Here is a 45,515-nt window from a genome sequence, read left to right on the forward strand (position 1 = left end):
CCTTTCTCAACACCGAGACAAGTTAGCAACTTAAACACTGCAATTATACAAATTTTTTCTTAAAACTCTTAATTTTTTATTTTTAAAGTTTTTTAAGCTGAGCCAATCCGCAAGTCTCAGCGTTGTAAGATTGTTTAAGTTTATGCTAAGCGGATTTGGTTAGAATTTCTAAGTGTTATTTTTATGTGTTAATCAATGAAAGATTTTTAATAGTTCTAATGTTAGTTGCAAGACTAATATTAGAATTGTTACTATTTTCTCTAACATTTAACCACCACCTTTCTCAACACCGAGACAAGTTAGCAACTTAAACACTGCAATTATACAAGAAAGTTCTAAAACTACACTTTATAAAATTTTAGAAAGAAGAGTTGGATTAAAAAATTCCCCAAGCTAAAAAGCATTGGAGAAATTTAAGATTTAAACCAATTAGCGATTTTTTCAAAAAGCCCTTTTTGCTCTTGGTGCATACCATCTTTGATGCCAAAGCTTTCACTAAGTTTTTCTAAAAGCTCTTTTTGTTCATCGTTTAAAGAATTTGGAAATTTGATAGAAATTTGAACGACTTGATTTCCTATGCGAGAGCTGTGGATATCCTTCACTCCTTCTTTTTCAAGGACAAATCTTTGCTTATCTTTGGCACCCTTTGGCAAATTTAAGGTCGCCTCCCCTCGTATAGTAGGCACTTTTATGCTTTGTCCTAGTATGGCTTGAGTGAAAAACACGGGAAATTCTATGTATATATTATCATCATCTCTAATAAAGGTATCATCTTTAGCAGCGATAATCTTAACATACATATCACCTCTAGTTCCATTTTTTAAAACATTGCCTTTAGCATTGACACGAAGTTTCATACCCGTATCTACACCTTCTGGGATATTAAGCTCAATACTATCTTTGCTTTCATTGTAACCTAAACCCTTACAATCACTGCATTTTTCACTGGCTTTTTCTCCACTTCCTTGACAATCCGGACAAGTTTGTGCAAAGGTAATAAAACCCTGAGAAATTCCAACCTGCCCCCTACCTTGACATTTTGGACAAATTTGCGTTTTTCCATCCTTAGCTCCCGTTCCATTGCAGGTTTTGCAAGAGCATTTATAAGCAAAGTCTATGTTTTTTTTACAACCAAATACCGCTTCTTTAAAACTTAAGTTTAAATTAACAATAAAATCAGCAGGGATTTTCTCATCATTTGAACTTTTTCTACGACGCGATGAAGAGCCAAAACCCTCTCCAAAAAAACTAGAAAATATATCCCCCAAGTCTTCAAAACCACCAAAGCCTGAAGCACCCGAAGCAAATCCGCCGCCTTTTAAAGCGTCTTTTCCATATCTATCATAAATCGCACGCTTTTCATCATCGCTTAAAACTTCATAGGCTTCATTGACAAGCTTGAATTTATTTTCGGCTTCTTTATCGCCTTGATTTCTGTCAGGATGGTATTTTAAAGCCATTTTTCTATAAGCTTTTTTTATGGTTTCTTTATCGGCATTTTGCGTTATTTCAAGAATTTCATAATAACTTATTTCCACATTATTCCTTTAAAAATTTAAATTTTATTTGAAGTTTGAATTTTAAAAATTCAAAAACCTAATTCTAGCAAAAATAAAATCAATAATTTATCAAATTTTAAATAAAATTATGTAAAGATTATAAATCTTAGATGAAATTTAAAGGATACTACAATGATTAATGTGTTGATGATAGAAGATGATCCTGATTTTGCTCAATTATTATCTGAGTATTTAGCTCAATTTAATATTAAAATCACCAATTTTGAAAATCCTAAAAATGTTCTAAATGCAGGTGTTCAAGGATATGATTGTTTAATCCTAGACTTAACCTTGCCCGGAATTGATGGCCTTGAAGTTTGCAGGGAAATCAGACAAAAAAGTAGTATTCCTATTATCATATCATCAGCTAGAGGCGATTTAAGCGATAAGGTTGTAGGACTTCAAATCGGTGCAGATGATTATCTGCCAAAGCCTTATGACCCTAAAGAAATGTATGCAAGGATTATGAGTCTTATTCGTCGCACAAAAAGAGTTGAACACACTAATAATGAAAATATTAGCTCTGCTTTTAAAATCGATGAAAGAAGACACGAAATCGTCTATAAAGATAAAGTTTTAACGCTTACTCCTGCCGAGTATGAAATTTTAGAATACCTTATAGGGCAACACGGATATAGCGTTTCAAGAGAACAGCTTGTAAGTTGCTGTAAAAATCTAAAAGATAAAGATTCTAAAAGTCTTGATGTCATCATCGGTCGCTTAAGAGTAAAAATAGGAGATAGCTCGAAGTCTCCAAAACATATTTTTTCTGTTAGAGGTATAGGGTATAAACTCATAGGATGACGAAAAATTATTCTATTTATACCAAGCTCATTGTTTTATTTGTTGTTACTTTTTTTCTAGTTTGTGTGCTTTTTATCGTGCTTTTAAAGATAGAAGGAAATGCTTATAACGAAGAAGAAGGTTTAAAACAAAAAAATCTTATCAAAAATTTACTCATCTCCTATGAAAGCACTTCAGGCGTTGAAATGGGAGCTTATCTTAAAAATAGTGGCTTTAACGCTATACAAAATTCTTATCTCGTAAAAGTCATAAGAAATAATGGACAATCCCTTTTTGAAGAAGATAATGACCTTTGCACTCTCTCTTCTTTAACATATCGTAGCAATCTCTATCTTGATGTCCAATGCAAAGATTTTGACGCTTTATATGAAGAAAATACTAGCGATAGAATTTACAATCTTTTGTTGATTGGATTTTTTTCTTTTTCTTTACTCATTATTTTTATGTATTTTTCAGTGCTAAAATCTTTAGAGCCTTTAAAAAAATTGAGAAAACAAGTCGCAGAAGTTGCAAACGGCGAACAGCCTGATTTTTTAGACTATCAAAAAGATGAAGTGGGGAAAATCGCCTTTGAATTTCAAAAAGCTTTTAAAAAAAATCAAGAATTAATCAAATCAAGGCAACTTTTCTTACGCACTATTATGCACGAACTGAAAACCCCCATAGGAAAAGGAAGAATCATTTCAGAGATGATTAAAGAAGAGAAGCAAAAAGAAAGACTTATCGCTATATTTTTGCGTATGGATTCTTTGATTAATGAGATTGCTAAAATTGAAAATTTGTTTTCAAAGAATTACAATTTACACGTTAAGCCTAGCCACTTTAGTGCTATACTCAAAGAAGCCAAAAAACATCTTATGAGAGATGATTTTAATAGGGTTGTAAAGGTTGATTTAAAATATGACGCCTTAATCAATGTTGATATGGAAATTTTCTCTGTAATTTTAAAAAATCTTATTGACAATGCCTTAAAATATTCAAGCGATGGAACTTGTGAGCTTTTTTGTTGCAAAGAACGCTTTGTCGTTAAAAACCCGGGCAAACCTTTGGCGGAGCCGATAGAGCATTATTTTCAAGCTTTTACTAGAGAACAACACAATCAAGTCAAAGGTATGGGGCTTGGACTTTATATAGTTTCGGAAGTATGTAAGCTCCATAATTTTGATTTGATTTATTTTTATGAAGATGGGAAGCATTGTTTTAGAATTTTCTTTGGAGACAAAGAAAAATAATGGCAAATAAAGGCTTAGAAAAATTTAATGAATTGGTCGAAAGCTTTGCCAATTTACCCACCATAGGCAAAAAAACCGCCATAAGACTTGCCTATCATATTTGCATTCATAACCCAATTGATGGTATGAAACTGGCACACAATATAGAAAACGCTGTGCGTTTCATAAAACCTTGTCAGCAATGTGGTGCTTTAAGTGAAAATGAGCTTTGCGAAATTTGCAGCGATGAAGAAAGAAATAAAGATATTTTATGTATCATTGAGAGTCCTAAAGACATACTCACGCTTGAAGAAAGCAAAAGCTACAATGGACTTTATTTTGTCCTAGATGAGTTAAATGAAGAAAAACTTGAAAAACTGAAGCGTATAATACTCAAGCTAAACACAACAGAAATCATTTTCGCATTAACACATAGCATAAATTCAGACGCCACTATCTTTTTTATAGAAGATAAATTTAAGGATTTAAAGCTAACTTTTAGCAAAATCGCACAAGGAATTCCTAGTGGGGTCAATCTAGAAAATGTAGATTTAATCTCTTTGAATAAAGCTATGAATTTTAGAACTAAAATTTAGTTTTTATAAGAAATATCGGCTAATTCTTGCAAAGAAAAATTTGCAACTTTTTCATGAGAAAAACCTTCCTTGCCAAGAAAATCAAGTAAAGTTTTTTCCATAATCTTAGCTCCTTTAATAAGCTCATCTGAGAGCTTAAAACTCATCGCTTCAATGCGTTTTGGGATACAAGCTAAAATATGGGTTTTGGGCAAATCGCCCATTAGTTCCATATATTGGAGAGTTTGAAGCATTTCTACTTCGTGAGCACTGCCACTCCAACTAATTTGCTTAGGCATAGCCTCATAAGGGAAGAAAAAAACATCGCCTATTTTACCCCCATCTGCTTCTATACAATCTAAAACAATAAGTCTATCATATTTAGCAATGATATAGCTTAACTGCAAGGCCAAAGTCCCACCATCAATAAAATCTAAGGTAAAATGAGAATGTGTAAATTTGTAGTTTTTTTCAAGTTGTTTGCAAAGATGAACGCCTAAGCCTTCATCTGCAAACATAATATTGCCAATGCCAAGCACTAAAAATTTCAATTTTTCTCTTCTTTGACAAATTTATAACCGCTCACTATGGCATCTAAGGCTCCATCTTTGCCTTTTACTGCATTAAAAACCGCCATATAAATATGCACTGGGACAAATATCATAATCACCCACATTAAAATTCTATGATAAGTTCTAACCTCAGCCAAGCCCCCAAGCATAGCTTCAAGCGGTCTTAAAATATGATATAAAAGCCCACCTAAACCCTCGTGATAAGTATGAGTATAAAGAATAAGTCCTGTAAGAATGATACCTAACATCACAAGATAAAAGAAAAAATAAGTTACAAATTGCAAAGGATTATAAACCCCTTTTAAATTCGGGTGTTTTCCTAAGAAAATGTAAAATTTTACCTGCTCTATCCATAATTTGATATTAAAAATATCCCATATGCTTCTGCGTTCTTTTGCACTTACCCTATCACAGAAAAACAAATACACTTTAAAAATAACACAAGCAATCAAGACAAAACCCACAGCTTGATGGACTAAACGATATTTTGCTTGCATAAAATTTACGGGTTCGCCGTTGCTAATAGGATTTTGAAACACATAAGAAAGATAATATCCTGTGCCAATTAATATCACTATGGCAACAGCTCTTACCCAATGCGTTAAACGCAAACCTATGCTAAATTCGTATTCAGCTTTTCTTTGCAATTTTTCTTCTTTATTTTGCATGAAAGCCCCCTTATAAATTGACATTCACTTTATATTCACTCAGATTATTGCCCTTAGTATCCATCACATGCACCGCACAAGCGATACAAGGGTCATAAGAGTGAATTTTTCTAATGATTTCAAGCGGCTGCCTTACATCGGCAATTTTAAGTCCTATCAAACATTGTTCATAACTTCCGCCTATGCCATTTGCATCTTTTGGACTTGCATTCCAAGTCGAAGGCACCACGGCTTGCCAGTTTTCAATTACCCCATTTTTAATCCTACACCAATGGCTTAAAGTTCCGCGTGGCACATGCCCCATATAGCGTCCTTTATACTCTTTAGAATTATCAATCACATAAGGGGTGCAAGTGGTTTCATCTACTTTTAAATTTTCTACCAAATTATTAAATGCTCTTAAAGCATTATTTGCAACGATTTTTGCTTCTATACAGCGTGCAGCTGTTCTTCCAAGTGTGCTAAATACAGCATTTAAAGGAAGTCCTGTTTCTTTTAGGAATTCATCTACCACAGGCACGACATTTTGATTTCCCTTAGCATAATTAACAACGATATTTGCCAAAGGTCCCACTTGCATAGGGTTTCCTTCATAGCGTGGGGCTTTAATCCAGCTATATTTACCCTTAGTATCAAAATTCTTAGTATGCACAAGTTCTCCGTGATGGTCTATACTCTCTCCATCAACTAAGCCTGTATAATTTGGATTGGTTTTACCATCATAAGGATGTAAAGGCTCATTATCTGCATACCAAGAATGAGTCGCTTCTTCGGTAATCTTATCTTCTTCTACTTCATAAACCTTGCTTAAATCTCCATTTTTGATAATACCACTTTCAAAAAGCCATTCATCTCTTCCAATTTGGAATTCTTTGAAAGTATAAAGATTATTTACCCCTATGTCATTTAAGACACTTGCTTCATTCGCATAAGCCTTTCCTGCCATCACAAGGTCAGGATAGTAAGCACGATTAACAAAGTCTTGCACTTCTTGGAATTTAACCATATATTCACCCATTCTTGAAGGATTAAGCAAATCCATAACACAAGTAACTCCACCAACGGTTAAGCTTTGTGGATGTGGATTTTTCGCACCAAAAATCGCCATACATTGAGCGATAATCCTTTGAATTCTTAAACATTCTAAATAATGTGAAAGAACGATTAAATTTTGCTCTGCACTTAAGCGGTAAGTTGGATGACCATAATACGCATTAGCAAAAGGTCCTAAATTGCCTTTATCGACAAAGGCTTTAAGCTTTTGTTGCACTTCAAGAAGTTTATCTGCACCCGTAGCGTAAGGATTTGGAGTATATTTAAAGGCTTCATCACTTGCTTTTTTAACATCTGCACTTAAAGCACTCACTACATCCGCCCAATCAAGCCCATGAAGTTGATAAAAATGCACGATATGGTCGTGTAAAAAAAGCGCAGCATTCATTAAAGTTCTCGTTAAAAGTGCATTAAGTGGCGGAGTAATACCCAAAGCATTTTCAACTGCAACTATACCTGCTTTATAGTGCGAAAAAGTGCAAACTCCACAAATTCTTTGCGTCATAAAACCCGCATCTCTTGGGTCGCGTCCTTTTACTATGGTTTCAATACCACGCCACAAAGTAGAACCTGCGTAAGCTTCCTTGACAACATTATTATCATCAACAACGACTTCAACTCTTAAATGTCCTTCGATTCTTGTAATTGGATCTACGATTATTTTTTGACTCATCTTTACTCCTTATCTTTTTGCATGGAAGATATAACTGCGTGTGCTGCTATAGCAACGCCTGTGAGCGTAAGCACTCCTATGCCGATTCTATCCGAAACACTATCAGCACCAAGCCCAAAAACCGTGTCAAATTTACGACTTGCCATAGGCTCTTCAAAAGGTCCCATAGTATCCCAGAAACTTGGTTCAGAACAACCTATACAGCCGTGTCCTGCTTGGATAGGCCAAGAAGTGTGCTGATTAAATCTCTCCCTAGAGCAGTTGTTGAAAGTATAAGGCCCCTTACAACCTACCTTATAAAGACAAAAACCTTGTTTTGCTCCTTCATCGCCAAAAGCATGCACAAATTCACCCGCATCAAAATGTCCGCGTCTTTCACACAAATCGTGAATTCTTAAACCATAAGCCCATTTTGGTCTATTATAAACATCCAGTGCTGGTAACTCACCAAATAATAAATAATGAAGCACATTTCCCACTATATTTTTTTCACTAGGCGGACAGCCCGGAACATTAATCACACTTTTGCTTGTTACCTTACTCAGTGGTTGAGCGTTGCTGGGATTAGGTCTGGCAGCTTGAATTCCACCAAAGCTCGAACAGGTGCCAATAGCAAAAATAGCTAAAGCATTTTCACTTGCCATTTTCGAAAGTTCATAACCTGTTTTTCCGTGTGGCCCTATGGTTAAAAAGCTTTCTGTATCGCCCATAGGTATGCCACCTTCAACCATCAAAACATATTTGCCTTTGTGCTTTTCAATGGCTCCTTCTAAATTTTCTTCAGCTTGCCAACCCGATGCAGCCATCACTGTTTCGTGATATTCTAAGGATATATAGTCAAAAATCAAACTATCAATCGTAGGCGTATCACTTCTTAACAAACTCTCACTACAACCCGTGCATTCAGCCATATGAAGCCATATAACAGGAAGTCTATCGGCTAACTCAGCCGCTCTTGCTACCATAGGAGTGAAACTTGCTGAAAGTCCCAAAAAGGCTGTCATAGCACCCGCCCATTTCATAAAATCCCTTCTAGAAAAACCTGACTTCTCTAAGGCATTTGCAATGCTATCATTGTCTTTTAAAGAAGGAAGCTTTTCAAGAGCCGATAAACGCGACTCTATTTGATGATAATTAATCATTATATTTCCTTTATAACATAAAATCTATTCCTTATAATAATAAAATAAAGGAAGTTAAAATAAAGTTAAAAACTTACTCTCATAAGTAAATATTAATATTATTCTTAATTAAAACTTAATCATAAGCCTTTTTTGAGTTTGCGGATTAAAAATCTTGCAGGATGGATAGAGTGAATGTATTTTTTCTGCAAAGTTAAAGGTTCATTATTAATCAAAGCACACAAATATCTAGCCGTCAAAACACTGGTGCTAAAGCCCCTTGAACCATGAGCGAAATTAAAAAACAAATTATGCAAGGCTTTAGCCTTAACTTGCTCTTTATTTTTTGTCCATAATAAAGCCTTGTATTCTTTCTTATAAAAGCTCTCATCATAGGCATTTCCAGCTATGACAAAGCGGTCGCTTGAATAGGAGCGAAAACCCACTTTAGAGCCTATGATTTCTAATTTTGCATTTTTATCTATAAATTCAGCTATATTTTCTATATTTTGCCTATCATCCTCATCTTTTGCTTCCAAGCTAGTATCTTGCCTATCATAACTTGCCCCAATGACTTGCAAATTATCCTTTCTAGGACAAATATAAGCCTTAGAAGATAAAGCAAACTCAGTATCTAAAAAAGGTTTTAGATGCGTTACTTGCCCCCTTACCTTGCTTAATTTCATTTCATCATAAAAAATAAAGTCTTTCGTGTCTGCACCCATAGCATAGACTAAAACGGCATAATCCTTTTTTGCATTTTTATTCTTAAATTTTAAGTCAAAAAGCCCATTTTTAAATTCATAAGCTCTAAATTCATGCTTAAAATATATATTAGCCTTACTTTTCTTAAAAAGATTTTCAACCAAAAGCTTAGGAAAAATAAGCCCACCATCTTCTAAAAAAGCTTGATTTTTTGAAATTTTAAACAAAGCATTTTCTTTTTGCGTTGCAAATCTTTCTTGCATTAAATCATTATGCGCAAACTCCACCACACCTTGAAAATCTAAATCTAAAATTTGCCTATAAAAACGACTCGCCTCTATAAAAGAAAGCTCCGAAAACTCTCCTAAATTGACCTTAGGCTTTAAGATTAAAGAGCTTAAAATTCCACACTCATTCGCACTTGCACCCCTGCCAAACTCTAAATCTTTTTCAAAAACATCAATCTCAAATCCCCTTAAACTAAGCTCATAAGCCAACACAGCACTAGCAATTCCTGCACCGATAAGGGCTATTTTTTTATTCTTTAAAGATAGGGAAATTCTTGAAAAATACGCTTCTTTATCTTTAAAATCCAACTCATTTTCCAAAAAAGCTCTAAGCATTTCTCTTTTTCTAAAACCCTTTGTTTTCTCCACTCTAAAGCCGTATTTTTTTAAGTTTTTTTGTAAAAAACTTGCCGAAGAAAAAGTGCAAATTTGCGTCCCTTTTTTAGAAAGCCTTGCGACTTCAAAAATTACATTTTCATCAAACATTTGTGAGTTTTTATTTGGAGAAAAGCCATCTAAATACCAAACATCAGCCTTAAAATCTAATTCTTTTAAAATGCCAATATCATCAAAAATAAGTTCTAAAAAACAATCTTCATAATAAAAACGATAAATCCCTTCTTTAGCCTTAGGATAAAATTTTAAAAATTGTTCTAAAAACTCTTTAAATTCTTCATAAAATCCTAATTTTTGATAACTTTCTCTTAATTGTTCTTTTTCAATATAAAAAGCTTCTATGCTCAAATAAAAAAGTTTTTTAGGGCGTTTGGAAGGAGGAGTTTCTAAAAAGCGTTTTAGGGTAAGAAAAAAATTTAAACCTATACCAAAGCCACTCTCTGCGATGACAAAATTTTCTTGTTCTTTCCATTCAAAAGCGTGAGTATAAACGAATTTGCTTTCATTTAAACCCTCTTTGGAATTAAAATAAAAATCATCAAAATCCAAAGAAAAGGGGGTATTGTCTTTAAAAACTAAGTTAGCTTTTTTCATGGGTTATTGTAAAAATAATTCTCCACCCCATCAGCAATTCCCCTAACCAAAGTGTCTTGGAAAGCTTTATTAGCAATTCTTTTACCTTCACTTGGATGAGTAATATAGCCTATTTCAATCAAAATCGCAGGCATTTGCGCCCCTACTAAAACCCAAAAGGGTGCTTCTCTTACGCCTCCATCTACGATTTTATATTTTTTGCGTGCTTGGGTCAGTATATTTTTTTGCACATCGATGGCAAGTTTATTGGAAGCAACGATTTTTTCGCGGTTTAAGAAATTTAAAATGCTTTGTTTAGAAAAATAATTAATCTCTTCAAAATCCCCTTGATTTTCCTTTTCTGCGGCTTTTTTACTTCTTTCACTTCTTGCTGGACTTAAAAAGAAAGTTTCCACGCCTTCGCTGCTTTTTGCCTTTGTGGCATTTGGAGCTGCATTGGCGTGTATGGATAAAAATAAATCGGCTTTTTTATCATTGGCATATTTGGTTCTATCTCTAAGATTAATAAATTTATCCGTGCTTCTTGTATAAAGCACCTTATAGCCCCTTTTTTTAAGCTCGGCTCCTAGCTTTAAACTCGCACTTAAAACTATATCTTTTTCCCTTAAACTTCCTTTTTTATCGCTTAAGGCTCCGCTATCTTTTCCGCCGTGTCCTGCATCAATGACTATGAGTTTTCCTGCTTTATAGTTTGTATTTAGGGCTTTGTTTTGAGTTAGTTTTGTGTCTTGATTTGTTTTTGCAGCTTGTTGTGGCGTTTGAAAACCTAAGCTAAGTTTTGTTCCTTCTAGCTTTTTTAAAAGCTTAAATTCCTTAGGAGCACTTAAAACTACGCGGACTATTTTAGGATTATACTGCGTCACAGTAATAACATTTGCCCCAAAAGCAAAGCTTTTTCTATTGCCTTCTAAAATGCCTTGAAAGCTTATGATATATCTAAATTTTTGGTCTTTAGTCTCTAGCGTTTCTATTTCTTTTTCATCCAAATCATCGCTTAAATTTAAGACAACAGCGTTTGAAATTCGTTCCACGGCTAAAACATATAAAGGCTCTTGTTTTTCTTTTTCATTATTGGTTTTTTTATCTTGTTTTTTTGTTTCTAAAACCTTAGTTTTAACTTCTTTTTTTTGCTCTTGCTTTTTCTCTGAAATTTTGCTATCTTGCTCACTCTTTTTTTGTCCAGCACTCTCTTTTGAAAAAACCAAGCTTTTATCTTTAAAAGCTATATGGATAGGAATTTTTTCTTTAGCATAGACGACTATGCGTATGGTTTTGGGATTAAATTGCGAAATCACTAAGCGATAATCAGTGAATTTAAACTCTTTTTTACCCCCTTCTAAAACCCCATCAAAATCACTAATAAAGCGATAATTTCCTTTTTCATCTAAAGCAAAACTTTTTAATTGCTCCTTAGTTAAATTAGCATTCAGTTCAAATTCCACGCTCTCATTGCTCTTATTGGCTTTTAAAACATAAATTTTAGTCTCACTTTTTGCCTTAGAAGGTATGCCGCTCTCTTGTGAAGCTTTTGTTTTTTCTGTATTTTTTACTTGCTCATCGGGTGTATTTTTTTCAATTTTTTGACTCGTTTTTATAGGTTCAAAAGTCGATTTTTCAGTATTTTTAGCAAGATTTTGAACCTTAATATCTTTAATAACAGCCTTTCTTAAAGCATTGATACTTACTTCACTTATGCCACTTTCTTTTAGTTCATCAGCATAGGATTTATCATCTAAATTTAAAGTATTTGAGCTGATAATCAATCTTTTTAGAATTTCGATTTTCGTTTTTTCATCTTCATTAATAACGCTTTGTATATAAAGAGCTTTAAGCTGATGATGGAATTTTACTTGATTCTCAGCCTTAGAAGCTATGAAATCCCTATCAAAATTCGCAAGTTCGTTTTCATAAGCTCCAAAAAGAATTGTAAAAAAAAATACTAAAAATACAAAAATTTTAGCCATTATTCACCATTAACTAGTTTTTCCATAAGTTCTTTAACGCTAATAAGCTTATCTAAACGGTATCCATTCGCACCCGTAAAGAAAAGTCCGGTTTCTTTTTTGCCCGACCACGCATCAAAAAGCCTATCTGCTATACAGTAACCCACCTTAGTCGCTTCTTTTCCACGCCCACAAGGCGCAACGCAATTGCTTATACAATTAATCTTTGGTCCCATTCTTTTATCTACTAAATTTAAAAGATTAGTCCTAACCCCACGAGCAGGATAACCCACAGGGGATTTGATAAGTTCTATATCTTCTTCCTTAGAGGCAAGCAAAACGCTTTTAAATTCTTCACTCGCATCGCATTCAAAAGTGCCTATAAAACGCGTTCCCATTTGCACCCCACTCGCACCTAAAGCAAGGGCATTTTCTATATCTTTTTTATCCCAAATTCCACCCGCAGCCATCACAGGAAAAGAACCCCAATTTTTCGCCTCCTCAACAACAGGAGCGATTAATTTTTCTAATTGATAAGCTGGGTCTAAACATTGTTCATAGGTAAAGCCTTGATGCCCCCCGCTTTTTGGTCCTTCTAAAACCACTGCATCGGGTAAGCGGTTATAACGACTTTGCCATCTTTTACAGATGATTTTTAAAGCCTTAGGCGATGAGATGATAGGCACTAAAGCCACATCAGGAAAATCTGCTGTAAATTCAGGCAAATTTGTAGGCAATCCCGCCCCTGAAACGATGACATTAAAACCCACTTCACAAGCATCCCTAGCTATTCTTGCATAATCATTACTGGCACAAAGTATATTACAGCCCAAAGGAGCATCTTTGCAAACCTTTCTTGCATTAGTAATCAAAGCCTCTAAACCCCTGCGTGAGTAAAAATTTTCACTCCCATAGGGCTTGGCATTAAGCTCCTTAGTGGCATATTTTCGCTCTTCATAATAGCCCGTTCCCACAGAAGAAATAATCCCAAGTCCGCCATTTAAAGAAACCGCAGAAGCTAGTTTGTCCCAACTAATGCCAAGTCCCATCCCTCCTTGAAAAATGGGATATTTTATAGTATGTTTTCCTATTTTTACGGGTTTTAAATTCATTCTTTTACCTTTAATTTTGCAAATTTTCTTTTACCTACTTGTAAGATATATTCGCCTATTTCTAAATATTTTTGCTCGTCATTAATCTTTTGAGAATTGATGCTAACCGCATTAGCGACTATGCTTCTTCTTGCCGCAGAAGTTGAGCTTTCTAAGCCGCATTCAACCAAAGCCTTAGCCAACCAAATTTTTCCTTGTATTTGAAATTCTGCAATATCACTTGGTAAGGCATTTTGAGAATGCACGCTATCAAATTCGCTCTTAGCATCCTTAGCTTCTTCTTTGGAATGAAAACGCTCTGTGATTTCTAAAGCCAAGTTCTCTTTAGCTTTTTTAGGGTGTAAATTGCCTTGCTCTATATCTTTTTTTATTTGTGCGATTTCTTCTAAACTTTTTTGGCTTAAAAGCTCATAATACCTAAACATCAGCTCATCGCTAATACTTAAAATCTTAGCATACATATCCTTAGCTTTTTGTGTAACACCGATATAATTATTTAAACTCTTGCTCATTTTATTAACCCCATCTAAACCTTCAAGCAAGGGCATCATAATCACAGCCTGTTCTTTTCCCACATTGTAAATTCTTTGAAGTTGTCTTCCCATTAAAAGATTAAATTTTTGGTCCGTCCCACCCATTTCAATATCGCTTTTTAAAGCTACGCTATCATATCCTTGAAGCAGAGGATATAAAAATTCACAAATAGAAATAGGACTTTGCTCTTTAAAACGCTTGGTAAAATCATCTCTTTCAAGCATTCTTGCCACGCTAAAAGTTGAAGTAAGCTCCACTATACCCGCAGCACCTAACTCATTAAGCCAAGTAGAATTAAACTTAAGCTGTGTTTTTTCTCTATCCAAAATTTTAAAAACTTGTTCTTCATAAGTTTTAGCATTGATTAAAACTTGCTCTTTATCTAGCTTTTTACGCGTTGTGCTTTTTCCGCTTGGGTCGCCAATTTGCCCCGTGAAATCCCCGATTAAAAACTGCACTATGGCTCCGTGCTTTTGCAAAAAAGCCATTTTGTTTAAAACAACACTATGCCCTAAATGCAAGTCCGGAGCTGTTGGGTCAAATCCTGCTTTTACAAAAAAATTCACACCCTTTTCGTAATAATTTGTGATTAAAATTTCTATTCTTTCTTCATCGATAATTTCCGCACAGCCTCGTTTGATTTCTGCTAGTATATTTTTTATATTCATCTATTTAACCTTTTTTAATTTTCCTTATAGGCATCATCTAAAGATGTAAAATCCAAAATCTTACAACGAGCCTTTAGCCTATCTTTAACACTATCAGGGTTGATATTATCAGGGATTTCCATTGTTATTTCAAAATAATCCACCGCCGAATTAGAATCATTTGATAAATTAATTGTCAAGAGATTGATTTGCATTTTAGCTAAAAATGCCAAAAATTCCGCTAAAACACCTTTTTTATTCTCTAAAGAAAAAATGAGTTTATAAGATTTAGGGATATTAGCATCCCATTTGATAAAAACCATATCTTGATTATTATCTATCATTTTATCGGCTCTATCGCAAAATTTATGATGAACGATAACACTCCCGCCCTTAACAAAAGCCAACACAGCATCACCTCTTTTTGGATGACAGCAAAAATCAAAATCCACATTAGCGATTTTATGATTGCAATAAAGAGTAAAATTGCCTATTTTTTGTTCTTTAATTTCATACTTATCAAACCAGTAAGACTTCTTAGCATATTTTTTAAGACCATTGACTATATCTTTTAAATAGGCACTATCTGTGGCTACTTGCCTAATGCGTCTGCTTAAATTTTCTTTTTCTATCCAATTTTCAATTCTATCTTTATCCACACCAAAAATAAAAGCCAAGATATTCATAGCACTAGCTAGGTTAAGCTCTCTATTTTTTTGCTTACAAAATTCCCTTATGCTTGCCCTTGCTTTTCCTGTTTTAACGCTATCTATCCAAGAACAGCGATAAAATTTATCATTACTCGTTACCACGCGGACTATATCGCCGTTTTTAAGCTCAGTCAGTAAAGGCACTTTAACACGGTTTACATAAGCACTCTTTGCATGAAGCCCTACTTTAGTATGCACTTCATAAGCAAAATCGAGCACGGTTGCACCCCGGGGCAAGGTAAAAATTTCTCCCTTAGGAGAATACACAGCCACATCTTCAACATAAAGACTATCCTTAGCATACTCATAAAGCTCGATAGCATTATAATCTTCTGCATTTTCAAGATTATTTACGCTTTGCATCGAAATATCTGCAAGCCAATCAAGACGCGGTGCAACCACACTACCATCTTCTTTATATTTCCAGTGTGCGGCTATACCAAATTCAGCAATTTTGTGCATATCAAAGGTGCGAATTTGTGCTTCTATAATGCTTTTAGTATCAAAAAGTGTGGTGTGTATGGTTTGATAGCCATTTTGTTTAGGCAAGGCTATATAATCTTTAAAACGCGAGACTAAAGGATTAAAATGCGTGTGTAAAATTCCCAAAGCCAAATAACAATCGCTTACTTTTTGAACTAAAATTCTCACTCCAAGCAAATCAAGCACTTCTTCAATGCCCACGCCCTTTCTTTGCATTTTAAGATAAATAGAATAGCTATGCTTAATGCGTTTTTGTATCTCAAAACTACCCTGTCTAAAACCATTGCTTAAAAATAGAAGTTCGATTTTGGAAATAAATTGATTGAGACTTAATTGCATTTCTTGATTGTTGGAATTGATATAATTGTCAATAAGCTTATATTCATCAGGCATAAGATATTTAAAGCTTAGGTCTTCTAAATAATTTTTTATGCTAGAAATTCCTAATCTATGAGCTATTGGAGCATATACTACTAAGGTTTCTTCGCTGATTCTTTTTTGCTTATCTTCTCTTAAAACTTCAAGCGTAAGCATATTATGAAGTCTATCGCACAACTTAACAACCAAAACCCCCACATCCTGAGTGCTTGCTAGTAGCATATTTCTAAAGGTTAAAGCCGACTTGGTCAAACCCTTTGTGGATTTAGATGAAATGAGATTATCTTCTCTAATTTCTATAATTTTAGTCAGTCCCAAAACAAGCCTTAAAACTTCAGAACCAAACTGCTTCTCAAGCTCTTCTTCGGTGCAACTCGTATCTTCAATCACATCGTGCAGTAAAGCGGCTAAGATATTGCTTTTGTTTTCACTTAAAAATCCAACAAGGGTTGCGACTAAGATAGGATGTACCGCATAAGGCTCTCCACTTTTTCTAAACTGCCCTTCGTGGCAAAGTATGCAATACTCCACTGCCTTTTCAAGAATAGCATCCCATCCACAAATTTCAAAAAGCAAAGCCTTAGCCAGTTCTAAATCTTTGCAATTTTTGACCTTATCGATTAATTGTTCAAGCAACAATTCTTCATCGATTGGTTTCAACTAAACCCTCTAAAGTAATTTTATTTTCTGCAATTTCATATAAGGCTATATCTGCGAATTTATTTTTATTTTTATCAAAATCCACCAAAGGAGTCGCCCCATTAGCTAGTTGTTCTGCTCTTTTAGCTACAACTAAAGAAAGACGGTATCTGTCATTGCCCATTTTTTCTAAAGCTTTTGCCGCCACTTCTTCTATTCTTTTATCCATCTTTTCTCCTTAATTATTTTTAACAATCGAACAAAGGCTAGTATCACCTTGTATAATTTTAAGCAAATTACCCTCTTCAAACATATTGCAAACCACAATAGGAAGTTTATTATCTTTAGCTAAGGCTATGGCTGTATCATCCATCACTCTAATATCATCTTGCATAGCCTCATCATAACTTAAAGTGCTTAAAAATACCGCATCATCAAACTGCTTAGGGTCCTTATCATAAACTCCATTAACCTTAGTAGCTTTTATCACCATATCAGCATCAATTTCTACTGCCCTTAAAATCGCTGTGGTATCCGTAGTAAAATAAGGATTTCCCGTCCCTGCGGCAAAAATCACAACACGACCTTTTTCCAAATGTCTTTGCGCTCTTCTCATAATATAAGTTTCACAAAAGGCTTCCATTTGAATAGCACTTTGAACCCTTACATCAAGCCCTGAGCTTTCCAAAGCTTCTTGAATAGCAATAGCATTTATCACGGTAGCTAACATTCCCATATGGTCCCCGCTTGTTCTTTTAATCAAACCACCCTTAGCAGCACTTACCCCACGGATAATATTGCCTCCACCTATGACTATGCCTACTTCTATTTGATTGTTAATGAGTTGCTTAATCTGTGAAGCTATGAATTTTAAAATAGAATTTTCTATGCCAAAGCCATTTTCACCCGCTAAAGCCTCGCCTGAAAATTTTACCAAAACTCTTTTTTTCTCTTGCATTCTTTCTCCTTGTTTAACTTGAAATTATATTTTAAATTCCATTAAATTTAGCTAATTTAAACTGATAAGCTCCAAAGGATTGATATGAAAATTTTGCTGAGTAACCTCAAAGGTTAAATCATTTTTTATCCTACCCACCACGGCACCTTTTTTGATATTTTTCCCCACTTTAATATTGGGAGCAATCTTATCCAAATGTGCATATATGGTATGTATGCCATTGCTATGCTCGACAATAACAACTCGTGCTAACATACTTGTATCTTTAGCAAAAACCACTTTACCATCTAAGACATTTTTCACAACTGCATCGCTTTTATTGCTTCTTAAAACCACATTTTCATTGAAAATTTTAAGATTATAAACAGGATCAACATAATTTCCAAATTTTTGCTTCACAGTAAAAGATTCAAGCGGGGCTATGGTCTTTTTGCCTGTATAACGCTTAACGGAGCTATTTTGATAGCTTGTGCCAACTTGACGAATTTGTTGATTTTGCTGATTTTGTGCGGCAGGGGGTTTGGGAGCGGGTTTTTGCTGGACGATTTTAAGCTGATTTAAAGTTTTTCTAAGTTCTTCTTGCTGCGCCCTTAAATCATCAAGTTTTTTTGCGTAAATATTTCTATCTGTTTTTTGCTTATTAACTTCGTTCATTTGTTTTTGTTTTAAGTCTTGGAGCTTGACTAATTGGGCGTTATAATCCTTAAGGCTATTGTTGATTTTTTGAATTTGAGCTTGTTTGTCGTCAATTAATCTACTCACCCCTTCATAATCCTTAGAAATTTTAAAAATTTCTTCATTTAAAACCTGATTTAAATTTCTTAAAATTTCAAAAGCCATAAAACTTTCTTCGCTTTCAATATAACCTTGAGGAATAGGCAAATCATAAGCAAAATCCTTAGCCATCAAGGATATGAGCCTACTTTCTATATTGGATTTATTTTTTAGCAAAGCTTCATTTTGACTTGCAAGAGTTTTTAATTCTTGATTTTGAGCTTTGGCTGTGGCTTCTAGCTTGGAAGTTTGGGAATTTAAACTTTGAATTTGCAAACTTAAAAGCTTTAAGCTTTTTTCGCCATTTAATATATCACTGGCTAAATCTTCAAGCTTTTTATTCAGCTGCTCTTGTATGCGTTTATTTTCCTCTAAACTCTTAGTTTTTTCATTTATAGCATTGGCAAAAGCAAATTGAGTAAATAAAAAAAAACAAAAAAAGATAAGAATATTTTTTCTCATCTTTTTACCTTAAACATAACCAAATTTACACACAACAAACAAATAAACAAAGTCGCTAAAAAAATCAGACTCAAATGCAAAATAAAATTAATAGGCGGAAAAACAATATCCGCAGCCTTTAAGCTCTCTTGAATAATAAAAAAATCAAAAATTTGCGTAAAAAAAGCAAGTAAAATAGCAAAAGCAATAAAACAATCTAGCATTACCACCTTATAAAGCATAAAGGAGCGAAACCAAAAAGGAGCTCCAAACAAACACATAATCTCTATGCGTTCTGTATGCTCATAAAGCCAAATTCTCATTTGTTTTAAAAACAGCACAAAAGAAAGCAAAATGATGATGAATAAGAAAAGCCAAAATACAAATTTCATCAAGATAAGCAAAGAATATATCTTATCGTGGGTTTTGGCAAAAGTTTCAACCTTAGTGATACCCCCAATACTTAAGAGTTGGTTTTTTATCGAATTTAGCTCATTTTGCGTAGGCAAAGAATTAAGCTTTAAGGTATAAAATTTTGGCAAAGAATCCTTTAAAACCTTTAAATTCTTCTCAGAAAGGTCATTTTTTAAACGCTCGATTAAATCCTTAGGGTCTAAAGGTTCAAGCCCTGAGAAAAAGGGGATTTTCGTTTTCAAAACATTTTGTTCAAGCTCTGTTTTGCTAACAACTATAATGTTATAATCCTTATTCACAAGCTCTTCATAGTGCCTTAAACTTGCATTTATAATCAAAATAAACTCAAAAGCAAACATCATAAAAAGCAAAGGTAAAATCAAAGATAAATGTGTTTTAAAGAATTTCATTCATTTTTCCATTTTCTATATTAAAACGACGATAATCCACTCTTAAATTACTAGGAATTCTATGGGTTACTACTATAACACAAGTTCCTAAAAGCTCTTTGGCTGATTTTAAAAGCGTCCAAATAATATCCGAAGAATACTCATCTAAATTTCCAGTAGGCTCATCGCAAAGCAAAAGCTTAGGATTGTGGGCTAAAGCCCTTGCCATAGCAACGCGTTGTTGCTCCCCGCCGCTAAGTTGATTAGGCAATTTATCCGCTTTAAAGGTTAAATTCACATGCTTTAAAAGCTTGGCAGCTTGGCTTATACATACTTTTTTACTATAACCCTTAATCATCAAAGGCAGCATAACATTTTTCTCAACGCTATATTCTTGCACAAGTTTATAATCTTGAAAAATAATCCCTATCCTTTGACGCAAGGCTAAAAGCTCTAAATTTCCAATCTTATTCATCAAGGACCCACACACTTCAAGTTTGCCAGAAAGCGGCTCTAAATCCCCATAAAAAGACTTTAAAAGTGTGCTTTTACCGCTTCCGCTTTTACCCGTGATAAAAACAAAATCATCATCCTTAAAAGCAAAACTCGCTTCTTTGATAACTAATTCATCATAACCTAAAGTAAGTTTGTTAGCTTGGATTAAATTAGGCATCCTTTTTCCTTAAATTTCCCTTTTTTAAATTTTTAATTATGCTTTATTTTTGCTTAATTTTCAAGAAAAGCTTAGATTTTAAACTGAACTTTTAAAATTTCTTTTAATTCATGTATTGCTTTAATATTTTCTTGAATTTTAAATGGCTCTTTAAAAACAAAATTAATCGCTTTATCAAGATACAAATAACAATGCTGGGGTCTATTAAAAGCCCCAAACGCAAGCTTTAAAAGCAAATTTTCATCTTGTTTATAAATACTTTCAAAATGCAAGAAAAAATCATCTTTTTTTATAGTTATATTTTTAAAATTCTGTTCTATTTTTTTCAAATCATCCTTAGAAAATTCAAGCGATGATAAATTAAATTCACTCAACTCATAGTTTTTACACTCTTCATTAAAATTCCACACCCAAAGTTCATATATATCTTTTTCTTGTTTTTTCCATCTATCTTCATACTTGCTTGAAATTTCTAAATTTTCATTTTTTCTAAGACTAAATTTTGGAGCCAAAAAAGTCAAAAATTGTTCTAAGGTAAAATTAAAATACTCAAAACTATCCGTTCTTAGCTCAAATCGACCCCTTGGGGTCAAAACCCTAGCACACTCCTTGCAAAAATCCCTGCTTACAACGCGTCTATGGGGCTTCTTATCCCAAGGAACAGGAAAATGTAGAAAAATCTTTTGAACTGATTTTGATTTTAAGACACTCAATAATAACCTAGCATCGCTTTGTATCAATAAAATATTGTTTATATTTTGTGCTTTAGCAAGTTTAGCCACTTGAGTAAGAGCTGGATTATAAATTTCAACCCCTAAAATCAAAACATCTGGGTTCTTTCTTGCTTGATAAAGCAAATGTCTTCCTGAGCCAAAGCCTATTTCTATATAAATTTTACCTTGAAGCTTAGATAAAAGTTCATCAAAATCACCCACGATAAAAGGAGTTTTTTCAATTAAAGCATTATTTTTAAGCCCAAAGGCTTCACTTACAATATCTTCACAAAATCCTTCTTTAAAAATTTTTAAAGCCTTTTGCAAATAGCCTATTTTAGAAGGTTTTGTATGTTTATCACCCTTAATCACAAAAGCATTTTGTGCTTTTTTAATCTGCAAAAAAAAACTTTCATCCCCAAGCTTTGTATAAACAAGACTCACCCTATCATTCTTAGCTAACCAAAGAAATTGGACCTCATCTTTGCTATAAGGTAGGTTTAATTCTTTAATCTTTTTGCTTTTAAAATTTGGCACTACTGAGCCGCCTTAACTTTACTTGAAGGCTCTGAACGAAGTCCAGCCGAATCAATAGCAATCACTTCATAACTATACTCTACTCCGGGCAAGGCTTTGACATCTTTTAGCCTTTTTTCTTTAATGCCTTTAAAAACCGCATTTTGCTCCCCACCATAGCGTCTTACTTCATACTCAACAGCCCTAGCATCATTATCACTCCATTCCACATTTATCCCTTCATTTGTGCTTTGAGCTAAAATAATACTAGGAGCTAAAGGATTAGCCAAAGTTTTACCCTCTACACCCTCTTTTGGCATAGGACTTTCAAGCCCATCTTTATCTACCATTGTTACTTTATAATACTTGCTTTTGCCCGCACCTTCAACTATATCCTCATAAGAGTTTTTATCCGTCTTTGCCAAAACACTAAAGGGAAGCAAACTTGAACTTGTAGAATAAACCTTATAATAAGAAAAATCTTCATATACAGGCGCATCCCAAGTTAAAATGATTTTATTAGAACCATCTGTGCTAGCATTTAAATGCTCAATTTGCGGAGGCAAAGCCTTGCTTGTAGAGCTTACAACTTGACTTGGTTCGCTTTTTATCCCATCAAAACTCACAGCAATAATTCTATAATTTGAATTTTCATTAGGCTTTAAATCGCTATCGATATACTCGGCATTTAAACGATTTTTCACTTCTGCGATTTGTTTAAATTCCTTATCCGTTTTAGCTCTTTCTATGAGATAAGAATGCACCCTTAAATCAGGATGAGGACGCCAAATAAGTTTGATGCGGTTAGGTAGATTAGTTACGGCTTGGACAAAAGGAACAGATTCTAGTCTTGGAGTTGTGCTTACTTCTATAAGCTTGCCATCTTCTGAAATTTGCCCTTGTTCATTAAAGCTTTTCATCATATAGCGATACTTGGTATTAGGTTCTAATTTTGTATCCACATAATGCGTTTGAAATTTATCTTTGATAGTGCCTACAAGCTTAAAATCAGGATTTTCATCACTAGAACGGTATAAATAAAATCCTTTGATGTTTTCATTATACAAAGGCTCCCATTCAAAGGCTATATTGCTCATATCGCTAAGACTTTTTAAATTTTCAACCTTTGGCAAACTTTCATTTACGGTAAGCTCTTTGCTTGAAGTTAGTGAATTCATTTGCGAAACACTACAAGCACTAAGTAAAAGAGTTAAAAAACTCAAGTAAAAACTCAAGCGAAATCTTTTCATCATTTTCTCCTAAATTGATTTGATTTGACATAATATTTTTAAAATCTTGCATTAAAGGTGCTTTAACGAAAATTGGCTCTTTGGTTCTTGGATGGATAAAATACAAAAAATAAGCGTGAAGCATTATTCTACCTTCATACTTACCCTTATAACCATACAAACTATCACCTAAAATATAGCGATTTAAACTCGCTAAATGCGCTCTAATTTGATGCGTTCTTCCTGTGAAAAGTTTAGCCGCTATCAAGCTTAAATTTTCGCTTTTTGCTATATTGATAAAAGCAGACTTCGCACTTTTGCAAAATTTATTTTCTTTAGCTACGGCTATTTTTTTAATGGCATTAGAAGGCGAACGCATTAAAAATTTTTCGACTAGAATTTTATCTTCTTTTAGTGGCAAATCAATTAACGCAAGATAAATTCTCCCCATACTCTTATTTGCAAGCTGTTCGCTAAGTCTTTGATGGGTAAAATTATTCTTCGCTATCAATATAGCCCCGCTTGTATCTTTATCTAGCCTATGCACAAGACCCGCTCTTAGCTCTCCGCCTAGATTAGATAAAGTGTATTTTTTTTCTATCAACCAATCCACCAAAGTGGCATTTTTAACACTACTTGCTCCATGAACGGTTAATTTTGAAGGCTTATTTAAAACAAGCAAATCTTCATCTTCATACAATACACCAATATCAAAATCCACTTTAAACTGAGGTTTTATCTCATCATGAGGCTTTAAATTTGCAATACAAACAATATCGCCATTTTTAAGCTTAAATGAATTTTTATTTTGAATTTGACCCTTAACGCTTACACAATCTTTTTCTATAAGTAAGGCAACTTGACTACGGCTTTGCTTTAGTTTTTGAGCCAAAAACACATCAAGTCTTAAATTTTCATCTGCTAAAAAAGTTTGCATTTTTTCCTTAAAGCTTTTAGGAATTTAAAATTTTAGTTTATAATTATAGCTTTATATTACTAATTGAAGGCAAATTTTGTTTAACCTAGATAGAAGAATTTTAACCCATTTTGATTATATGCAGCCTATTTTGTTTCTACCCATCATTCTTACTTCATTTTTTTTAATCTTTGAAGCCAATCCTTTTTTGGCAGAAAAGCAGTTTGTCTATACCTGTGTGGGACTGTTTGCTTTTACGATTTTTTTCTTTTTTCCTATAAGAAAATTTATTTGGATTATTCCAGTTGCTTATTGGATTAATATATTTTTGCTTTTAAGTGTGGATATTTTTGGGGTTGAAAAATTAGGGGCTAAAAGATGGCTTGAAATTCCTTTTACGCATTTTACTATACAGCCTTCTGAAATTTTTAAACCCAGTTTTATCTTAATGCTTGCCTATCTTATTTATCAAAATCCACCCCCAAAAAATGGATACAAACTTAAACAATTCATCAAGCTTAGCTTTTATATTATCTTGCCTTTTTTGCTGATTGCTAAAGAGCCTGATTTGGGAAGTGCTATGGTTTTGTTGCTTGTGGGCTTTGGTGTGCTTTTTATTATGGGAGTTCATTATAAAATTTGGCTAAGCATTGTGCTTGTTATAGGCATTAGCTCTCCTATTATCTACACCCATCTTTTAAAACCCTATCAAAAGCAAAGAATTCACGATTTTATAGCCGAAAAACCTAGTTATCAAGTCGCTCAATCTATGATAGCCATAGGAAATGGGGGACTAACAGGAAAATCCCAAGATGAAGCTACTCAAACTCATTTTAAATTTTTACCCATCTCAACGAGTGATTTTATCTTTGCTTATATGATAGAAAGATTTGGATTTATAGGGGGATTGACCTTAATACTATTTTATATTTTGCTTATTTTTCATTTGCTGAGTTTAAATTACAAACTCAAAGATGATTATTTTGCTAGAGTTGCACTCAATTGCGTTGCCTTATTTATTTTCATTTATGCTGCGGTTAATATCTCTATGACCATAGGTTTTGCGCCTGTGGTTGGAATTCCCTTGCCTTTTTTTAGCTATGGGGGAAGTTCTTTTACCATTTTTATGATTTTCTTTGGAATTTTGCAGCATTTAATCACTTTTCGGTATTTTTGGACAGATATTAAAACCAAATAAAATATTTTTAAGTATTAATAAGATATAATCTTATCTTTTAATTTAACTTATCAACTTAAGTGGCGGATTTATAGCTCAGTTGGTTAGAGCAACCGGCTCATAACCGGTTGGTCGCAGGTTCGAGTCCTGCTAAATCCACCAGATTTTAATTTCTCACTTTCAGCAAAACCTTTGCAAACCACCTAAAAATAGCACTTTCATTAAAAATAAAAAATAGGGAATGGATTTTTCTTCAATGCGTTCAATAAGTATTTTTATACCCATTTTATACCCAAGAATTGATTAGCAAATTGTGGGTATAATTCAGAAATTTTTAATTTTTAAAAAAACTTAGAAAATTAAATCAAAAAACAAATCATAGTTTTGAAAAATAGGGATAAAATGAAAAAACCACTTTCTCAAAAAGATTTAGATAAATTAGAACCTAAAGAAAAAGCGTATTTGGTTCCATTAGGCGAACCTAAACAACTCTATATAAAAATCCATCCTAGTGGCAAAAAAGTTTTTCAAATAAGAGAACAAAGACATAAGGTTTATATCAGTATAGGTGAGTATGTCAAAGAAATTTTTAGTTTAGCTGATGCAAGAGAAGAAGCTATTTTAATTTTAAGGAAAATTCGTGAAGGCGAGTATGTAGGTAATGAATTTAAAGATTTTACCCTTGAAAAAGCTTTTGAATATTATTTAGAAACGATAGGACAAAGACTTTCTTCAACAACAATTAAAAAACTTGAATGCTATTACAATAAATACATTGCTCCTACTTTAAGTAAGGTAGAAATTAACAAATTAAATAAACAAAGTTTTATTCCTATTTTTGATTTAATTTATAAAAAAAATCTACAAGAAACTTTAATAAGAACTATAAGTTTTTAATGGAATTTATTTTGCATTATTTACCGCTCAAAGAAGTAGAAATATCCGTTTTGCTAAATGGGAAAATATTGATTTAAAAAATAATTTATGGACTATCAAAGCTAAAGATATGAAAATATCAAGCAATGGCGATAATGTTATTCCTTTGAATACTTATGCAGTAAAAATTCTTAAAATACAGCGAATTTTAAATGCAAATAAGGAATATGTCTTTTTTAACCATAATTCAACTTTAAGTGAAAATTTTGCAAGAAAATTTTTTAGAAAATATAATTTAGAACATACCTTGCACGGATTTCGCTCTACCTTTAAAAGTATTTGCGTAGAAAAAAGTGATGAATTAATTAAACTAGGCATTAGTGATAAAGTTGTAGAAATGATTTTACATCACATTAAAGCAGATGGAGTAGAAAGGGCTTATAACAGAGCCAAAGCAATAGAATTAAGACGCACTTTAATGCAATGGTATGGAGAATACCTTAATTCACTTTGTGCGTTTGATTAAATTAATTTTTGCATAATTTTACTAGGAGCTTTTGTAGGGCTTGATTTTCTACAAAATCATCTAAAATAAGTATAACTTTCTCATCAAAATTCACTAAACAATGCTCATCATCTTCTTTTTCGATTTGCTCTAAAGTTATATTTAAAGCTTTAGTAGTATCGCTTGAAAGCTCGTCAATAAAAATATGAAATAGGTTTAAATTATCTTTTTCCTTAAAGCTTATATATTTATAATCTATTAAAGATAAAAAGCTAAAGCTTTGCTCGTAAAGTAGGCCGTTATAAAGTCTTAGCAAATTCTTCACTTTCTTGTTCTAAAAAAGAACAAGCATTTGTAACATCTGCTGTTTCTTGAAAAAGCTCTTTAGGAAGTTTAAAATCAAGATTATCTAGGGTATTATTAATAATATCTTTAGTTTGTCCTAGAATTTCATCAATTTGCATTCCTATTCCTTGCTCTGCCATTTGTTGCACTTGATTTGCACCTTGTTTGATTTGCTCTTGATAATCTTTAATTTGTTGTTGATAGTTTTGTATGGATTGTTGTAAAGCATTCATATCTAAAACAGGAATACCACTTGCATAGGCTTGAGTTAAAGCCGTGCTAAGAACTAAGCTGATTAAAATCTTTTTGCGTTTTATTTGATTTAAAAACATTTTTCCCCTTTCATATTGCCATTTTGGCTTGATTTGCATAAGATTTTACTTTTTTAACTTTGTTAAGTCTTTGTTTTGCAAGTTCTTGCTTTTGTGCTTTTTCAGGGTGTAAGAAAATATCAATCTTTCTAAATTGATTTTTATAAAGATTTCTATATTCAGGGCATTTTTGTTTTACTTCAGCAAAAAGCTTTTCTATACTTGCCTTAGCATTTGCTTGTGCTTTATCATTTTTCATTTCATAGCCGCTTAAGTGGTTTTCAAATTTCTTATAATATTCTTTAGCGTTTTCAAGGCTATGCTTATAAGTTTTTGCTTCAGCTCTTGCTCCTACAACTTTTAAGCACATTTCTCTTACAAAATTTTTGTTTTCATCACTCTTGCTAAGATTAGCTATATCTTTAGCTATTTTGTCAAATTTCTTAATATCTGCTAATTCTTTATTTCTAAGAGCTTTTTCATCTAAATTATCTTTTAACCTATCATTTAAAACTCTTTTTTGACAATGAGCTTGCCAAGCTTTAATCAAGGCTCTTATTAATTCGCCTATATCTTTAGCTTTAATTGCATTAGCTAGAGCTTCTGTTACTTCATTTTTTGCTTCTTCAACCCTATTTCTTAAATCCTTTTCTTTATTTTTAAGATTTTTTAATTCATCTTCAAGGAGTTTTCTATCTTTAAGAGGGTCTTCTTTTTTGATTTTATCTTCATCAAGCTCTTTTTGTTTTTCTTCTTTTTCTTCGGGATTTTTAAGCTTTTCTTCTATTTCTTTTTGTCTTTTTAGATTTTCTTCAATTTCTTTATTGCTCTCTTTTTCTAAGAAATCATATTGCTCTAACTTATCCCATATATCTTTTTGGAAAAAATCACTTTTTTCAATAGTATCAATTACTTCTTGATTGACTTTTCTATGATGAGCGGGGGAATTGGGTCTTGGTTTTTCTTCATAAAAAGCTTGATTTTCTTTTTGTGTTTGCATTATTTTCCCTTTATAATATAATTTATTTAAAGAGAATAGCTAATTTTTAAAGAATAAGCAAAAAATGGGGTATATTTTTGGTAGTAAAATTCTTAGAAAATAGTTTTTTACCCCATCTTAAAGCGGAGTTATTATTTAAATCACTTATCTTGAAAAACCTTTAGTTTTTTGTTTGTTAGTAGCTTTATTTTGAGAGGACTTTTCTTTTTTAACATTGTTTTTCTCAGGTTTCATTGTTTTCTTTTTTCAAGGCTTAATTCTTGATGGATAAATTTATCTTGGATTTGTAAAGTATAATCAATCATTATAGGCTGGTCGTAGCCTCTTATGCTTTTAACACATTTTGGAAGCCAAGTAAGCTTACTGCCCATTTTTTCAATTAAATCGCCTAGTTCTTCATCGCTAAATTTTGTTGTAGAATCATACACAGAGCCTTGCATATGTTCAAATTTGTATTTAGCTAAAAAATTTCCTATATCATTATAAGCATTACGCCAACTTTCTTTAGCATAATGTTCTTGCAAGGCTTTAGTGTCTAAATCAAAGGCTATGGATTTGAGTTTTTTGTTGTTAATTTTGCCAGATTTCATTGTCTTTATCTTTTTTAAACATTACTATTAAATCACTTACATAATTTTCATCATTGCTATCTCCTAGCCATTCCCAACTTTTAACATTTTTAGCAAACCAATCACAATGTTTTAAGCAGTTAAACACTAAAATTCCCAAATGTGCAGGAGCGTTTTTTTCGCCTCTAAATTCATAATGATTTTTAGAAATTTTAGTAAGCCCAGCTCTTTTTGTAGCAAGTTCTTCTATTTTTGCATACATCGCATCAAGGCTGTATTCTCCTTCTCTTAAAATCTTTTCTTCATCAAGTTCAAATCTTGTTCCAAGTCTTGTAAATACCATTTTTACTCCTTTATGTTTTTATGAAATTATAGCATTTTTAATTAATCTTTTATGCTTTTAGTTTAATTCTTTGTATAAAACAAAAAAAGTATCGATGGAAATGAAAAATCAAAAAAGTCTGCAGAATTTAGAGTGGTGGTTAGAGGCAGAATCGAACTGCCGACACGCAGATTTTCAGTCTGCTGCTCTACCGACTGAGCTATCCAACCACAATTTTATTTGTATTTTAATTAAAAATGTAATTCTATCTTTTTTTCTTTAATCTAAGTTTAAAAATGAATTTTATTTACACTAAAGTTTTAATGAGTTAGAATTACTACTTTTGAATTTTGAATTTATAAACAATGAGGATTTTTTGAAACAATTTGGATTAGATAGACGCACTTTTAAAATTTTATTAGCAGGTTATATTATTATTGCGTTATTTGGAGCTTTATTATTGCATTTAAACTGGGCGCATACAACTCCTATTAGTTTTTTAGATGCCTTTTTCACAAGCACTTCTGCGGTTAGTATGACTGGCCTGATTGTTAAAAACACTGCTGTTGATTTTACTCTAGCAGGACAAATTATCATTTTAGCTCTCATACAAATTGGAGGCTTAGGATATATGGGTATAGGGCTTTTCATCTACATACTCATACGCAAAAAAGCAAGTTTTAACGCAAGAAATCTCCTAAAAGAATCCCTACTCTATCCTTCTATGAATGGTTTGTTTAAATTTTTCAAAAAAGTTTTGCTTTTTATTTTTACCCTAGAATTTATAGGTGCTTTGCTCCTTACTCTGCGTTTTAGTCTTGAAATGAACTTTGGCAAAGCCTTGTGGTTTGGGATTTTTCACTCTATTAGTGCTTTTAATAATTCAGGCTTTACGATATTTGAACACGGGCTTGTCGAATACAAACACGATATTTTTATCAATCTCATCATCACAAGTTTAATTATCATCGGGGGGCTAGGTTATTTTGTTTTGGTTGAGCTGTATTTTTTTCAAAGAAAACGCCTTCAAGCCCTAAGCCTTCATACAAAAATGGTCGTTACGGCAAGTCTTTTTCTCATCTTAACTTCAAGCTTGGTTATTTTTATCTTTGAATATGCCAATCCCAAGACTCTAGGAAGCTTTTCATTTTTTGATAAAATTTTAAGCTCTTATTTCATAGCCATTAATTACCGCACAGCAGGATTTAACACCCTAGATATAGGGCAATTATACGATGCGAGTTTATTTTTTGGCTCTTTGATGATGATAATAGGCGGAGCTCCCGGTGGCACAGCTGGAGGGATAAAAGTTACTACGGCTATGGTTTTACTCCTTTATGCTTATTGGAGCATACGCAATGGAAGAGTAAGGATGTTTAACCAAGAAATTTCAAAGGAAACCATTTCAAAAGCCTTTGTTATAGCCATTGGCTCCATAGTTTATATTTTAATAGCTGTCATTTCGCTTTCCTTGCTAGAACCTGATTTTAAATTCATAACCTTGCTCTTTGAGACCTCATCAGCCTTTGCAACCGTTGGACTTTCTGTGGGAGATGGGGGGACGCTTTCTTTGTGTGCTTTGTTTAGTGAGCCTAGCAAAATCATCATTATCATTATGATGCTAGGTGGAAGAATAGGCATTTTCGCCTTTTTAATTTCTATGTTTAAACAAGATAAGGCAGTGCATCTTAGATTTCCCGAAGGAAAGGTTAGTTTATAAAGGAAAAATATGAAAAATCTCAATTATGGTATCATAGGACTTGGAAAATTTGGCTCAGTCGTAGCCGATGAGCTTATCGCTGGAGGACACACCGTCATCGTTGCGGATAAGGACGAAGAAGCTTTAAAAAGCATACAAAATCCTGCTAATTATGCTTATATTTTAGATTCTACAAATATTTCAGCCCTGAAAGAAGCAGGCTTTCACGATGTGGATATAGTCATTGTTAGCATAGGGGAAAATGTTGAAAAATCCATACTTACCCTGATGGCTCTTAAAGACATAGGGGTTAAAAATATCATCGCCAAAGCCACTTCAAACATACACGGACAAATTCTTTCCAAGCTAGGAGCGAGTAAGGTTATCTACCCTGAAAAAGAAAGCGCTAAAAGATTGGTAAAAGAATTTTTAACCAAAGACGCTGAATATGAAGTTTTTGACCTTTCAGCAAACACTATTCGTGCCATTAAAATCAACATAGACGAAAAACTAGCGGGTAATTCTTTAAAACACATAGCACAAAATATGAAAGTGATTTCTTATAAAAAATTAAATGGCGAGTGGGAAATACTTCCTGATTTAGAAACCACAACGGTTTATGGCGGAGATGTTGTGATACTGCTAGGAACGCTCAAAGAACTTGGAGAATTTGAATATTAGGCTATTTTGAGCTTTTTACTCCATTTTCAACTCTTCCTTGCCACTCTTTCTTATTCTTATTAGTTACCATCATATTTTTACTATTTTTTTATTCCCACTTTCCCAAACCTCACCCGCTTAAGTCCCTTTAACGCAAAAAAGCACTTATAAGCCAAAAAATTTATAAAAAACAAAGCTTATACTTAAAAGCTAAAATAAATATAAAATAAAAATAAAATATTTTTATACCATAACTAAACTATAAATAAATTTATAGTTTTAAAATAAGCTAAATATAAGAATTTTAAAAGCACAAAGAGTATTTAAAGCCTTGAAATTTTAGACCTTGTTATACACAAATAAATCATAAATAAATACTCCTTAAATAAGTTTGGAATTTTAAAAACAAAATAAAATCTAACTCTAAGCTTATTTAAATTAGATTTTATAGTAAATTCATACAAAATTAAAATTCTTAATCCTATAAATTGTAACTTTATTACCCATAATTTTTAAATTAATGCTACTTATTTATACAAATTATCCTATTTTATGTAAATTCTTTTGAAATACTGCTATGATTTAAATCAATATTTCTTAGGAGAGTTAATATGCAACTGACACAAAATCAAAAAAATGCCCTAGCTGAATTTAAAAATTTTGTTTCAAAAAGAAACAAAATTTCCCTTTATCTTTCGCTAGTTGTCCTTATTTGTTACTATGTCTTCGTGCTAAGTGTGGGTTTAATCCCTGATATTTTAGCTTATAAAATAGGCTCTAGTGCTGTTAGTTTAGGTATTTTAGCAGGATTAGGAATTATTTTTCTTTGCATTATTAGCACGGGAATTTATGTGCTTATAGCTAATTCCTTTTTTGATAGTGAAAATTCACGCCTTTTAAAAGAGCTTGAAAAAGAAGAGTTAATAAGCCCTTTAAAAGAAGGAAAAGTCGATTACAGGGAGCTTCAATGAAAATTGCCTTAATTTTTCTCATTTTTAGTGCGTTTGCTTTGGGTGCTGGTTTTGATTTGGCTGAGGTTTCACAAAAGCAACTAAATATTCCTGCTATCCTTATGTTTGTGGTTTTTATCGCTGTAACCTTACTCATAACCTATTATTCAAACAAAAAATCCAAGTCAATGAGTGCTTTTTATACCGCTGGAGGCAATATCACTAGCCTTCAAAACGGCTTGGCAATAGCCGGTGATTATATGAGTGCGGCTAGTTTTTTAGGCATTACAGCCCTTATTTTTACTAATGGCTTTGATGGACTGATTTATTCTATTGGCTTTTTGGTGGGTTGGCCTATTATTTTGTTTTTGATTGCGGAAAAATTTAGAAATTTAGGTAAATTTACCTTTGCTGATATTGTAGCTTACCGCCTAAGCTCTAAGCCCATACGCATTATTTCGGCTATTTCAGCTTTAAGCGTTGTTATTTTTTATCTCATCGCCCAAATGGTAGGTGCTGGACAGCTCATACAACTACTTTTTGGTTTGCCTTATAAATTAGCCATAGTTTTGGTAGGTTTATTAATGATTTGCTATGTCATTTTTGGCGGTATGCACGCTACTACTTGGGTGCAAATCATCAAGGCTATTTTACTTTTAGCGGGTGCTTCTTTTATGGCTTTTATGAGTCTTTATCTTACAAATTTTGACTTAAAATATTATGCTGATTTGGCTGTTTTACATCATCCTAAAGGAGAGGCTATAATGAAGCCGGGTGCTTTTTTGCCCGATACACTCTCAGCCCTTTCCTTAGGACTAGCTTTAATGTTTGGCACAGCGGGTTTGCCTCATATTTTAATGCGTTTTTTCACAGTTAAAGACGCAAAAGAAGCTAGAAAATCCGTCTTTTATGCCACAGGTTTTATAGGGTATTTTTATCTTTTGACCTTTATTATAGGCTTTGGAGCCATAGCACTTTTGTATTCAAACTCGAATTTTATTGACGCTGATGGCTCTTTTACGGGTGCTTCTAATATGGTAGCTATCATTTTAGCGGAGGTTTTAGGGGGAAATATTTTTTTAGGTTTTATTTCTGCTGTGAGTTTTGCGACTATATTGGCTGTTGTGGCAGGACTTACCATATCAGGAGCTGGAGCTATCAGCCACGATTTATATGTCAATGTCTTAAAAAATGGAGTTTGCGATAGCAAAACCCAAATGCGAGTTACCAAAGGCTCTATCTTAGTTTTAGGCTTACTTGCAATTATACTCGGTTTTGTTTTTGAAAATCAAAATGTAGCCTTTATGGTTGGTCTTGCCTTTGCTATCGCTGCGAGTGTGAATTTTCCTATACTTTTTTTAAGCATTTATTTTAAAGATTTGACCACTAAAGGAGCCTTTTGGGGAGGGTTGATAGGACTTATCGTAGTAGTTTCGCTTGTAGTTTTAAGCCCGGGAATTTGGGTAAAAAGCTTTGGTTTTGCTGAAGCTATTTTTCCTTATGAGCATCCGGGAATTTTTAGCATACCCTTAACCTTTATTTTGGTTTTTATCCTATCCAAACTTGATAAAAGCGAACGCGCAAAAAGAGATAGACTAGGATTTAACGCACAAAATTTTAGAGCCCAAAGCGGAGTGGGTATAGAAAAAGCCATAGAGCATTAAATTTTTGTAGCCTTGATAAAGCGTTTCAAGGCTATTTTTTCTTTAAAACCTAGCTTATAATAAATAAACTCATCTAGGTAAAAACGCATAGGCTTTATACCAATTTCTTTTTGCTTGGCATAATTTTGAAGTATGTAGCAAGGAATTTTCGTCTTTGTTTTTGAAAAATTTTTCAAAATTTTTGCATACAAAGCCTTTTTTTGCATACAAGAAAAACGAGCAAAAACAAAGGGCAATCCTGTTTTTTCGTGCCATTTTTCACAAAGGTCTATGTATTTTGAAGGCTCTTTTAAATAAAGTTTCAAGGCTTTATCGCCTATGATTACCCTACCATCTTGCTTTAAAATTTTAGCCAAAGCATTAGAACTTGCCGAGCTGCTATCTTTGGCACTAGGGGTATTTTTCTCTACTAAAACACTCAAAACCCTTTTATTCGCACAAATACCCAAATCCAAATTTTTATATTTTTTTCTAGCACTTTCTATGCTTGAAATGATAGCCGCATCAATTCTTCTATAAAACAAATCCTTATTTAACTTACTTGGCACACCTTTTTTATACTCCATAGCCATTTTAAAGCCACTAGGCAAGGGGTATTTTTTAAGATAAATATGCAAGGGCAAAAGATTAATATAATCAATTTTTCCAAAAATCATCGCTACTAAAGAGTGTTAAACACTCTATCTCCTGCATCTCCAAGTCCCGGAATAATATAGCCTTTTTCATTTAAACCCTTATCAATACAAGCTACAAAAACTTCCACATCATTATGCATTTGGCTAAATTTTTGCAAACCTTGCGGGGCAGCAAGTATGGATATAAATTTTATTTTTTTAATCCCTTGACTTTTTAAAAAATTACAAGCCTCTATCGCAGTTCCACCTGTGGCAAACATAGGGTCTATGACAATAGCAGTGCGTTCTTTTGCATCTTTGGGAAGTTTTTGAAAATAAAAATCCGCCTTTAAGGTTTCTTCGTTTCTTACAAATCCTAAAAATCCAACACTTGCATCAGGAATCATCTTAAAAACACTTTCAAGCATTCCTAATGCCGCTCTTAAAATAGGACAAATCATAATTTTTTCATCAAGTTTTTTTACTCTAGTTTTTTGTATAGGTGTTGAAATTTCAATTTCTTTTAAAGAAAAATCTTTACTAGCTTCAAAAAGCAAAAAAGATGAAATTTCATCGATTAACATACGAAATTGAAGGGGCTTAGTCTCTTTAGCCCTTAAAATTCCTAATTTATGTTCAATCAATGGATGATTGATACAATAAATATTTTTCATTTTAAGCTTTCAAAATAAGCCTGCTCATCAAAATTTTTCACTTTAGCCACCCCATCTTTTACAGCACTAGCCGCCACAGCTGTGCTTACAGCCGCTTTTACTCTTTCATCAAAGGGTTTAGGAATGACATAATCCTTGCCAAATTCTAAAGTGCTTAAATTATAAGCTTTTTTAACGGAATCGCTTACAGGAAGTTTTGCAAGCTCTGCTAAGGCTTTGGCAGCGGCTATTTTCATATTTTCAGTGATTTTACTTGCACGCACATCTAAAGCCCCACGAAAAATAAAAGGAAAGCCCAAAACATTATTGATTTGGTTTGGATAATCGCTTCTTCCTGTTCCCACAATAGCATCTTTTCTAAGTCTAGCCACAACTTCTGGCATTACTTCAGGGATGGGATTTGCTAAAGCAAAAATCACAGGGTCCTTTGCCATACTTAAAACCATTTCATCATTAAGAATTTTTGGCACACTAAGCCCTAAGAAAACATCCGCTCCTTTTAAAGCTTCTTTTAAAGTCTTTTCTTTAGAATCAACAGCAAATTCAAGCTTTTGCGGGGTCAAATCCTTTCTATCTTTAGAAATCACTCCTTTACTATCCACTAAGATAATATTTTCCACACCTAAATTTCTATACATCCTAGCACTTGCTATACCCGCAGCACCTGCACCGCTTATGACTACTTTGATATTTTTAAAGTTTTTGCCACTTATTTGCATAGCATTCATAAGAGCTGCAGTTGAAATAATAGCCGTGCCGTGCTGGTCATCGTGCATTACAGGTATGCCTAAATCCTGCAAAGCTGCTTCAATCTCAAAGCATTTTGGTGCGGCAATATCTTCTAAATTTATGCCCCCAAAAGTAGGCGCTAAAGCTTTGCAAAAATTTACAATTTCTTCTACACTATGCACATCAATTTCTATATCATAAGCATTAACATTAGCAAATTTTTTAAACAAACAAGCCTTACCTTCCATCACAGGCTTACTCGCACTTGCCCCTATATTGCCAAGTCCTAGCACGGCTGAGCCATCGCTGATTATGGCTACAAGATTATCCTTATTGGTATAAGTAAAGGCTAAATTCTCATCTCTAGCAATTTCCAAACAAGGCTCCGCAACGCCCGGACTATAAGCCAAAGCCAAGTCATAACTCGTATCCATAGCCTTGCGTATAGCTATGTCAATCTTGCCTCCTAAATGATATTTTAAAGCTTCTTCTTTTAAATTCATTTCATTTTCCTCTAATTTTTAAAAAATTTTCTATTCTTTTTTTACACTCATCAAATCCTAAGAATTCTAATACTTCAAAAATACTAGGACTTACCGCACTCCCTGTTAAAGCTATGCGTAAGGGCTGGGCTAGGTCTTTTAACTTTGCTTGTTTTTTTTCTAAAAAATCATTCGTAAATTCTTCAAATTCTTTGCTTGTTTTTTGATTTTCTAAAGCATTGCTAAAAGCGCGCAGCAAATGTAAATTCTCTTCATTGATAAATTTTTGCACCGCATTTTCATCATAATTTTGCGGAGCATTAACTATGCTTTTTGCACCCTTTATAATATCATGCAAAGTTTTAGCACGCTCTCTTAGCAAATCAAGTAAAAATCCTGCCCTTTCATAAACAGCTAAGTCAAAACCAAGCTCTTTAAGCTGACGATTGATTTCTTCAAAAGAAAGGGTTTTAATATAATGAGCATTAAGCCACTCAAGCTTTTTAGCATTATAACAAGATGCACTTTTATTAATGTGATAAGGGTTAAAAAGCTTTTTAAGCTCTTCTAAAGAAAAAATCTCCTCATCTTTATGACTCCAACCCAAACGCACAAGAAAATTAAGCAAAGCTTGAGGCAAAATTCCCATTTCTTTATATTCCATAACATCAGTTGCGCCGTGCCTTTTTGAAAGCTTTTTACCATCTTCGCCGTGTATCATAGCCACATGGAAAAATTTGGGAATTTTAAAGCCTAAGGCTTCATAAAGAACAATTTGCTTAGGAGTGTTTGAAAGATGATCATCCCCTCTTATGACATCACTTACACCCATTAAAGCATCATCAATCACAACGCAAAAATTATAAGTAGGAGTGCCATCGCTTCTAGCTATAATAAAATCATCCATTATATCCTCTACTTTAAATTTAATCTCGCCTTTAACACCATCTTCAAAAACAATTTCGCCACTTTGAGGTGCTTTAATACGCACAACAGGCTCTATACCCTGAGGCGGTGTGCCTTTAAAATCCCTATACCTTCCATCATATCTTGGACGCTCTTTAGCTTCTTCTTGTTTAGCACGCAAGTGCTCTAATTCTTCTTTACTCATATAGCAATAATACGCCTTGCCTGAGTCTAAAAGCTTTTGAATGTATTCTTTGTATAAATCAAAGCGTTGGGATTGATAGCTGATTTCTCCATCGAATTCTAAACCACACCATTTAAAAGCTTCTACAATAGCCCAAGCTGCTTCTTTTGAATTTCTTTTTAAATCTGTATCTTCAATACGCAGTAAAAAATTCCCACCCTTGTTTCTAGCGTATAAATAATTATAAAGAGCGGTTCTAAGCCCACCTATATGTAAATATCCTGTTGGACTTGGAGCAAAACGCGTTGTAAGTTTTTCGTGCATTTTTTGCCTTTTCTTAAATTTTTGTTGATATAATGCGATATTTATACTTAAATAAAGGTTTGAAATGAAAAAAATTTTATTAAGTTTTGCGTTTTTTGCAAGTTTAGCTAGTGCCAATACCATAAACGCCATAGCTTTAGTTGTAGATAAAGAGCCTATCACAACTTACGACCTAGACCAAACGATGAAAGTGCTTAAAATTGATAGAAATAAAGCTTTAGGCATACTCATCAACGAAAAAATGGAAATTTCACAAATGAAACAACTGGGTATTGTAGTCAATGATTTAGAGCTTGATGATGCCATAAATAAAATGCTTAAGCAAAACAAAACTACCCTAGATGCTTTTAAAGCCGATTTAAAATCCAAAAAGCAAAGCTATGAACAATTTCGTGCGGATTTCAAAAAAGATTTAGAAAAAAGAAAACTTTATGAAAAAATAGCATCTATGGCAAAAACCGATTTTAGCGATGATGGGGCAAAAAAATTTTTCGAACAAAGTAAAGATAAATTCACTTTTTACACGCAAATTAATGTAAATATCTACGAGTCAAACAATGCCCAAACTTTAGAAAATATCAAAAATACAAAAAAAACAATACTTAAGCCACAGAATGCATCTTTAAACACAAACAATGCAGACCCAAGACTTTTAGGGCTTTTATCACAAATTCCAAGTGGAGGTTTTTCTCCTGTTTTAAATGGAAAAAATGGCTATGAGCTTTATGAAGTTAAAAGCAAAAGTGGGGCGGAAACTCCTAGTTTCGAACAAGTTAAAAATGAAGTTTTGAACGCTTATGTAAGCGAACAAAGACAAAATTTCATACAGGATTATTTTGACAAACTTCGCTCTAAAATCAACATAGAATACTTTAGATAAGATAAAGAAAATTTCCCCTTTAAATAGGGAAATTTTAATGTCTGGCTAAATAATTCGTATCGTAGTTATTTTCGATAAAATCAGGATTTTCCATCATAGCAAGATGAAAATCTTTAGTGGTTTTAATCCCACTTATAAGCAATTCATTTAAAGCCACTTTCATTTTAGCAATGGCTGTGTTTCTATCTTCGCCCCAAACCACAAGCTTTCCTATCATAGAATCATAATAAGGCGGCACAGCATAGCCCTCATAACAATGACTTTCCATCCGGACATTGCGTCCTGCTGGGGGGATGTATTTGGTAATTTTACCCGGACTTGGTAAGAAAGTTTTGGAATCTTCAGCTGTAATCCTACACTCAATAGAATGCCCACAAAGCCTAATACTCTCTTGCGAAGGCAGAGCGTAGCCTTCAGCAACCTTTATCATTTGTTCTATTATATCAATCCCGCTTACCATTTCACTCACGCAGTGTTCAACTTGCAAACGGGTATTCATTTCTATAAAATAAAAATCCAAATTCCTATCAACCAAAAACTCAAAAGTCCCTGCACCCTCATAGCCTATGGCTTTAGCCGCTTTAACAGCCGTTTCATGGAGTCTGGCACGGGTTTTTTCATCCAGCAAAATCGCAGGGGATTCTTCAATAAGTTTTTGATGGCGTCTTTGCATAGAACAATCTCTTTCGCCTATGTGAATAACATTACCAAAACTATCGCCTATAACTTGCACTTCTATATGGCGGGGGTTTTGAATATATTTTTCCATATACATAGTGCCATCGCCAAAGGCTGTCATAGCCTCGCTTTCAGCCGACCAATACGCTTTTTCAAGGTCTTTTTCATTTTCCACCACACGCATACCACGACCTCCGCCACCCGCAGCAGCTTTTAAAATCACAGGATAGCCTATTTTTTTGGCAAGTTTTTTAGCCGCCCCAGCTCCTGCTAAAGCCCCATCGCTTCCGGGTATCACAGGCACACCTGCTCTTTGCATTACCTGCTTTGCCTTACTTTTATCACTCATTAAATTCATGGACTCCACTGAAGGACCTATGAATTTGATATTATGCTTTGCGCAAATTTCAACAAAATTTTGATTTTCACTCAAAAAACCATAGCCCGGAAAAATCGCATCCGCTTCAGAAATTTCAGCCGCTGTAATAATGGCTGGGATATTAAGATAACTTTCAGAACTTCTTGCCTTGCCTATGCAAATGCTAGCATCAGCATATTTTAAATATAAGGCTTCCTTATCGGCTTCAGAATACACACAAATGGCTTTTTTACCCATTTCTTTAATGGTTCTTAAGGCACGCAGGGCTATTTCGCCGCGATTAGCAATCAATATGCTTTTAATTTCCATTTTATAATTTCTCCACCACAAATAAAGGCATGCCAAATTCCACAGGCTGCCCGTCAGCTACTAAAATTTCAGCAATGCGACAATCAAATTCGGCTTCAATTTCATTCATAATCTTCATCGCTTCAATAATGGCAATAGTATCGCCTTTTTTAACCGTGCTGCCTACCTTTACAAAAGGAGCAGCCCCGGGACTTGGTGCTTGATAAAAGGTGCCTACCATAGGGCTGTTTATACTAGGTTTATTGCTTTTTGTATTTTGACTAGGTTGGGCTTCATTAACTACACTCACATTAATAGGTTGTGGAGCTGGAACCGGGGGACAAACAGGAGCTGAAACATCGCAGCACATATCTCTTTCAAGTTCTATTTCAAAACCATCTTGTTCTTTGATTTTAATTTTACTAATATTGGCTTCAGCAAAAAGATTTACCAACTCTTTAATTTCTTCTTTTGTCATAAAATTCTCCTACAAAATTTAAGAACTTAATCTTGTATTATATAAAAAAACTTGAAATTTAACTTTAAAAAAGAAAAAAATCATAAAAATATAGATTTTTAGGCTATAATCCTAGCAAAAAATATCAAGGGGTTAAAATGGGCTTAAAAGCGGATAAATGGATAAGAAAAATGGCATTGGAACATCAAATGATAGAGCCTTTTTGTGAGGCAAATATAGGCAAAGGCGTTGTAAGTTATGGGCTTTCAAGTTATGGTTATGACATACGCGTAGGCAAGGAGTTTAAAATTTTTACCAATGTCAATTCGACCGTGGTCGACCCAAAAAATTTCTTAGAAGCCAATGTAGTGGATTTTGAAGGCGAGGTGTGTATAGTGCCTGCAAATTCTTTTGCTTTGGCTAGAACCATAGAATATTTTAAAATGCCTGATGATGTTTTAGCTATTTGTCTGGGTAAAAGCACTTATGCAAGGTGTGGCATTATAGTGAATGTAACGCCCTTTGAACCGGGTTTTGAAGGACATATTACCATAGAAATTTCAAACACTACCCCTCTGCCTGCAAAAATTTATGCCAATGAAGGTATAGCACAGGTATTATTCTTGCAAGGCGATGAAAAATGTGGCACCACTTACAAAGATAAAAAAGGCAAATACCAAGCCCAAAGGGGCATAACCCTGCCAAGAATTTTAAAATAGGAACACTTTTTGCTTTAATTTTTAGAAAAAACTTAAGCAAAGGAAGGCAAAATGTTTAACGGAAAAAATATCCTAATCACAGGCGGAACAGGCTCTTTTGGAAAAACCTATACTAAGGTTTTGCTCCAAAATTACAAGCCTAATAAAATCATCATTTATTCTCGCGATGAGCTTAAACAATTTGAAATGGCAAGTATTTTTAATGCTTCTTGTATGCGTTATTTCATAGGAGATGTAAGGGATAAGGAACGCTTAAGTACGGCTATGCGTGATGTGGATTTTGTCATCCACGCCGCTGCGATGAAGCATGTGCCTATTGCTGAATATAACCCTATGGAATGTATTAAAACCAATATCCACGGCGCCCAAAATGTCATCGATGCTTGTTTTGAAAATGGGGTTAAAAAATGTATAGCTCTTAGCACCGATAAGGCTTGCAATCCTATAAATTTATACGGTGCGACTAAACTGGCTAGTGATAAACTCTTTGTAGCAGCCAATAACATAGCAGGCAACAAACAAACACGCTTTGGCGTTACAAGATATGGCAATGTCGTAGGTTCAAGAGGTTCGGTTGTGCCTTTTTTCAAAAAACTCATTAGTCAAGGCGCCAAAGAACTTCCTATCACGGATACAAGAATGACTCGCTTTTGGATTAGTCTTGAAGATGGAGTGAAATTTGTGCTGAGTAATTTTGAAAGAATGCACGGGGGTGAAATTTTCATTCCAAAAATCCCTTCTATGAAAATTACGGATTTAGCTCACGCTTTAGCCCCTCATTTAAGCCATAAAATCATAGGCATAAGAGCAGGCGAAAAGCTACACGAAATAATGATTTCAAGCGATGATAGTCATTTAACTTATGAATTTGAAAACTACTATGCCATAAGTCCTAGTATTAAATTTGTGGATAAAAATAATGATTTTAGCATTAATGCCCTAGGCGAAAAAGGGCAAAAAGTAAAAGATGGTTTTTCTTATAGCTCGGATAACAATCCTTTGTGGGCAAGTGAAAAAGAGCTTTTAGAAATTATCAATCATACCGGGAGTTTTTAAAATGCTTACTTATTCTCATCAAAATATCACACAAGATGACCTTGAAGTTGTGATGAAGGCTTTAAAAGATGAAATTTTAACAGGGGGCAAAAAAGTAAATGAATTTGAAGAAGCCCTTTGTGAATATGTAGGTGTTAGGCACGCTTGTGTGCTAAATTCAGCCACATCAGCTTTGCATCTTGCTTATAGGGTTTTAAATGTCAAAGAAAAAATCGTTTTAACCACTCCTTTAAGCTTTGCTGCTACGGCAAATGCAGCCTTGATGGCGGGTGCTAAAGTAGAATTTATCGATATTAAAAACGATGGCAATATTGATGAAAAAAAACTCTCTCAAAGACTTCAAAAAAATAGTGAAAATATAGGGGCAATTTGCGTGGTGGATTTTGGCGGACAAAGCGTTGAAATAGATGAAATTTCAAGCCTTGCTAAAAATTACAATATCCCCCTAATCGATGATGCAAGCCACGCCTTAGGAGCAGAATATAAAGGCGAAAAAGTAGGGAAAAAAGCAGAGCTTTCTATATTTTCTTTTCATCCTGTTAAACCTATCACTACTCTTGAAGGCGGGGCTGTGCTAAGTAATAATGAAGAACTTATCGCTAAAATCAAGCTTTTAAGAAGCCACGGCATAGTCAAAAAAAGGCTTTGGGATAGCGATATGTGTGAGCTTGGCTACAATTACCGCTTAAGCGATGTCGCTTGTGCTTTAGGGATAAATCAGCTTAAAAAGCTTGATAAGAATTTAGAAAAAAGAGAGCAAATCGCTAGTTTTTACGATAAAGAATTTGAAAAAAATCCTTATTTTTCCACTCTAAAAATCAAAGCTCATAATAAAAGCTCAAGGCATTTATATCCTATCTTACTCTACCCTGAATTTTACTGCCAAAAAGAAGAGCTTTTTGAAAGCTTACTCGATGCAGGACTTGGCGTGCAGGTGCATTATAAACCCACTTATGAATTTAGCTTTTATAAAAAACTCTTAGGAGAAATAAGGCTTGAAAATGCGGATAATTTTTATAAAGCCGAGCTTAGCATCCCTTGTCATCAGCAAATGAGTCTAAAAGACGCAAAATTCGTAAGAGATACTTTATTTAGCACACTTGAAAAAATAAAAAGGACAGCTTGTGGATAAACTAGACTTTAGAAGCCAAGATTTTAGCCAAACGGCAAAGGCTATGTATGAACTAGCTTGTGAGCTTTTTCCCATTCCTAGAAGCATTACAGGACAAGGTTTTAGGGATAGTTTGGAAATTTTAAACAAAACGCTAGGGGGGGGGGGTTATCAATTTTCATTCCATTAAAAGTGGCACTAAGGTTTTTGACTGGATTGTGCCTGATGAATGGCACATTAAAGACGCTTTTATCATCACTCCAGAAGGAGAGAAAATTTGTGATTTTAAAAAGCACAATCTACACATCTTAAATTACAGCGAGGCAGTGGATGAAGAAATGGAGCTTGAAGAGCTTGATAAACATCTTTACTCCATAGAAGAACTGCCCGATGCCATTCCTTATGTAACAAGTTATTATAAAAGGCGTTGGGGCTTTTGTATCACGCACGAAGCAAGAAAAAAGCTCAAAAAAGGCAAATACAAAGTCTTTATTGACGCTAAACACGATAAAAATGGGGTTTTAAACTATGGCGATTTTATCATTCCTAGCACACAGAATTTAAAAGATGAAATTTTAATCTCCACTTATCTTTGCCATCCTTCTATGGCAAATAACGAATTAAGCGGTCCTTGCGTGGCTATTTTCTTAGCAAAATGGCTTTTAAATTTACAAGAAAGAAAATACAATTACCGTTTTGTGCTTATCCCTGAAACCATAGGAAGTATAGTTTATCTTAGCAGACACTTAAAGCATTTAAAGCAGCATACTAAAGCGGGCTTTGTGCTTTCGTGCGTAGGCGATGATAAGGCTTATTCACTCATACATTCACCTAGCAAAAACTCCCTAAGCGATAAGCTTGCCCTGCACACTCTAAGAAAGAAAAGAAATTTTAAAGCCTTTAGTTTTTTAGCCCGTGGGAGTGATGAAAGACAATATAATGCCCCGCTTGTTGATTTGGGCGTGGTGGGAATATGCCGCACAAAATATTTGGAATACAAAGAATACCATAACTCCAAAGATGATTTAAACTTCATTTCAGCTCAGGGTTTAAGCGGGGCGCTTAAAGCCATGCAAGAAATAGTTTTAAACCTAGAAATCAATGCCGTGTATGAAAACACCCTAGTAGGCGAACCCAATCTTGGAAAAAGGGGGCTTTATCACACCCTTAGCACCAATGATGAAATTCCTTTAGCTTGTAATTTTCTAGCTTACTGCGATGGACGAAATGACATCATTGATATAGCTAGTATCTTAAAACTACAAGGCTATGAACTCAAAGATCTTATCACTAAACTTTTAGAATTTAAGCTTATCAAACCTTGCATAAAAGCCTAATGCGAAAATTTGTGCAAACTTTGAGCTTTATTTTGAGTAATGTCTAAGGCTATAAGCTCATAAGCAGCCCTTAGGGATATTTTTTTGATACAAATATTTTCACAAAAACTTACCCGCATCGCCCCTGAGTTTTTTAAAATCCGCTCAAGGGGATTGACATCGGTTAAAACGCCTTCATTTCTTACAAACATATCGTAAGTTCTTTTTTCTTTTTTTCCTTTTTCATCGGTGTAATTAGCACTGAAACTTTTATTGTGCCTGTAAGAAACATTGAAATTTTGCTCCACAAAATGCACAAAAGTAAAAGAATCCTGCAAAGGCAAATCCACTATAACCATAAAAGCATCATTTTCATACATAAAAGCGAAGGGTGAAAGGCTATCAAAGGCTCCTTTATTTTCCAAAGAACAAAGTTTTGCTTGTGCTTTTCCACTCACAGCAAAGGAGTAAATGGGGTGTTTGGTGCGTTTAAAATCCGCTCTTTTTAAGGCTATATTGCCTAAAGCTCCTGTTTGGGATTTTGAATGAAGAATATCATAGTCCCTGCCCTTACAAAAATCCCAATTAAAAGTCTGTAAAACTAGAGTCCCTACTCCCCTATTTAAAGTATCTAGCAAGGAATTTAAACTCTCTTTTAAATTCAAGTTATAAGCTTGTAACTTTTGCATAAGCTGCATTAAATTCCCTGTAAATAAAAGCAACTCATTTTCTCTCATATCTAAAGTTTTGACAAATTTTTCTAGCATAATTTCTCCTTAGAAACTTATTTTATGATAAAATCGTTTAAAAATATTTAAATATCATTTTGTAATGAAATATTTGCTTTCACCGAATAAACAAGGCAAATTTATCCCCTACATCTTTAAAAGTAAAAATCTTATTTCCACAAGGATAAGAGATGGAATTTTCTTTCATAGGGGATTTTCTTGTCT

45 protein-coding genes, 2 tRNA genes and 1 pseudogene are annotated in these 45,515 nt (G+C 33.7%); 16 read left to right on the plus strand and 32 right to left on the minus strand.

Annotation, left to right across the window (positions count from 1 at the left end):
* Positions 1-413 precede the first annotated feature (413 nt).
* The gene (dnaJ, locus tag ACLL8X_RS08320; RefSeq protein ID WP_411990462.1) at positions 414-1,538 is read right to left on the minus strand and encodes a molecular chaperone DnaJ; all 1,125 of its coding nucleotides are present in this window, start codon (positions 1,536-1,538) and stop codon (positions 414-416) included.
* 153 nt (positions 1,539-1,691) lie between these two features.
* Between dnaJ and ACLL8X_RS08325 the strand changes: the two genes are divergently transcribed.
* The 3 genes from ACLL8X_RS08325 to recR are packed head-to-tail and all read left to right on the plus strand — an operon-like array spanning position 1,692 to position 4,170.
* Positions 1,692-2,363: a response regulator transcription factor gene (locus tag ACLL8X_RS08325; protein ID WP_411990463.1), complete on the plus strand. Its 672-nt coding sequence runs from the start codon at positions 1,692-1,694 to the stop codon at positions 2,361-2,363.
* Positions 2,360-3,595 (plus strand): ArsS family sensor histidine kinase, encoded by a 1,236-nt coding sequence (locus ACLL8X_RS08330; protein WP_411990464.1) that lies wholly within the window; start codon positions 2,360-2,362, stop codon positions 3,593-3,595. The genes ACLL8X_RS08325 and ACLL8X_RS08330 overlap by 4 nt, the downstream gene beginning before the upstream one ends.
* Entirely contained in the window at positions 3,595-4,170 is a 576-nt protein-coding gene (gene recR / locus ACLL8X_RS08335) for a recombination mediator RecR (RefSeq protein ID WP_411990465.1), read from the plus strand. Before ACLL8X_RS08330 ends, recR begins: the two co-directional genes overlap by 1 nt.
* Here the strand turns inward: recR and ACLL8X_RS08340 are convergent.
* The 17 genes from ACLL8X_RS08340 to ACLL8X_RS08420 form a co-directional block, all read right to left on the minus strand.
* The gene (locus ACLL8X_RS08340) at positions 4,167-4,700 is read right to left on the minus strand and encodes a HyaD/HybD family hydrogenase maturation endopeptidase (RefSeq protein ID WP_411990466.1); all 534 of its coding nucleotides are present in this window, start codon (positions 4,698-4,700) and stop codon (positions 4,167-4,169) included. The two genes, recR and ACLL8X_RS08340, sit on opposite strands and share 4 nt — an antisense overlap.
* Positions 4,697-5,389, minus strand: coding sequence for a Ni/Fe-hydrogenase, b-type cytochrome subunit (gene cybH, locus ACLL8X_RS08345; RefSeq protein WP_411990467.1), 693 nt, complete (start codon positions 5,387-5,389; stop codon positions 4,697-4,699). The genes ACLL8X_RS08340 and cybH overlap by 4 nt, the downstream gene beginning before the upstream one ends.
* A gap of 10 nt (positions 5,390-5,399) precedes the next feature.
* The gene (locus ACLL8X_RS08350; protein WP_411990468.1) at positions 5,400-7,115 is read right to left on the minus strand and encodes a nickel-dependent hydrogenase large subunit; all 1,716 of its coding nucleotides are present in this window, start codon (positions 7,113-7,115) and stop codon (positions 5,400-5,402) included.
* A gap of 2 nt (positions 7,116-7,117) precedes the next feature.
* A complete protein-coding gene (locus tag ACLL8X_RS08355; protein WP_411990469.1) occupies positions 7,118-8,257 on the minus strand; it encodes a hydrogenase small subunit in 1,140 nt (379 codons plus the stop codon).
* A gap of 119 nt (positions 8,258-8,376) precedes the next feature.
* Positions 8,377-10,218: a bifunctional tRNA (5-methylaminomethyl-2-thiouridine)(34)-methyltransferase MnmC2/FAD-dependent 5-carboxymethylaminomethyl-2-thiouridine(34) oxidoreductase MnmC1 gene (gene mnmC / locus ACLL8X_RS08360; protein WP_411990470.1), complete on the minus strand. Its 1,842-nt coding sequence runs from the start codon at positions 10,216-10,218 to the stop codon at positions 8,377-8,379.
* Positions 10,215-12,182 carry an N-acetylmuramoyl-L-alanine amidase gene (locus ACLL8X_RS08365; protein WP_411990471.1) on the minus strand — a complete coding sequence of 656 codons (1,968 nt, stop codon included), beginning with the start codon at positions 12,180-12,182 and terminating at the stop codon, positions 10,215-10,217. Before ACLL8X_RS08365 ends, mnmC begins: the two co-directional genes overlap by 4 nt.
* Positions 12,182-13,273, minus strand: a complete 1,092-nt coding sequence (locus ACLL8X_RS08370; RefSeq protein ID WP_411990472.1) for a nitronate monooxygenase — start codon at positions 13,271-13,273, stop codon at positions 12,182-12,184. Before ACLL8X_RS08370 ends, ACLL8X_RS08365 begins: the two co-directional genes overlap by 1 nt.
* Entirely contained in the window at positions 13,270-14,475 is a 1,206-nt protein-coding gene (tyrS, locus tag ACLL8X_RS08375) for a tyrosine--tRNA ligase (protein ID WP_411990473.1), read from the minus strand. The genes ACLL8X_RS08370 and tyrS overlap by 4 nt, the downstream gene beginning before the upstream one ends.
* Positions 14,476-14,489: 14 nt before the next feature.
* Entirely contained in the window at positions 14,490-16,685 is a 2,196-nt protein-coding gene (locus ACLL8X_RS08380) for a RelA/SpoT family protein (protein WP_411990474.1), read from the minus strand.
* Complete coding sequence (locus tag ACLL8X_RS08385; RefSeq protein WP_038816865.1) at positions 16,669-16,893, minus strand: DNA-directed RNA polymerase subunit omega; 225 nt, start codon at positions 16,891-16,893, stop codon at positions 16,669-16,671. The genes ACLL8X_RS08380 and ACLL8X_RS08385 overlap by 17 nt, the downstream gene beginning before the upstream one ends.
* 9 nt (positions 16,894-16,902) lie before the next feature.
* Positions 16,903-17,622 (minus strand): UMP kinase, encoded by a 720-nt coding sequence (pyrH, locus tag ACLL8X_RS08390; protein ID WP_411990475.1) that lies wholly within the window; start codon positions 17,620-17,622, stop codon positions 16,903-16,905.
* A 51-nt stretch (positions 17,623-17,673) separates the two neighbouring features.
* Positions 17,674-18,858 (minus strand): murein hydrolase activator EnvC family protein, encoded by a 1,185-nt coding sequence (locus ACLL8X_RS08395; protein WP_411990476.1) that lies wholly within the window; start codon positions 18,856-18,858, stop codon positions 17,674-17,676.
* Positions 18,855-19,661 (minus strand): FtsX-like permease family protein, encoded by an 807-nt coding sequence (locus ACLL8X_RS08400; RefSeq protein WP_411990477.1) that lies wholly within the window; start codon positions 19,659-19,661, stop codon positions 18,855-18,857. Before ACLL8X_RS08400 ends, ACLL8X_RS08395 begins: the two co-directional genes overlap by 4 nt.
* Entirely contained in the window at positions 19,648-20,313 is a 666-nt protein-coding gene (locus ACLL8X_RS08405; protein WP_411990478.1) for a cell division ATP-binding protein FtsE, read from the minus strand. The genes ACLL8X_RS08400 and ACLL8X_RS08405 overlap by 14 nt, the downstream gene beginning before the upstream one ends.
* A 71-nt stretch (positions 20,314-20,384) precedes the next feature.
* Positions 20,385-21,563, minus strand: coding sequence for a tRNA (guanosine(46)-N7)-methyltransferase TrmB (gene trmB / locus ACLL8X_RS08410; RefSeq protein WP_411990479.1), 1,179 nt, complete (start codon positions 21,561-21,563; stop codon positions 20,385-20,387).
* Positions 21,563-22,795, minus strand: a complete 1,233-nt coding sequence (locus ACLL8X_RS08415) for a fibronectin type III domain-containing protein (protein WP_411990480.1) — start codon at positions 22,793-22,795, stop codon at positions 21,563-21,565. The genes trmB and ACLL8X_RS08415 overlap by 1 nt, the downstream gene beginning before the upstream one ends.
* Positions 22,740-23,708 carry an RluA family pseudouridine synthase gene (locus ACLL8X_RS08420; RefSeq protein WP_411990481.1) on the minus strand — a complete coding sequence of 323 codons (969 nt, stop codon included), beginning with the start codon at positions 23,706-23,708 and terminating at the stop codon, positions 22,740-22,742. The genes ACLL8X_RS08415 and ACLL8X_RS08420 overlap by 56 nt, the downstream gene beginning before the upstream one ends.
* A 76-nt stretch (positions 23,709-23,784) precedes the next feature.
* On the opposite strand from ACLL8X_RS08420, the gene ACLL8X_RS08425 reads away from it, so the two are divergent.
* The 4 genes from ACLL8X_RS08425 to ACLL8X_RS08440 all read left to right on the plus strand — a co-directional run bounded on the left by ACLL8X_RS08425 (position 23,785) and on the right by ACLL8X_RS08440 (position 26,266).
* Complete coding sequence (locus ACLL8X_RS08425) at positions 23,785-24,885, plus strand: FtsW/RodA/SpoVE family cell cycle protein (RefSeq protein WP_411990482.1); 1,101 nt, start codon at positions 23,785-23,787, stop codon at positions 24,883-24,885.
* Between the two features lie 64 nt (positions 24,886-24,949).
* Positions 24,950-25,026 (plus strand) — tRNA-Ile (locus ACLL8X_RS08430).
* 240 nt (positions 25,027-25,266) lie between these two features.
* Positions 25,267-25,761 (plus strand): Arm DNA-binding domain-containing protein, encoded by a 495-nt coding sequence (locus ACLL8X_RS08435; protein ID WP_411990483.1) that lies wholly within the window; start codon positions 25,267-25,269, stop codon positions 25,759-25,761.
* 67 nt (positions 25,762-25,828) lie between these two features.
* Positions 25,829-26,266, plus strand: coding sequence for a tyrosine-type recombinase/integrase (locus tag ACLL8X_RS08440; protein ID WP_411990504.1), 438 nt, complete (start codon positions 25,829-25,831; stop codon positions 26,264-26,266).
* Position 26,267: 1 nt separating this feature from the next.
* On the opposite strand, the gene ACLL8X_RS08445 is transcribed toward ACLL8X_RS08440, so the two are convergent.
* The 6 genes from ACLL8X_RS08445 to ACLL8X_RS08470 form a co-directional block, all read right to left on the minus strand.
* Entirely contained in the window at positions 26,268-26,561 is a 294-nt protein-coding gene (locus ACLL8X_RS08445; protein ID WP_411990484.1) for a hypothetical protein, read from the minus strand.
* Entirely contained in the window at positions 26,545-26,922 is a 378-nt protein-coding gene (locus tag ACLL8X_RS08450) for a type IV secretion system protein (RefSeq protein WP_411990485.1), read from the minus strand. Before ACLL8X_RS08450 ends, ACLL8X_RS08445 begins: the two co-directional genes overlap by 17 nt.
* Before the next feature lie 10 nt (positions 26,923-26,932).
* A complete protein-coding gene (locus ACLL8X_RS08455; protein ID WP_411990486.1) occupies positions 26,933-27,901 on the minus strand; it encodes a hypothetical protein in 969 nt (322 codons plus the stop codon).
* A gap of 230 nt (positions 27,902-28,131) precedes the next feature.
* Positions 28,132-28,491: a VapD gene (locus ACLL8X_RS08460; RefSeq protein ID WP_411990487.1), complete on the minus strand. Its 360-nt coding sequence runs from the start codon at positions 28,489-28,491 to the stop codon at positions 28,132-28,134.
* On the minus strand, positions 28,472-28,813 hold the full coding sequence (locus ACLL8X_RS08465; RefSeq protein ID WP_411990488.1) for a hypothetical protein: 342 nt from the start codon (positions 28,811-28,813) through the stop codon (positions 28,472-28,474). The genes ACLL8X_RS08460 and ACLL8X_RS08465 overlap by 20 nt, the downstream gene beginning before the upstream one ends.
* Positions 28,814-28,946: 133 nt before the next feature.
* Positions 28,947-29,022 (minus strand) — tRNA-Phe (locus ACLL8X_RS08470).
* Positions 29,023-29,168: 146 nt separating this feature from the next.
* Here ACLL8X_RS08470 and ACLL8X_RS08475 point away from each other — a divergent pair.
* The 4 genes from ACLL8X_RS08475 to ACLL8X_RS08490 all read left to right on the plus strand — a co-directional run bounded on the left by ACLL8X_RS08475 (position 29,169) and on the right by ACLL8X_RS08490 (position 33,765).
* Positions 29,169-30,512 (plus strand): TrkH family potassium uptake protein, encoded by a 1,344-nt coding sequence (locus ACLL8X_RS08475; protein WP_411990489.1) that lies wholly within the window; start codon positions 29,169-29,171, stop codon positions 30,510-30,512.
* A gap of 9 nt (positions 30,513-30,521) precedes the next feature.
* The gene (locus ACLL8X_RS08480) at positions 30,522-31,172 is read left to right on the plus strand and encodes a potassium channel family protein (RefSeq protein WP_411990490.1); all 651 of its coding nucleotides are present in this window, start codon (positions 30,522-30,524) and stop codon (positions 31,170-31,172) included.
* 590 nt (positions 31,173-31,762) lie between these two features.
* Complete coding sequence (locus tag ACLL8X_RS08485) at positions 31,763-32,122, plus strand: DUF485 domain-containing protein (RefSeq protein WP_411990491.1); 360 nt, start codon at positions 31,763-31,765, stop codon at positions 32,120-32,122.
* A complete protein-coding gene (locus ACLL8X_RS08490; RefSeq protein WP_411990492.1) occupies positions 32,119-33,765 on the plus strand; it encodes a cation acetate symporter in 1,647 nt (548 codons plus the stop codon). Before ACLL8X_RS08485 ends, ACLL8X_RS08490 begins: the two co-directional genes overlap by 4 nt.
* Here ACLL8X_RS08490 and ACLL8X_RS08495 read toward each other — a convergent pair.
* The 4 genes from ACLL8X_RS08495 to gltX are packed head-to-tail and all read right to left on the minus strand — an operon-like array spanning position 33,762 to position 37,678.
* The gene (locus ACLL8X_RS08495) at positions 33,762-34,421 is read right to left on the minus strand and encodes an MqnA/MqnD/SBP family protein (protein ID WP_411990493.1); all 660 of its coding nucleotides are present in this window, start codon (positions 34,419-34,421) and stop codon (positions 33,762-33,764) included. The two genes, ACLL8X_RS08490 and ACLL8X_RS08495, sit on opposite strands and share 4 nt — an antisense overlap.
* A 5-nt stretch (positions 34,422-34,426) precedes the next feature.
* Positions 34,427-35,053 carry a uracil phosphoribosyltransferase gene (upp, locus tag ACLL8X_RS08500; RefSeq protein ID WP_411990494.1) on the minus strand — a complete coding sequence of 209 codons (627 nt, stop codon included), beginning with the start codon at positions 35,051-35,053 and terminating at the stop codon, positions 34,427-34,429.
* Positions 35,050-36,285 (minus strand): malic enzyme-like NAD(P)-binding protein, encoded by a 1,236-nt coding sequence (locus tag ACLL8X_RS08505; RefSeq protein ID WP_411990495.1) that lies wholly within the window; start codon positions 36,283-36,285, stop codon positions 35,050-35,052. The genes upp and ACLL8X_RS08505 overlap by 4 nt, the downstream gene beginning before the upstream one ends.
* Position 36,286: 1 nt before the next feature.
* The gene (gene gltX / locus ACLL8X_RS08510) at positions 36,287-37,678 is read right to left on the minus strand and encodes a glutamate--tRNA ligase (protein WP_411990496.1); all 1,392 of its coding nucleotides are present in this window, start codon (positions 37,676-37,678) and stop codon (positions 36,287-36,289) included.
* Between the two features lie 64 nt (positions 37,679-37,742).
* Here gltX and ACLL8X_RS08515 point away from each other — a divergent pair, with 64 nt between their 5' ends.
* Positions 37,743-38,558: a peptidylprolyl isomerase gene (locus ACLL8X_RS08515; RefSeq protein ID WP_411990497.1), complete on the plus strand. Its 816-nt coding sequence runs from the start codon at positions 37,743-37,745 to the stop codon at positions 38,556-38,558.
* A 34-nt stretch (positions 38,559-38,592) separates the two neighbouring features.
* Here ACLL8X_RS08515 and ACLL8X_RS08520 read toward each other — a convergent pair whose 3' ends face one another.
* A complete protein-coding gene (locus ACLL8X_RS08520) occupies positions 38,593-39,924 on the minus strand; it encodes an acetyl-CoA carboxylase biotin carboxylase subunit (protein ID WP_411990498.1) in 1,332 nt (443 codons plus the stop codon).
* Between the two features lies 1 nt (position 39,925).
* Positions 39,926-40,381, minus strand: a complete 456-nt coding sequence (gene accB / locus ACLL8X_RS08525; RefSeq protein ID WP_411990499.1) for an acetyl-CoA carboxylase biotin carboxyl carrier protein — start codon at positions 40,379-40,381, stop codon at positions 39,926-39,928.
* A 137-nt stretch (positions 40,382-40,518) separates the two neighbouring features.
* Between accB and dcd the strand changes: the two genes are divergently transcribed.
* The 4 genes and pseudogenes from dcd to ACLL8X_RS08545 all read left to right on the plus strand — a co-directional run bounded on the left by dcd (position 40,519) and on the right by ACLL8X_RS08545 (position 44,583).
* Positions 40,519-41,079, plus strand: coding sequence for a dCTP deaminase (gene dcd, locus ACLL8X_RS08530; RefSeq protein ID WP_411990500.1), 561 nt, complete (start codon positions 40,519-40,521; stop codon positions 41,077-41,079).
* A gap of 51 nt (positions 41,080-41,130) precedes the next feature.
* Positions 41,131-42,135 (plus strand): UDP-N-acetylglucosamine 4,6-dehydratase (inverting), encoded by a 1,005-nt coding sequence (gene pseB / locus ACLL8X_RS08535; protein ID WP_411990501.1) that lies wholly within the window; start codon positions 41,131-41,133, stop codon positions 42,133-42,135.
* A gap of 1 nt (position 42,136) precedes the next feature.
* Entirely contained in the window at positions 42,137-43,267 is a 1,131-nt protein-coding gene (gene pseC / locus ACLL8X_RS08540; protein ID WP_411990502.1) for a UDP-4-amino-4,6-dideoxy-N-acetyl-beta-L-altrosamine transaminase, read from the plus strand.
* Positions 43,260-44,583: pseudogene (locus ACLL8X_RS08545) on the plus strand (DUF4910 domain-containing protein). Before pseC ends, ACLL8X_RS08545 begins: the two are co-directional and overlap by 8 nt.
* Here ACLL8X_RS08545 and ACLL8X_RS08550 read toward each other — a convergent pair.
* Positions 44,580-45,329, minus strand: coding sequence for an AAC(3) family N-acetyltransferase (locus tag ACLL8X_RS08550; RefSeq protein WP_411990503.1), 750 nt, complete (start codon positions 45,327-45,329; stop codon positions 44,580-44,582). The pseudogene ACLL8X_RS08545 and the gene ACLL8X_RS08550 sit on opposite strands and share 4 nt — an antisense overlap.
* 79 nt (positions 45,330-45,408) lie before the next feature.
* Positions 45,409-45,515: DUF2920 family protein (locus ACLL8X_RS08555; protein WP_411990505.1), on the minus strand; the 107-nt coding region annotated here is incomplete at its 5' end.

The sequence above is a fragment of the Campylobacter parajejuni genome (assembly GCF_046764905.1).
Taxonomy (GTDB): Bacteria; Campylobacterota; Campylobacteria; order Campylobacterales; family Campylobacteraceae; genus Campylobacter_D.

Bases quoted from the DNA above. Each gene is read 5' to 3' on its own strand.
- ACLL8X_RS08325 (WP_411990463.1), top strand. From the start codon at position 1,692: ATGATTAATGTGTTGATGATAGAAGATGATCCTGATTTTGCTCAATTA.
- ACLL8X_RS08330 (WP_411990464.1), top strand. From the start codon at position 2,360: ATGACGAAAAATTATTCTATTTATACCAAGCTCATTGTTTTATTTGTT.
- recR (WP_411990465.1), top strand. From the start codon at position 3,595: ATGGCAAATAAAGGCTTAGAAAAATTTAATGAATTGGTCGAAAGCTTT.
- cybH (WP_411990467.1), bottom strand. From the start codon at position 5,389: ATGCAAAATAAAGAAGAAAAATTGCAAAGAAAAGCTGAATACGAATTT.
- ACLL8X_RS08350 (WP_411990468.1), bottom strand. From the start codon at position 7,115: ATGAGTCAAAAAATAATCGTAGATCCAATTACAAGAATCGAAGGACAT.
- ACLL8X_RS08355 (WP_411990469.1), bottom strand. From the start codon at position 8,257: ATGATTAATTATCATCAAATAGAGTCGCGTTTATCGGCTCTTGAAAAG.
- mnmC (WP_411990470.1), bottom strand. From the start codon at position 10,218: ATGAAAAAAGCTAACTTAGTTTTTAAAGACAATACCCCCTTTTCTTTG.
- ACLL8X_RS08365 (WP_411990471.1), bottom strand. From the start codon at position 12,182: ATGGCTAAAATTTTTGTATTTTTAGTATTTTTTTTTACAATTCTTTTT.
- ACLL8X_RS08370 (WP_411990472.1), bottom strand. From the start codon at position 13,273: ATGAATTTAAAACCCGTAAAAATAGGAAAACATACTATAAAATATCCC.
- tyrS (WP_411990473.1), bottom strand. From the start codon at position 14,475: ATGAATATAAAAAATATACTAGCAGAAATCAAACGAGGCTGTGCGGAA.
- ACLL8X_RS08385 (WP_038816865.1), bottom strand. From the start codon at position 16,893: ATGGATAAAAGAATAGAAGAAGTGGCGGCAAAAGCTTTAGAAAAAATG.
- pyrH (WP_411990475.1), bottom strand. From the start codon at position 17,622: ATGCAAGAGAAAAAAAGAGTTTTGGTAAAATTTTCAGGCGAGGCTTTA.
- ACLL8X_RS08395 (WP_411990476.1), bottom strand. From the start codon at position 18,858: ATGAGAAAAAATATTCTTATCTTTTTTTGTTTTTTTTTATTTACTCAA.
- ACLL8X_RS08400 (WP_411990477.1), bottom strand. From the start codon at position 19,661: ATGAAATTCTTTAAAACACATTTATCTTTGATTTTACCTTTGCTTTTT.
- ACLL8X_RS08405 (WP_411990478.1), bottom strand. From the start codon at position 20,313: ATGCCTAATTTAATCCAAGCTAACAAACTTACTTTAGGTTATGATGAA.
- ACLL8X_RS08415 (WP_411990480.1), bottom strand. From the start codon at position 22,795: ATGATGAAAAGATTTCGCTTGAGTTTTTACTTGAGTTTTTTAACTCTT.
- ACLL8X_RS08420 (WP_411990481.1), bottom strand. From the start codon at position 23,708: ATGCAAACTTTTTTAGCAGATGAAAATTTAAGACTTGATGTGTTTTTG.
- ACLL8X_RS08435 (WP_411990483.1), top strand. From the start codon at position 25,267: ATGAAAAAACCACTTTCTCAAAAAGATTTAGATAAATTAGAACCTAAA.
- ACLL8X_RS08450 (WP_411990485.1), bottom strand. From the start codon at position 26,922: ATGTTTTTAAATCAAATAAAACGCAAAAAGATTTTAATCAGCTTAGTT.
- ACLL8X_RS08455 (WP_411990486.1), bottom strand. From the start codon at position 27,901: ATGCAAACACAAAAAGAAAATCAAGCTTTTTATGAAGAAAAACCAAGA.
- ACLL8X_RS08460 (WP_411990487.1), bottom strand. From the start codon at position 28,491: ATGAAATCTGGCAAAATTAACAACAAAAAACTCAAATCCATAGCCTTT.
- ACLL8X_RS08465 (WP_411990488.1), bottom strand. From the start codon at position 28,813: ATGGTATTTACAAGACTTGGAACAAGATTTGAACTTGATGAAGAAAAG.
- ACLL8X_RS08480 (WP_411990490.1), top strand. From the start codon at position 30,522: ATGAAAAATCTCAATTATGGTATCATAGGACTTGGAAAATTTGGCTCA.
- ACLL8X_RS08485 (WP_411990491.1), top strand. From the start codon at position 31,763: ATGCAACTGACACAAAATCAAAAAAATGCCCTAGCTGAATTTAAAAAT.
- ACLL8X_RS08490 (WP_411990492.1), top strand. From the start codon at position 32,119: ATGAAAATTGCCTTAATTTTTCTCATTTTTAGTGCGTTTGCTTTGGGT.
- ACLL8X_RS08495 (WP_411990493.1), bottom strand. From the start codon at position 34,421: ATGATTTTTGGAAAAATTGATTATATTAATCTTTTGCCCTTGCATATT.
- upp (WP_411990494.1), bottom strand. From the start codon at position 35,053: ATGAAAAATATTTATTGTATCAATCATCCATTGATTGAACATAAATTA.
- ACLL8X_RS08505 (WP_411990495.1), bottom strand. From the start codon at position 36,285: ATGAATTTAAAAGAAGAAGCTTTAAAATATCATTTAGGAGGCAAGATT.
- gltX (WP_411990496.1), bottom strand. From the start codon at position 37,678: ATGCACGAAAAACTTACAACGCGTTTTGCTCCAAGTCCAACAGGATAT.
- ACLL8X_RS08515 (WP_411990497.1), top strand. From the start codon at position 37,743: ATGAAAAAAATTTTATTAAGTTTTGCGTTTTTTGCAAGTTTAGCTAGT.
- ACLL8X_RS08520 (WP_411990498.1), bottom strand. From the start codon at position 39,924: ATGGAAATTAAAAGCATATTGATTGCTAATCGCGGCGAAATAGCCCTG.
- accB (WP_411990499.1), bottom strand. From the start codon at position 40,381: ATGACAAAAGAAGAAATTAAAGAGTTGGTAAATCTTTTTGCTGAAGCC.
- dcd (WP_411990500.1), top strand. From the start codon at position 40,519: ATGGGCTTAAAAGCGGATAAATGGATAAGAAAAATGGCATTGGAACAT.
- pseB (WP_411990501.1), top strand. From the start codon at position 41,131: ATGTTTAACGGAAAAAATATCCTAATCACAGGCGGAACAGGCTCTTTT.
- pseC (WP_411990502.1), top strand. From the start codon at position 42,137: ATGCTTACTTATTCTCATCAAAATATCACACAAGATGACCTTGAAGTT.
- ACLL8X_RS08550 (WP_411990503.1), bottom strand. From the start codon at position 45,329: ATGCTAGAAAAATTTGTCAAAACTTTAGATATGAGAGAAAATGAGTTG.